A 54,833-nucleotide genomic window follows, 5' to 3' on the forward strand; every position below is an offset into this window, starting at 1 on the left:
TGCAATGCGGCTTCGCCTGACCGGGCTTGCAAGGCGATGTCGACCGCACGCTGAAACAGGGCTGGGTCGCGTGTTTTGCGCGCCGCGTCCAGCAAGATGGAAAAGCCCGCTCCTTGCGAGCCTTCGCGTACATTCAGCTCGCCCAACAGCACTTGGTAAAACAGCGACGCGTTGAGCGCTGAAGCAACTGGCTTGGACTTGGTTTCGGGCTTGGTCGCGTCAGGGGCTGTGGGTTGGGCCCAAGCACCAGCGATGCAAGTGGACAAGACGGCAAGTCGTAACCAGAATTTCATGAGGCCATCATAATCCAGCCACCTTGGTAAAACAGTGCACAAGTCGCATTTGGCCGTGGCCTGTGCAGGACAAATTCATGCCCGAACTCCCAGAAGTCGAAGTCACCCGCCGCAGCTTTGCAGACCGCATTCAGTCGGCCCGCATTCTGGACTTGCGCATGGGCAAACCCTTGCGCTGGCCCTTGGGTGTTGAGCCATCGGCTTTGCAGGGGCAGCGCATTTTGTCGGTGCGCAGGCGCGGCAAATACCTGTTGCTGGACCTCGATGAGGGCCTCTTGCTTTTGCATTTGGGCATGTCGGGCAGCTTGAACTTTGCAACCCAGCAAGCGCCAGCCGGACCGCACGACCACATGGACATGGTGACCGACCGCGGGGTTTTGCGCTTGCACGATCCCCGGCGCTTTGGGGCGGTGGTGTGGGCGCCCTCCGAAAACTCGGCCACTGCCCAAAAGCTTTTGGGGCACCTGGGCGTAGAGCCCTTGGAGGGCGGCTTCGATGTGGATGCCTTTGCATTGGCCCTCAAAAAACGCGCTTCGGCCATCAAACAGGTGCTGCTGGCGGGGGACATCGTGGTGGGGGTGGGCAACATTTACGCTTCCGAGGCTTTGTTCATGGCGGGCATCCGCCCGACCGTGAAAGCCTCACGCTTGTCCAAGCCGAGGGTGGCCCGGTTGCATGCGGCCATCGTGCAGGTGCTGGCCCGCGCGGTGCAGCAAGGGGGCAGCTCGCTCAAAGACTTTGTGAGCGCCGAAGGCAAAACGGGTTACTTTCAATTGGAAGCTGCGGTTTATGGTCGCACGGGCGCACCTTGCAGGGTCTGCAGCTCGCCCATCCGTTCAATGCTGCAAGGTCAGCGCACCACTTTTTATTGCCCCACATGCCAGAAACCATGACGACACTGCCCGCAGGATTTGCCCGCCACATGGTGGATTGGCAGAAGTTGCATGGCCGCCAGAGCCTGCCTTGGCAAAACACGCAAGACCCTTACCGCGTGTGGCTGTCCGAGATCATGCTGCAGCAAACGCAGGTCAGCACGGTGCTCGATTACTTCCCCCGATTTTTGAACCGTTTCCCGGATGTGGCGGCCTTGGCCGCGGCTGAGCAAGACGATGTGCTGGCGCTGTGGAGCGGTTTGGGTTATTACAGCCGCGCCCGCAACTTGCACCGCTGTGCGCAAGAGGTGGTGTCGCGGTTTGGCGGAGCGTTCCCCCCTCAAGCGCAAGATCTGCAAACCTTGCCGGGCATCGGGCGATCGACCGCAGCGGCCATTGCCGCGTTTTGCTTTCAAGAGCGGGCCGCCATTTTGGATGGCAACGTCAAGCGCGTGCTCACCCGTGTGCTGTGCTATGGCGAAGACTTGGCGGTGGCCAGAAATGAAAAGCGCTTGTGGGATTTGGCGCAAAACCTGTTGCCCGACCGTCCAGCCGATATGCCGCGCTACACGCAGGCGCTGATGGACCTGGGGGCCACAGTGTGTTTGCCGCGCAAAACGCAATGTGCATCGTGCCCAGTGGCGCAAATGTGTCAGGCCCAAGCGCAAGGCGAGCCCTTGGCCTACCCGGTCAAGACCCGCAAGCTCAAGCGCAGCAGCGCCACGCTCTGGCTCTTGTGGGCCGTCAATGCCAAGGGTCAAGTGTGGCTGCAAAAGCGCCCCCAAAAGGGCATCTGGGCCGGGTTGTTCAGCTTGCCCGTGTTCGATTCGGAAGACCAATTGCTGGCCGCTTGGCCGGAGGGGCGCGATGCGCAGTTCATCACCCCGTGGAAGCACGTGCTTACCCACCGCGATCTGCATTTGCACCCCGTGCGGCTGCAGGGCACAGCCCCCCCGGGATGTGATGGACAGTGGGTCGATGCCTCAGCCTGGCCCGAGTTGGGTCTGCCCGCGCCGATTCGGCAGTTGTTGCAGGCTTGACGGTCACTGGGTGAATAGCCCCATACGTCGGAGCTTGCCCGATGGGGGCTTGATTACTTGCCGTCTTGTTCGCGGTGGCGTTTGAGGGTGAGCCAGCGTGTGCCAAAGCTTTGGGCCAATTGCTCGACCATGAAGACCGAACGGTGCTGGCCGCCTGTGCAGCCAATGGCGACCGTCAGGTAGCTGCGGTGATCGCGCTCAATGGCAGGGATCCATTGCGACAGAAATCCTTCAATTTGCAGCTGCATCTGCACAAATTCTTCGGATTGGCGCAGGTACTCTTGCACGGGCGCGTCCATGCCCGTGAGTGGGCGCAAAGCGCTTTCGTAGTGCGGGTTGGGCAGCATGCGCACGTCGAACACATAGTCGGCATCGGTGGGGATGCCGCGCTTGAAGGCAAACGATTCGAACACCAAGGTCAATTGCGCAAACGGTGCGCTGACCATGGTTTTGACATAGGTTTGCAGCTGAGCCGAACGCAGCAAGCTGGTGTCGATCACGTGGGCGCGTTCGCGCAGATCGGACAGCAGCTCGCGTTCAAAAGCAATGGTTTCGGCCAGGTCCTTGTCGTTTTGTGGTTTGTTGCCACCAGAAAGCGGGTGTTTGCGTCGCGTCTCCGAATAGCGGCGCATCAGCGTATCGGATGACGAGTCCAGAAACAGCGACTTCACCGTCATGCCCATGTCGCGCAAGATGGCCATTTGCTCTGGCATCAGGTGCAGCGAGTTGGCGCTGCGCACATCGATGGCAATGGCCAGGCGAGGCTCTTGTTGCTGTTCTTCGAGTTTGACAAAGGGGATCAGCAACTCCGGTGGCAAGTTGTCCACGCAGTAATAACCGGCGTCTTCCAGGGCGTGCAGCGCCACCGATTTGCCGGAGCCGGACATGCCGGTGATCAGGATGATGTCCATGTTCAGCCTTGCGGGTCGCCCAGCATTTCGCGGGCATGGGCCAAGGTGGTGGCCGAGAGTTTTTCGCCGCCCAGCATTCGGGCGATTTCGCTGACACGTTCTTCTCCCCCGATGGCGCGCACCTTGCTGCTGACCTGACCTTGGGCTGCAGCTTTGCTCACCAACAAGTGGTGGTCGGCGCAGGCGGCCACCTGGGGCAGGTGCGTCACGGCCAGCACCTGACGGTGTTGGCCCAGTTGTTTCATCAGGCGACCCACGGTTTCGGCCACAGCGCCGCCCACACCGGAGTCAACCTCGTCAAAGATCAAGGTGCCGGCTTCGCCCAGCTCGCTGGTGGTGACCGCAATGGCCAAAGCGATGCGCGAGAGCTCGCCGCCCGAGGCGACTTTGCCCACGGGGCGCGGTGTACTGCCTTCGTGGCCTGCAACCAAAAAACTCACTTCTTCCAAGCCGTGTTGGGCAGGTGAAGCCAGGGTTTGCAGGCTCACTTCAAAGCGGCCACCTTGCATGCCCAGCTGCTGCATGGCGGCAGTGACCGACTTGGCCAATGGCTTGGCCGCCTTTTGGCGCTGTGCAGAGACTTGTTGAGCGGCTTGCAGGCATGCGTTGTACGCCGCTTGCTCGGCTTTTTGCAACGCGTCCAGATCGGCTGCGGCATCCAGTCGGGCCAGGTCTTCGCGCCATTGAACCAGCACTTGGGGCAACTCGTCGGGGGTCTTTTTGTAGCGGCGGGCCAGCGACAGCCACAGGCCCATGCGCTCGTCGAGCTCGGCCAGTGTCTGTGGGTCCAGATCGGTTTTGCGCAGGTAGCTGTGCAGACTGTGGGCCACGTCTTCGGCCTGGGCTTGGGCCGACAGCAGCACTTCGGCCAGGGCGTTGAATTCGGACTCCACATGGCCGAGCGCTTGCAGGCTCTGGATGGCGCGGGACAGCTGGCGCAGGGCGCCGCCTTCGTCGTCGCCCTCCAGCAGCACGGTCGCCTCGTTGGCCGCGTCCATCAAGGCTTGTGCGTTGGCCAAGCGGCTGTGTTGGTTGCTGATGTCTGCCCACTCGCCTGCGGCGGGCTTGAGCTTGTCGAGTTCGCCAATTTGCCAGGCCAGGCGTTCGCGTTCGTTGGCCAGTGTGCTTTGGGCTCGCTGTGCATCGGCCAGAGTTTGCTGGGCTTGGCGCCAAGCGTGCCAGGCGGCTTTGAGCGGCCGTGCATCGATGTTGGCATAAGCGTCGAGCAAGCCACGCACCGCGTCAGGGCGGGTCAGGCTTTGCCAGGCGTGTTGGCCGTGGATGTCCAGGAGCTGTTCGCCGAGTTCGCGCAGCTGGGCCGCAGTGGCCGGGCTGCCGTTGATCCAGGCGCGGCTTTTGCCGGTGGTGTCCACGGTGCGGCGCAAGAGCAGGGCGGCGTCGTTTTCAAAACCGGCTTCATGCAGCCAAGCTGTCACAGCGGGCGTGGATTCGAACTCGGCGCAGACCTCGCAGCGGCTGGCGCCTTCGCGCACCACGCTGGTTTCAGCCCGGGCACCCAGGGCCAGCTGCAGGGCGTCAATGAGGATGGATTTGCCGGCGCCGGTCTCGCCCGTCAGGACGCCAAAACCGGTGCTCAGGTCCAGTTCCAGTTCGCGCACGATCACAAAATCGCGCAGGGTGATGTGCGTCAGTGCCACGGCTCAGTCGCCTCCGTTCCAGTGCATTTTCTTGCGCAGGGTGTCAAAGTAATTCCAGCCCTCGGGGTGCAAAAAGCGCACGGTGTGCTCCGAGCGATTGACCACGATCCGGTCGCCCAAGGTCAGGTCGGCCAGCGATTGCATGTCGAAATTGGCGCTCACATAGCGCCCGGCCACGATCTCGATGCTGATCTCGGACGACTCGGGCAGCACGATGGGTCGGTTGGACAAGGTGTGCGGCGCAATCGGGGCCATGACCCAGCCGCCAATGGCCGGATGCATCAGGGGGCCACCCACCGACAGGGAGTAAGCGGTGGATCCTGTGGGCGTGGCAATGATCAAGCCATCGGCCCTCTGGTTGGACACAAAGCGGCCATCGACTTCAACCCGCAGCTCGACCATGCCCGAGGTGCCGCCGCGGTTGACCACCACATCGTTCATGGCCAAGGCGCTGAAGACACTGCGTTGATCGCGCAGCACATCGGCTTGCAGCAAGCTGCGGTCTTCGGTCTGGTAGTGGCCTTGCAGCATGGGCTGCAAAAAGTCTTGGTAACTTTGCAGGGGAATGTCGGTGATGAAACCCAGACGCCCCTGGTTGATGCCCATCAGCGGCAGGTTGTAGCAGGCCATCTGCCGCCCAATGCCCAGCATGGTGCCGTCGCCGCCGATCACCAAGCCCAAATCGCACTGCGTGCCAATGGCGTTCATGTCCAGCATGGGGTACTGGTTCAGTCCGGTGTGCAGGGCGGTTTCCCGGTCCAGCACCACGTCACAGCCTTGGCGGGTCAAGAACTGGGCAACGTCGTCCAAAGCCCGCCGTGAACTCTCCAGCGCACCGCCTTGGGTGGTCGTGTGGTACTTGCCAAACAGCGCAACGTGACGGAATTGGGATCTCATGGACAAATTACATCATTAAAATGGCCGCATGCTCGACGACCGTGCCAAGTTATTGCTCAAAGCCCTGGTGGAACGCTACATTGCGGACGGCCAACCGGTGGGCTCGCGCACGCTCTCCAAAGCCTCAGGGCTGGACCTCTCGCCGGCCACCATCCGCAACGTGATGGCCGACCTGGAAGAGTTGGGCCTGATTGCCAGCCCGCACACTTCGGCCGGGCGCATCCCGACCACGCGCGGCTACCGCTTGTTTGTGGACACCATGCTGACGGTGGACCGCACGGGCTTGCAAGCGCCGGCGCTCACACCCGATCAACCCCAAAAAGTCATCGCCAGCGCTGCCAATTTGCTGTCGAGCTTGTCCCAGTTTGTGGGCGTGGTCATGGCGCCCAAGCGGGCCTCGGTCTTCAGGCACATCGAATTTTTGCGCCTCTCCGAGCGTCGCTTGCTGGTGATCATCGTCTCGCCCGAAGGCGATGTACAAAACCGCATCCTGTTCACCGAAACCGATTACTCGCAAAGCCAGTTGATCGAGACCTCCAATTACTTGAACACGCATTACGCCGGCATGGCCATTGAGCAGGTGCGCAGCCGCGTGCAGCAAGAGCTGGTCAGCCTGCAAGGCGAGATCGCCACCTTGATGCAAGCGGCCGTGCAAGTTAGCTCCGAGGCCATGGCCAACGACCACAACGAGGTGGTCATCTCGGGTGAACGCAATTTGTTGTCGGTGAGCGATTTTTCGGGTGACATGGGCCATCTGCGCCGCGCCTTTGATTTGTTTGAGCAAAAGACACAGCTCATGCGCTTGCTCGATGTGTCGAGCCAAGCCGAAGGCGTACGCATCTACATTGGCGGCGAAAGCCAGATCGTGCCCATGCAGGAGCTGTCGGTCGTCAGCTCGCCCTACGAGGTCGACGGCCAAATCGTCGGCACCCTGGGCGTGATCGGCCCGACCCGCATGCCCTATGACCGCATGATCCAGATCGTCAACATCACCTCGCGCCTGGTCAGCAACGCACTGAGCCAGTCCAAATAAACGCTTTCAGGCCCACTACAATCATCGCTTCGGTTGGGGCGTTAGCTCAGTTGGTTAGAGCAGAGGACTCATAATCCTTTGGTCCACGGTTCAAGTCCGTGACGCCCTACCATTTATTACTCATGAACGGTTCTCTCAACCGTTCATGTATCCCGTTGCGGGCCTGTAATGGCGCCATTCCTGAAAAAGTCTCTTGGCCGTAGATGGCCGAGAAATCGGGAGTGGCCCATTTTTTGGCCCGAAATCTCTCTCTTTCTCTGTTTTCTCTTGGTCGTACCCAAGAGGAAAGCCTAGGATTTATGCGGGTTCGGGCAAGGAAGTTTGATGTGAATCTTGCCCCTCATGATTGACCAGACAACAAAAAATCATCGTTGACTTGAGGTTACGGCAGAGCCCAACCAGGCTGATTGCGGAATACAACATGGACCGCCTCTAATGGCGGCTTAATCAAACACCGGTCGTATAGAGCGCGCTCACCTTCCAAGCCTAATCCTCAGCCACCTCAGGTATTCATTTCTTTCGCCACCAGCTTGACGATCCGAGCGCGAGATACTGCCCTGCGGGCCACCAAGGCCCCCTCGCCGGTCTGTTGTAACCATTCAAAAAAACGTTGACTGGCGTGTCGCGTCTGCGAGTCGTCTCGACAGTTGGCCAAGAAGGCGAATTGCATCTTCTGCACGTCATCCGCTACGAACACCCCAAAGGGGCCGCTCACCACCGTAGCGTCTGGAAATCCCAGAAGCGACGTAGCCTGGGTTTCCGTAGCGCCCCGGTGACAGGCGATCAAATGCAATGGCCCATGCGCAGAAGCCAGCAACTCGATACGCTGATGATCCTCTAGGAAGGGCCTTCCCACTAACTCGCGCGCGGCGGCCACGCCGAACGCGGCCGGAATTGCGTGAACCACAACTGCAACGTCTTTGCCATCCAGCTTGACCACCACGCCTCCGTCCACGGCCTTGGCACCTTTGAGCCCACTCAAGGCCGTTTTGAGCGTCGACTCCATAGCCATTTTTCGTTGACGGAAGTCAAGTCGAGTCCAATCCAGGGCTGCGCCAACATCAAAGCGCGCCGATGCGCCAGCCAACACACCCCGTTGTGCCAGCGAGATCAGGGCATCCGAGAGCGCCTCGAATACACGCTTTTTCGCATCAGCCACGGTTTTAACCTCGCCGCCGCGAAAGGCCGTCTGCCGCGAAAGATAGTCCTGAAAGCGCCGGTTGCGTTTGCCTGCCGCTCCCTTGGCATCGGCCACGTTCGGCAGCGCTACTAGGCGCACCTTGGCCTGCGCCGAGCGAAGGCCCTCCATGTACTCCGCATGGCAAATGCCGATATCCTGCTTGCCTGCGGCCCAACCCGCATTGCCGTTTGACAGAACAATGAGTACATCGCAATCGCGAACAGCCTGTAGACAGGTATCCCAACTGTCTTGTGTGCCTCCGGCCGGCGGTGCGTCTTCGTTGATCCAGACCTCGAACAGCCTTCTCCCCAGCACGTGGGCGGATTCGATTTCGGCCTTCAGTTCCTTTCGTAGGTCAGTCAGTTTGGACTTTGTACCTGTGGGGAACGCGTCGAGACATCGGCTGGACAGCATTACTTTTATGAGTGATTTAGCCAAGAAGCACTCCTGATTGATTGTCTACTGATTGACAGTACGCAATTCGGGATGCCGACGTCAGCTAGCAAGCATTCCGTGCTCGTCACTACCAAACCTGCATGCGGAAGAGACGTCCCTTATCGCCCTCGTCGTGCAGGTTCAGCACAATCTCGTCGGGAGAAAATACGGGTACCTCTGCCTCTACGCGAGGCGGCATATCGGAGTCGATCAAAGTAATGACTGACTGCACGCCAAGCTCAGCATACTCACGGATGACCTTGAGAAGGTTAACCTTCTTGCGGTCGTCCAGCGACTCGAACACACCGTCGTGATAAACGAAGTGAGGAAACCTGTCCTTAATGTGAGCACGCAGCACAGCTAGATCAAAGGCTATGCACAGCAATTTCCGGTAGGTATGCCCCAGATCGGCGCTCGTGGCCTTGCCCTTTTCGTTGAGAATCTCGGCCCGAAACTCTAGGTGTCCGTTCGCGTTCGGAGAGACGCTTAGCAATGCCTTGTGAGCCAGGACTTCTTCGATGATCTCGCTGAAGTACACGCGGATCACTGAAAAAAGACTGGCTTTATCCGTATTCTGCGATTCAACGTCCGTCTCAATCTGCGACTGCAGATGCACACAGGCCTCCGTAAGTGCACGAATCTCCGTACGCAGCTCTTGCAGTCGGCGCAAGAAGCCCCGCTGCTTCTCAAGCGTTGCAATGTCAGCGCGCAGCGTCACGAGATCGTCAGTAACTTGCTTGTACTTGGCGAACACGTCAGTGCTGCTAAGAAAGTCTAGTACCCCCGACCGACGTTTGCCGAGGTCATCAAGTTCCTCTGCAACGGTCTTCAGCTCGGCCTCGATCTCAGTGCGCTCCTCTTGCAGATAACCGCGCCGCTCTTCCGTGATGGCGCGATTGAAGGCGATGAGCTGGCTGAAGTCCTTCTTGATCTGTCCAGAGAAAAGGATGCCTACTTCGTTGAACAGCTTCTCCGCTTGATCGGGCTTGAAAAGTATTTGGTCTTCCTCCAATGAGGTAACGATTTTGCGGCGGGCCTGGTGGAGCGAATAGCGGCGTGCGTTCAGCTCAGCGACGCGCGCGTTGATCCCCTCCACGAGCTTCTCAGTTTGATCTTTGTCCTGCTCACGGAAGTCGAAAGCGTCAAGAAGTTGCTGCTTTTTGTCAGCATCCTTCTGCTTCAATAAAAGGATGCCCTCGATCTTGCTCAGGTCATCGACTGATCCGCCCAGTTCCGCCTGTACTGTTTGCGCGATGGCCTTTTTATCTTCCAGCTCTTCTAGTTTCGAGTAGTACTCCTCGATCAGCTTGTGATCAAAGCCAAGGATGTGTGCAACGTACGGCTTCCAGTCCTTGTGCTTCCCAATGGCGAACCGCCGCAGTTGAAACACGTCCTGGTAGTCGTCCTGCCCACGCAGCTGGTAGCCAAGTCCCTTTCGGAAGTCCCATGGTGAGACGGCGCGCCAATCAAGGAGTCCGTCGAGCATCTCCCGAGCGCGGTCAAACGACAAATTGAAGTGATCCCAGTCGGCTTCGGTTAGGTCCGTGAAGTCCTGATGTGCGGCCTCGTGCTTCTTAAAGCTGATCTTTGTGTGCTCGCTCACCCCTCGCCGGACAGTAAGGTAGGTGGCGTCAGAGAGTCCAATCTCCAGGAAAAATATGAAATCTTTAAAGGCGTCTTCCTGCTTGAAAAGAAAGAAGTCCTTGTCGCGTCCGGCCAGGAAGCAGAAGTCGATCATGCGTCCCAGTGTGGTCTTTCCGAGGTTGTGCGTGTCCTTGTCCTTGTTCTTCGGCACCCTGATTTCTGCAAGGACCACGTTCAGGCCTGCACGGAACTCGATCGGCCCGAAAATATCGGGCTTGTTGCTGTATAGCCTAGAGAGCTTCATTGGGCCCCACGTATTCGATAGCATCGGTCTTGGGCTGGTACTCGACCAGTCCAAGCAGGAACAGAAAGTTGAGTGCTGGCAGGAAGAGAACATCGCCGCCTGTGACCGCCTTTTTGGCGAATGTGCGTAAGTCGCCGTAGCGATCAAAGCGGCGCTTGCGCAAATGCTTCAGCAGAAGAAGGGCTACGTTCACGACTGTGCGATCAGGATGGGAGTGCTTAGTAGGTCGTAGCATCTTCACCCTCCCCAATGTCACAATTCCAGTACATGTAGAAGAGCATAACGCGCGTCAAGGTTTTGTTAGCGCGCAGCAGAGGATCGCGCTCCAGGAGCAAGCGCACGAGATGATTCATTACCTCGTCAAATGTTTGATAGTCCTTCCGCTTTCCGATGATGCTGAGCTGAAACTCTTCAACTACGGATTCATATAGGCCTAAAAGATCTGCGTTTTCGGGTGCAGCAAGGAAGGCCTTCACCTGGGCCGTATCTTTTAGGTACCGCCGGCGAAGCTCCTTCGCGTACTCCGGAGTCATCTTGTTGAGGATGTTCTTCGTTTCGTATTTCGTCCGATCCGTCGGTGGTGTATCGACAACACTCGCCGTGCTTTTCAGATGGCGAGCAAGAGCCTGTACAACCTCGGAAAGCTGATCGGGGCTCACAATTAGAGGCGAATCAATCGGGTCGAGATTGACTTGCGAGGCAACTGCAGGGAAGTCCTTGAGCCAGCCCTCAAGCTGCTCAATCCCACACAGCATGATCGACGGCTCTGGTATGCCGCACTCTTTAGAGATGCGCGCGCGAATGCTGCTCTCTGCCCCGCCCGTCAGCTTGCGATTGGCGAACAACATGTAGTGATCCAGTTGCTTTGCCACCCTTAGCTTTTTGATGCGCTGGATTTCTTCGCCGATGATGTTATTTGCAGACTTCGGATTGAAAAAGTCGGTCTCGGAGAAGCTACGGTTGTAGCCGTAGGTGTGCTTGGCCTGAACGATTACGGTTCCGCTCCACGGAGCTTGGCTGCTTGGCAGCAGTTCTGCGGTACCTACGAATTTGGCATCACGTCCGCCGTCGGGGCCCTTCGCAAAGCCTTGAGTTGCCATACCTAGAAGGCGTCGGCACAGCGCTACGACAAGCTCTTCAAACCGTGTGTCTCCCAAGTCTTCGTAAGCGTACTTCATGCGATCGCGGCTTCTGCCGTCCTATTTCCCGGCATCAGGCAGACCTCTTCGTTGTTAGGGCAAGTGTCTCAATCTTTTGGGCCAGAACTTCGCCCGGATGGCAGGCTTTAGCAGTCATCGGGTACCTCTTTGGGGAACCGTCCAGTCGCTCTGGCTCCACCTTTAGTTTATGTTTTAGTTGAAAATACGCCGTCACGAAGCACGTCATTCGTGAATTATGCCTAAGTGCTTGAAGCGCGAGAAGTCGCCAAGCTTTGAATATCGCGGTGCCCATTGGGGCCGTTTCTATTGGTGCATTCGCTTGGCGCGTGAATTCGAAGGCGCAGGGCCTGGGTCCGATCGCTGGCCCCGCAGTTCACCGGCTCATTCAGTCGTCGGCGATGGCCTGAAACTTTGCATGCTGCTCACTCCATAGGGCCGGAATGGTGTGTTTGGTGAACCAATGTAAGTTCAGCCCCTTGGGCTGGGTGCCTTGAAGGATGCTGTCAATGATTTTGGGATCCAGCAGCGTCAAGCGCATGCATTCATTGACCGTGGCCTGATCCAGGCCTTCCTGTCTGGAAATTTCAACGCCACTGCGAACGATGCCCTCGTCGATGAGTCGCTGCCAGTAAAAGGCGCGTGTGAGCCCTTCAACCAGTTTGGTGTCCGGTAGCTGGGCTTGGTCTTTGATTACCTGGGCGAAGTTTTCCGGGGGCTCAACCACGCTGCGCCCACCGCGTTTGATGAACTTCAGTGGGATGAACGTGCTGAACTCCACGTGATTCGAGGTGGTGGCTACGCTGTTGCCCACGGACTGTGCGTTATTCATGCGATCTCCAATTCACGTAGGTCATATTCCAGTTGTTCATATCCCGCCAGGTTCTTTGGCGGAAGGCCGATCAGTGCGCCCCAGGCTTCAAATCGCCAGTCCACATGCAAGCCTTCCGGGGCAACGGTGATGCGCTTGATCAGCGTGCGCACGATGTCTTGTTTGGCCTGGATGGCCAATTGGTCCCATATGCCCGCCGTGTTTTTGAAGAACAGCACCATGGCTTCAGGTTCGGTCAGCTTGGGGTTGAGGCTGCACACCTGCTCCCAGCATTTGTGGACCATCTGACCGGATCGCAACACCTCGAGCACCTTCTCCATCACGGATTTCTCTATGCCCGCTGCAGGCAGATTGGCAAATTCCACGGTGCCAGCCCCCATTTTTTGGTTCTTGTTGACCACGTAGTAGCGGTAAAGCTTGCCGCTGGTCTTGCGTGTGGCCATCGGCAGGTAGAGGTCTCCATCGGCCGTGAACATCATCCCGCGCAGCAAGAAGCCGTGCCTGCATTTCTGACCGAAGGTGTCGCGAGCCCGGTCCCGGCTGTTCTGGGCCATGATCTTTTGCACACTGTCCCATTGCGACTGGTCAATCAGAGCCTCGTGTTGGCCTGGGTAAAAGTCGCCCTTGTGTCCAATATCGCCGATGTACAAGCGGTTGTGCAGGATGGTGTACAGAGCCTGCTTGGTCAGTGGCTTGCCGTTTTTGCTCGTGACGCCTTGCTCTACGAGCTGTTTGACCATGAGGGTGGTCGAACGTGTGGCGACAAACGAGTCAAAGATTTGCCGCACCACCTGGGCCTCCTCTGGCACCACCACCAACTTTCGGTTGTCCACGCAGTAGCCTATCGGTACTGGTCCGCCCATCCACATGCCTTTGCGTTTGGAGGCGGCGAATTTGTCGCGGATGCGCTCGCCGGTTACCTCGCGCTCGAATTGAGCGAAGGACAGCAGGACGTTGAGCATCAGGCGTCCCATGGACGTGGCCGAATTGATCTGCTGGGTGACCGAACTGAAGCTGGCCCTGTACCGGTCAAAGAGCTGAATCATCTTGGCAAAGTCAGCCAGTGACCGCGAAAGTCGGTCGATCTTGTAAACCACCACGATGTCGATCTTGCCGTCCTGGATATCTTGCAGCAGGCGCTTGAGGCCCGGGCGGTCCATATTGCCGCCGGTGAACCCTGGGTCTTCGTAGTTGTCCTCGACTTGCTCCCAGCCTTCGGCGCGCTGACTGGCGATGAATGCCGCGCCAGCTTCACGCTGCGCATCGATGGAATTGAAGGCCTGATCTAGCCGTTCGTCCGAAGAGACGCGGCAATACACCGCACAGCGCTTGGGAGTAACTTGTTGCGTCTCGCTCATGCCTTCTTGCCTTTCAAGCCAAAGAAGGCCGGTCCGGACCATTGTGTGCCGGTGATCAACTTGGCAATGGCCGACAAACTCTTGTACCGCTGACCGTCGAATTCATAGCCACCAGTGGGTAGCACCGTGACCTTGTATTTGTGGCCATCAAATTCACGCAAGAGTGTGGTGCCCGGAAGCAGTGTCCGGGTGGATGGGGCAGCGGTTTTGATCTTCGAGAACCGGGCGCCGTAGTCGGCCAGCATGTTGCGGGTGCCGCTGGGCAGTGCGCCATAGGCCTGCTCTTGCAGCTTGTAGATCAAGCGTGACTCGATGTGCGTGCGGTTGGGCCGGGCAGGCCGATGCACAAAAAATTGATCCCACAGGGCCCATAGCTCGGGCATTTTCATATTCGGGAGCGCGTGAAGTTGTTCAGATATTTGGCCGGTGCGCAGGATGTCGCGCATCGGCGGGGCGGTGTTTTTCAAGGCTGTGACTCCAGGTGTGTAGACTGGTTTGCATTGACGCTCTGGTAGGCATGGAAGTCGAGGAACTTGTCTCGATCAGTCGCATATACCCAACTGCTGTTTGCCTGCGTAAGAGCCTGGTGTTGATCGACGACCGCTTGTGCGATCAGGTGAGCGATTTGCGAGAGGGAGAGGTACCCACTTTTCTCGATCGGATTGCCTTGGACTGGGGTTTGGAAGTGGTTCATCGAGGTGCTTTGGTTTATCAAATCTGACCTCGGAAATCGTAGCCAAATCACCCAAATTCGAGTCGTTGTTTTAGAGGGCCATCAACGCGCTTGAGAGCACAACGCCGCGTGAATCCTGGCTTTTTCTGAAACCTCCCAGCAACCATGCGGCCTGGATCGACGGTTTTGACAGATTTTTGAAAAGCTGTATATTTATCCAGCAATCCGGCGAAAACCAACATAAGCCCCAGGACGAAGGACCAGGGGTTCGGACGCCTCATTGCCCAACGAAAAACAACTAGGAGACATTCGTGAGCCGAAACCAAACCTACGCCGACATCTTGCTGAGCCTGCCTGTCGACGACACCCTCAAAACCTTCATTGAGCGCCATGCTTTACCCATGCCCGAGGGCTGGGCATGGAGCGACACGGTGCAGACCTCAAGACGCCTGATCGGGCTGATTCAGGCCCACCCCGTGGTGGCCCTGCGTGACCGCATCGTGGCGGGGTTGCATGCCTGCACGCTGCTGGCCCACCCGCTGGGCAAACAGGCCATGTTTCAAGCCGCCCATGACCGCCCGGCCGAACTAGTGGGCCTCATTGCCTGCAAGAGTGATCTGCACCGGGCCTTCTGGCTGTACGTCCACCATCCGGCGCTGTTCGAGGCCGCAGCGGAAATCGAATACCTTGATCACCATGGGCAGCAAGCCCAACAGCATGACCTGGGCCTTAAACGGACCATCAAGCGTGACGATGCGTCGATCGCCGCATTCGGTGAAGCCATCAAAGGCTTCTACCAGCGGGAGCTGGGTTGTGGCGAGGTGTGCGTGGTCAATGTGCTGGACCGTGCGCGCGGCACGCAACTGATCTCCATCCATGCCAAGGACCTGGCTACGGCCAAGTTGGAGTTCGAGGGCAGCCAGTTGCAGCGGCGGGTGGGCAGTCCGAACATCCACATGGTGCTCGAGTACGCCCAGGCCACCGGCGTGGCTCGCACCATCATCCGTGGCGGAGCCAAATACCACGCCATGCTGTGTGAGGCGTTTGCCAGGCACTTGCTTGGTGTGGATGCCGATGCCCAGCGGATCCAGACGCCACGCCTGAACCTGTCCACGCTTCGCTTGGGGCTGAACATCCCGCAGGCCATCGATGACGGATTCGTTGGCCTGCAGGTCAAGAGCGTGACCGTGGTCAGCGGTTGCGGGCAACTCAAAATGGAATGCACGGCCAGTGCCGCCAGCGATCAGCGCTGCGTGACGGACCTGCTGCACGACTACTTCGGCGCAGAAAACCCCCTCGTACGCGGCTGGACCATCCAGGCTGCTGTGCTCAATTTTTATCTCGCGCCGATGCAGGGCAAGAGCCGCTGCCAGGTGGTCAGTGTGGAGATCACCAGCAAGGGGCGTTTGAACCTGCACAAATTCGATGAGAAGCTGCGTGCCCAACTCGAGGGCTATTTGGTTCAGCTGGGCATCCTGAAGGCGCAGCAGGTCCTCAAGACAGGACGGGAGCAGGAGGAGCCTGCGACCATGGATGGCAACTTGTTCGAGTGAGGTGTGAATGGAGTTGACCCTCAATCAGCAAGCCATCAGCTTGGCCGCTTTGATGTTCGTGCGAGGCAATGCATCCTTTGAGAGCAGCCTGCACGATGAAGAAATTTCGGCCCTAGAGGTTCTCAAACAGGCGAAGGCGGTTGTGCCTGGTGTAGTCAGCAGTCGTGATGCCGTCTGCGCTTTTTGCGGTCTGTACCGTGGTCCCATCTTCAGGAGCAATGAAGGGCTCATGGTGCAGTGTCCGGACTGCGGCCCGTTTGCGCTGGATCCGGCCAGTCAGCGCAGTTGGAGGCTGGACGACGAATGGTTGATCCGAAAGCTACGCGGTGCGCTGGACATTTCGCCGCACGCAACTGTGAATCAGATCATCGATGGGGTGTGGGACATTGGCCGGCACAAGAAGCGTCCGGTGGTGCTGGCTCGCCGTATCGACCTGGTGGAGCGCCATGGGTTGCGGATTTTTCATGGACCCGAGCCACGCAGTCAAAGCTGGGTGATCACGCCACGGCCATTGGTGCGGGCACCATTGGAGCCGCTGACAGGAACGGCCACGTGGTGGCAGCTGGAAGACCGGTTTGCCTTGCATGGCTTGGCATTGCGCCTGCTAGACCCGGACCAAGGTGAAAAATCCGACAACGTGCAGGACGGCTTACCGAGCGTGGCTGTTCATGGTCCGTTCAGTGAAGACTTCACCTGGGTGCATCTGGAAGGGTGGCCGCATGGCCCCATACGCTTGACTGAAGCACAGACTCGGGTGTTTGCTGCTCTGTGGGAGCACCGTGACCGCGCGCAATCATCGAAATTCATCATGCGCGCAGCAAGGCTGGACAGCGAAAAGCCCATGGATGTGTTCAAGGTGAAGGCTGCAAACCGGGATGACCCGACGTATGAGGGGCCGCGTTGGGCATATAACCAACTGGTCGTGCGGCAGCGCCGTTTGGGGCAATATCGACTTGCCTGGTCGAGTTAGTGGCCCATGATTGGAAGCATCAAGTAATTGAAAGCTCAAAACGATTGGCAACTCTGACGGCGCGCTTCACATTTACAGTGGGATCAACCGATTTAACGAGGTCATGAATTCGCTCGTGGTCCGACTGACATCCCGTGATGATCGAGGTCAGTGCGCCTTTCGGAAATTGAAGAAAATTTCCATCTGACAGCAGAGATTCAGTGCCTGGTAATGCTTTGGACTTTTCTTTCGTGATGACTCGATATTCTTTTTCGTATCGCCAAACGTCGCCTTTGAACAGCAAAGCGATCAGGGCGGCCTCATCCGAGTCGTCGTACAGCTTGATTGCTGGAAATGTCGAGGTGTATTCGCACTTCAATGCGGAGCAGAAGATGTCATTGCGAAGGCTAAATTCAAGGCAAATGCCGCGATGACTGTCTGCGTAATGAGACCACATGAGCAGATTTTTGGGGTCTGGTCCCAAGCAATAGACTCTGTATTGCTCGGCGATGTCTATCGCTAACTCTGCAGAGAGTTGGTTGATCAATACCGAAGTCGCCTCTGGATTATTCAAAAAAGTTTGCCGCATGCGTTCCTGTGCCTCTGGAGCCATGGGTGCTTTGCGCTGACATAAATCCAATACCCATTGAGCATGCTTTTGACGCTCAATGGGGTCTTTCAAGACGTCCGTGTTGAAGTGCAGCTTGCAATCCCAAGGGTCATTGAAGTCGGCTGGATTCGAGCAATAAATTCTTTTGTCTCGGACAAGAGCGCGCAAGCGGTCTTCGCAAAATTTATCCCAGTGATACAGGAGTCGATGCCCATCGGCCCATGCGGTTGTAGCCATGGTTGAGCCTATTTGCTTGCTGCTGCGAAAGCGGTGGCGGCAATCCTGACGATGCTCGGATGCAGTGTCCCTAGCTTTGGAAGCTGGCCATGCGGTGCATGGGGAGGAATCGAGAAATAGGCGTCGTTGAACGGAAGCTCAAGCACGTTTCTCAAGTCGAACTTGGTGTCGTAGCTCAGTCCGGCGCTGGTATACGCGGCCGGATGCTCATTTTTGGCGATGCGAAACTCTCCGCTGTACAGACGGTCCGTCTTTTGGCTGGTGCCGTATGCCACGCTCACGAAGATCATGCCTTCGTCGTCTTCCTTGGTCGAAACAATCAGGCCTGGACGTGGTTTGGGCTTAGGGTGAATATTGTCAGGAAAGTGGCACCAGACGATTTCGCCAGCTGTAGGTTCTGGCCACCACCGCATCAGGCGCTTTCCAGTTCAAAAAGACTGCTGCGAACAGTGCCGCCCTTGGCTTTGGGTGCTGATTTTTTGACCTGACTGAGCTGGGCCTTGGTCAGAGCGCCCTCATCAGCCTCGTATTGAGGCAGAAATTTTGTGGCCAGCTCATGCAGGGCCAAGTGAATGACCTGCGTTTCATCAACGCCCAGAACCTCAGCCAGGCGCTTCGCTGTTGTACGGGTCACGCCTGTTGCGCTGTCCTGCGGACGGTAGCGAAAGGCGATCTGAGCTGTTGCAGCTGTCATTGGTAGATCCTTTGTAAATAGATATCTTAAAGATATCAGATGCGGCCCGGGCTGTCAACCAGAGGGGGCAGAAACCGGGCCTCGGAAAGATTAAGGAACTTGAGATATCGCCAAAGTTCCTTAATCAGTTCCTTGTCAGTTCCCCATTGATTTCCTGAAATAGCAGCGTTGTCCCCCAACTCTTCGAAAGGAGTTACCAATGCTGCTAGCAACACCAGCACCCGAGGCGCCAGTCTTCCTGAGCGCCACTTCCCCTGAATCCACCATGCCCAAGCAGTTGGTGCTGACTGAGGCTGACCTGGCCTCCCGATGGGCCATGAGCCCCAAAACCCTGCAGCGCTGGCGTATGACTGGCACAGGGCCGACCTACCTCAAGCTGGGCAAACGGGTGAGCTACCCCCTCAACGCCGTGATTGCCTTCGAGAACTGCGTCCAACATGTCTCGACCTCCAAGCGCATCCCCGGAAAGGCAGGTGCGGCATGAACCACCTGCAATTGCAGCAAGCTGCGCTGCCGGACCTCTCCGTGAGCCAGATCAGCCGTCTTCCCAAAGACCAGCTGGCCCATTTCAGCAACGCGGTGCAGCAGCTTAATGACTGGACGGTGGAGATGCGTGGCCGGATCAACCGGGCCATGGAAATCCGCTACGCCGACCAGATCCGCCATGCCGAATGCCTTGACCAGGAGGAGACGGCCAGGTTCCGCATCGATGACGGTGACCTGCAGATCGATGTCTCTCAGCCCAAAGAAATCGTCTGGGACCAGCAGCACCTGTCCCAGATCGCTGAGCGGATGGTGGTGGCCGGTGACCGGGTGCAGGACTTCATGCAAGTCCAGTTCTCGGTGAGCGAGCAGGACTACGCCCGTTGGCACCCACTGCTGCGCGCGGCCTTTCAGCTAGCCCGCAAAGAACTGATCACCGAACCCTCCTTCCAAATTCGCTGGGTCGGCGAAGTTCAGCTTTGAGCGGACGGCCCTTCGGACAAACCAGAACACAACCCCCACACAACAGGAAAACCTTCAATGAACCACGACAGCTACAACCAGGCCACAACCTATGGCCAATCTTCGACCCACGGTGCCCCGGGTGCCTGGTGCGACTTCAATGACGCTGATGCCCAGCAAGGCGAGTTCAACCTGATCCCCAAAGGCACCCAGGCCCTGGTGCGCATGGCCATCAAACCCGGCGGCTATGACGACGCCAGCAGGGGTTGGACGGGCGGCTATGCCACGGCATCGGATGAAACCGGCGCAGTTTTCCTGTCCTGCGAGTTCGTGCTGCTCACAGGCCCGTTTGCCAAACGCAAGATCTGGAGCAATGTTGGTTTGCACTCCAACAAAGGGCCGACCTGGGCGCAGATGGGCCGCAGCTTCATCAAGGCCGTGCTCAACAGTTCGCGCAACATCCACCCTGATGACGGCTCTCCTGAGGCGCAGCGAGCCCGCCAGATCCGCAGTTTCGGTGACCTTGATGGTGCCGAATTCGCAGCCCGGATCGGCATTGAAAAAGATGGCCAGGGCGAGTACCGCAACATCATCCGATTGGTGATCGAGCCCGATCACAAAGAGTACGCAGAGCTGATGCAGGCCAAGTTGCAACGCGATGGTGGCATGGGCGGGGGCTCTGGTGGGGGCTCCGGTGGAGCTCCGGCAATGGCCTCTCCTGCATCGGCGGCACCAGCCCCCCAGCCGGGGACCAATTACACCCCCCGCCCTGGCAATACGCAGTCGCGGCCTGCATGGGCGCAGTGATGGCGGCTTTGCATGAAATGCTGGGTGTGTTCCCGTCAGGCCAAAGGCTTTGGTCATGTGGATCTGCGCTTCAAGGTGGGGCACCCCAAGCGGTACCCCATCGACTGGATCTTTTGCTCACTGCGCTGCCAGGCCTGTTTCCACCGGCTGTACGCGGCCGGTGTGCGGGCACTCGAGCGCGAGGGCACTTTGCCAACGGGATCTGGCGTGATTGATCCATCGGAAGCCGAACTGGCTGCCATGCAGCAATGCCTCAAGCCGCTGGGTGAGGCTGCCGGTGAAATCGGTATGGACCGACCACTGTCGAGCTACACACAGCAAGAGGCCCTGCGGCTGATCAATGCCGTGGTCACGACCTATGTCGAGGCCATGGTGCAGGAACACGAGCGCAGCAAGTACCCGCCTGTTCGCATGCAACTGGATCAATCGCCAGAGAGACGACTTTGAGTCGATTGCCCTGAATCCACCGCAGGACGCAGCGTCCTGCGGATTCCAACTTCTACCAACCGATGCGGGTGAACCAGATTACCTGCAGGGGAGACTATTTCATGAATGAACCTGAATCTTTGGCCTCGCCATTGAGCCTGCAAGCAGCAGGCGATAACGACTTCAGCGATGAGCCGCTGCTCACAGCCAAACGTGCATCCAAGGCACTGAACCTGCCGCTGTATTACTTCACCAAAACTGCAAAGCGCAAAGCCCTGGGGCTGCCGTTCTACTGCGTTAATCGCTTGGTCCGGTTCAGGCTGGGTGAGCTGCATCAGTGGCAGCTTGGCTATGCCCAAAAGTTGCATGAAGAAAAAAATGCAGCGTTCGACGTGGGAGGGACGGATGCTTGATTTCAACGATGCACCCACATCGAACACGCGCAAAGCAGCGGGAGATGGCACCGATGCCAATCGAGAGAAATCCGAAATCCGAACAGCCCTCAATGACCAGCTGGCCCTCCTGGTTGTGGATATCTGGCCCTCGGGCAAGCGCCGCCAGAACAAATACCTGGTGGGCGATGTGATGGGGGGGCCGGGCGACAGCCTGGAGTTGTTGCTCTCTGGCCCCAAGGCCGGGCTGTGGACTGACCGCGCCACGGGTGAAGGTGGCGACATCTTCGATCTGATCGCCCGCTACTACAGCCTCAATGTGCAGACCCAGTTTCCGCAGGTGCTGGAGAAAGCCCGGGAATGGCTCGGCCGTGTTTCGGCCATGCCGCCCAGCGCCGTGGCAGCAAGCAAGGCCAAGGCCCCAGTGGTCGATGAGCTGGGCCCGCCAACGGCCAAGTGGGATTACCAGGATGCCAGCGGCAAGCTCATCGCTGTGGTGTACCGGCACGACCCTGAGCCTGGACGCAAGGAGTTCAGGCCCTGGGATGTGCGCCGCCGCAAGATGACGCCGCCCGAGCCTCGTCCGCTGTACAACCAGCCTGGCATGCTCAAGGCCGATCGGGTGGTGCTGGTCGAAGGAGAAAAGTGCGCCCAGGCCCTGCTCGAGTTCGGCGTGTGTGCCACCACGGCCATGCACGGTGCCAATGCGCCAGTCGAGAAAACCGATTGGTCGCCGCTGTCTGGAAAGCATGTCCTCATCTGGCCCGATCGGGACAAGCCCGGTTGGCTGTACGCGGACCGTGCCTCGCAGGCCATCTTGCAGGCAGGGGCCAAATCGTGCGCCATCTTGCAGCCTCCCGCAGAAAAGCCCGAAGGCTGGGATGTGGCCGATGCGCTGACCGATGGCTTTGACATTGCCGGGTTTCTGGCCGTGGGCGAGCGTATGCCGATCACGCGTGAATTTGGCGCGAACGACATCGCCATGCCGATCGAGGGCATCGACTATTCCACCGAGGATGGGCTGGCTCTGGCGTTCTCGCACCAGTTTGCCGAGGACTGGCGTTACTGCGCCCCGTGGTCTAAATGGCTGGTCTGGAATGGCGTGCGCTGGAACGTGGACAAGCAGCTGTACATCATGCACCTGAGCCGCACGGTGTGCCGCAGCGCCGCCATGTTCGCCGAGACACCGCGCATGAAAGCCCGCATGGCCAGTGCAGCCACCATCTCGGCCGTTGAGCGTCTTGTGCGATCTGACCCCCGACAAAGCGCCACTGTTGACGAGTGGGATGCCAATGCCTGGCTGCTCAACACGCCCGGCGGCATCGTGGACCTGCGAACCGGCGCGCGTGGACCGCACGACCGCGATCGCCGCATGACCAAGGTGACCACGGCCACGCCGCAAGGAGAGTGCCCGGTCTGGCGAAATTTCCTGGTCAATGTCACTGGGAGCGATCAAGAACTGCAGGACTATCTGCAGCGCGTGGTGGGCTATTGCCTGACGGGCGACTTGAGCACCCACGCGCTTTTCTTCCTCTATGGCACGGGGGCGAATGGCAAGTCGGTGTTCGTGAATGTGATCTCCACGGTGCTGGGCGACTACGCGGCCAATGCGCCGATGGACACCTTCATGGAGTCGCGCACCGATCGTCACCCCACCGATCTGGCCGGTTTGCGTGGTGCCCGCTTTGTCTCGGCGACAGAAACCGAGCAGGGCAGGCGCTGGAACGAGTCCAAGATCAAGGCGATCACGGGTGGTGACGACATCACGGCCCGCTTGATGCACCAAGACTTTTTCACCTACAGGCCGCAGTTCAAGCTCCTGATTGCCGGTAACCACAAACCCGCGATCCGCAACATCGACGAGGCCATGCGCCGCCGCATGCACCTGATCCCTTTCACGATCACGGTCCCTCCAGAAAAGCGTGATCCGCTCCTGACCGAGAAGCTTTTGGCCGAGCGTGATGGGATTTTGGCTTGGGCGCTGGAGGGCTGCCTGCAGTGGAAGAAGCTGGGACTCAAGCAGCCCCAAAGCGTGGCCGAGGCGACCGAGGAGTACTTCGAGGCCGAGGACGCCATGGGCCGGTGGATCGCTGAGCGCTGCAACCAAGGGCCCAGCCACAAGGCTCTCACGGCCACGCTTTTCAACGACTGGAAGCAGTGGGCCGAGCTCAGTGGCGAATACGTGGGCACCCAGCGCAGGTTCTCTGATGCCTTGCTCACCAGGCGCCTTGAGAAGTGGCGCAACTCCATGGGCGTGCGTGGCTATGTGGGCCTTGACCTCAAACAGCCCACCTCGCTGCCTTCGCGCGCCTACCCCTACAACGACGATTGAGAGACAAACCCAATGAAAAAGATTTCAAAAATCAAGCTGATGGCCAGTTCTCTGACACAACTGACTCTATTGAACATTTGTTCTTTACGCGTATACGCGTATACAGATAAGAGTCATAGATGTTGGAGTACGGCAAAAGCGTCGGCCACATTGTCAAAACCGGCCGAAATGACGATGTGTTCCGGTTTTGACTGTTTCCCAGCGGCGCATCGGAATATTTCGTTTGGAGGGCAGGTATGAAGATCCCTCCAGCACGTTACCCATCGCCCCTTGGGCGCATGCAAGCCACGCCCATGGATGTCGAGGCAACGAAGCGCCAGGGATGGCGCGAGCAGCACATCCTGGTCATCTCGGATGAGGACGAGCGCCTGGACTTTCTGGAGCGCCAGCTCATTCGCAGCATTGGCGAGCGACTCTACGGCTCAGGCCATGGCCAGGGTCACCCCACGGGAGGTGGCCATGGTTGAAGTCTGGACAGTCGAGACGGTGGCAGACCGATTTGTCGATGCGGCCAGAACAGCCAGGCGATTGCCACGCGTGATGGTGCAGGGCTACGCCAGCACCTGGCCCATCATGATCTTGCCAAGTAACGCCTACCCGGATCCGCACAAGGTGTACCGATTGCCGCCCCCGTCCCCTCAGGACGTGGAACGCATGCTCGAAGTGATGCGCTGGGTGCAGTTGCTCGAGCTCGATGAGCGGCACCTCGTGTGGATGCGGGCCAAGCGCTTTGACTGGGTGGAGATCAGCAAGCGCTTTGCCTGTGACCGAACGACGGCGTGGAGACGCTGGAAGCGGGACATGCAGGTGGTGGCCGATCTGCTCAATCGGCAGGCGCAGCCACTCAAAAAGTGAGGCCTGTCATCTGGAGAGGAAATTAGCGTGTTTTGGCGGTCATGAGCGGCGCTATTGACGTTCAAACGTGAATGCGCGGTTTTTGGGGCCAAAACACGCTGCAACATTTCGGCGAATTGCAGCTATATTTTCATCTACGGTGGACAAACGAGTGCAAAGACAGTGATGACAGTCGCACACAGTCGATGACATCGACGTCTACTGACTGTTGTCCGACTCCTATCGATGAACTTCGATTTCTCCTGCTGCCTCGTACTCCGCCAGCTTCTCAAGCGGCAGGAACACAGTCGGTTTTCCCTCGCGGAAAACTTCCAGCCGCCCAATAACTTCTGATCCCACTTCGTAGGTCCCAGCAATCAGCGGCGTAAAGCCTGATCCGGATGCTGTGGCCTCAGTCGGGCTTTTGCGGGCCAGAACCCCGCGAACTACTTTGATTTGCACTGCAGAACATTCTCGTTTTGCGGTCGATTTTACCGGTCCCCCCCATGAATCATCCTGAGATCCGAATGGTCCCAGTGGACGCACTCGTCCCCTACGCGCGCAATGCTCGCACCCACAGCGATGCCCAGGTTGCCCAGATTGCAGCCTCAATCACCGAGTTCGGCTGGACCAACCCGATCCTCACAGACGGTGATAAGGGCGTGATCGCTGGTCACGGTCGCTTGATGGCAGCCAGAAAGCTGAGTCTCAAGGATGTGCCGGTCATCGAACTGGCTCACCTGACGCCCGAGCAGAAGAAGGCCTACATCCTGGCCGACAACCGGTTGGCCGAGAACGCTGGCTGGGATGATGAACTTTTGAAACTCGAGTTGGCCGAACTCAAGGCGGCCGACTTTGATCTGGACCTGGTGGGTTTTTCCGACAAGGAGCTCGAAGAGCTGCTCAACGGTGACGAATCAGGCGGTGGTTTGACTGAAGATGATGCAATCCCAGACGCACCAGTAGAGCCTGTTTCCAGACCTGGGGACTTGTGGATTCTCGGCAACCACCGCCTCCTTTGTGGTGACTCAACGGTCCTGTCGGATGTCGAGCGCCTCATGGGCGGTCAACTTGCAGACATGACCTTCACCGATCCACCCTACAACGTGGACTACGGCAACAGCGCCAAGGACAAGATGCGCGGCAAAGACCGGCGCATCATGAACGACGACTTGGGCGATGGCTTCTTCCAGTTCCTGTACGACGCTTGCCTGAACTTGCTCCTGGTCACCAAGGGCGCCTGCTACGTGTGCATGAGCTCGTCCGAGCTGCACACCTTGCAAAAGGCTTGGATCAAGGCAGGGGGTAAGTGGTCCACGTTCATCATCTGGTCCAAGAACACTTTCACGCTCGGACGCGCGGATTACCAGCGTCAGTACGAGCCCATCCTTTATGGGTGGAAGCAGGGTTCGGACCACTTTTGGTGTGGCGATCGGGACCAGTCGGACATCTGGAACTACAACAAGCCCCGGGTCAACGATCTGCACCCGACCATGAAACCGATCGAGCTGGTTGAGCGGGCCATCAAGAATTCATCCAAGAGCCGGGACATCGTGCTGGACCTGTTTGGCGGTTCGGGCACCACCCTGATCGCCAGCGAGAAGACCGGACGGCAGGCTCGCCTCATTGAGCTCGATCCCAAGTTCGTGGACGTGATCATCAAACGCTGGGAGGACTACACCGGCCAGCAGGCGGTGCGCGAAGATGACGGCGTCTTTTTTATCAACGCCGCCACTTCTAAAAATGCCGAGCCTGTGGCTCAGTAGCAGACCTCATCCAAGCCACAGTGGATCACAAAGCCGGTCAGGTAAGGCAGGCCTCGTGGGATGCCTGTTTCCCGCGCCGTGATGCGGCCAATCTTCCAGTCCATCCATTTGGTGATGGCTTGGGCGACAGCAGCGTTGATCGAAAGGCCACCGGCCAGTCCGTCTCGGACCGAATCGGCGAAGTGCCTGCCTTGTTTGCTGTCCAGGAATGCCCGGACCGATTCAAGAGGTTCGCCTGTGACCTCGGCGATTTGTTGCATGGCGACGGGCCAGGCCACGCAGGCATGACCGCCCATCGTTCCCCAAAAGCCCCAGGCTTCGTTTTGCGTTGTTGGTGTGGCGTTGATGTGCATGGGTTTTCCTTGTTGCGATGCCTCTATGAACGCTTCACTTGCGGACGAAGTAAAGCGATTCATCCAATCTTTCTGATCAGTTGCTTATTTGTGACTGATCAGCCCAGACGCGCGAGGTAGCGAACGCTGTCTCCTCCGGATGGATCGATGAACAAGTAGGGGCGACCAGGTGCGCGAACCATCACGCACAACCGGCCATCCCAGTAATCGCCTCCTTTGCCTTTGAGCCAGTCGCGAGACTTGCCCAGGTTCAATTTGAAGCCATCAAATTCTTCAGGGTCCATCTCCCGGATTTCGGTCACGTAGACCGCCTCGACGCCGCAAGCGGCAATGTCGGAGATGTCTGTAGGCTTGCGGCCAAAAGGCAGCGGGATGCTGAGCTTTTGAACCTGAAATTCGCGGCCATCGAAGTTGATGGTCGTGGGCTTGGATTCGATGGTGATAGTGATGGAGTTCATGAGGCCCTCAAACGGTTGTGGTGGTGATGCGGTAGACGCGGTCTGTGCCGGTCTGCTTCTCTGATGTGATCTCCAGCCCCAGTTTCTTTTTAAGCGCGCCAGCCATTGCCCCGCGTACGGTGTGAACTTGCCATTTGGTTGCTTCGGTCATTTGCGACAACGTGGCCCCCTCGGGACGCTTGAGCAGGTCAATCAATACCGCCTGTTTGGTGCCCTCACGTGTTGTACGTGTGGCCTGGGTCGTGATCGGTGTTGCCGGTTGTGTTGCGATGCCGATTGCTTGCATGCCCGTTTGCGTGGCCATGTAAACGTTGGGCTCATCGGCGCAGGGCTCAATCAACTGCGTGTTGATCATGGCGGTGATCACTTTCATGCGAGCACCGCCTTTGAGGTTCTCCGGAAAGTCCACCAGTTTCTTTTGTGGATGCTTTGCAGCTGCTTCGAGCAACGCGCGCTGGGTGTCAGTCAGTTGCATTGTTTGCTCCTTGGTGCTTTTACTTTTTTTCCTGCTGCGATCCCTTCTGCGTAGGCTGCGGCCAGCGCGCACTTGATGCCCCATACCGCCACCTCGTGAAAGTCCAGCCGGTCTCTGTGCTGGGTCTCCAGGGTTTCGATGTAGAGGTGTTCGTTCGCGATGCGGTTGAACAGCTGGTCGATTTCTTGGCTTGATTTCATGCGCTTTCTCCTTGTGTTGATTGGATGTGGAGCATTGACGCTCTGAATCAAGATGAAGCCAAGTCAATTTTTCAAGCTGTCGCTTATTCCTTGAAAGCCGATTGAGATGCCGCGAAGTGCGCCCACTCCATGCAGATATCCGGGTTGCGCGCAGGTGCTGAACGTGCCCGGTTACTGCACCAATCACCAGCCCCAAGTGCACCGTGAATACGGTCGTGCGCGGCGTGGGTTCGACACCGAGCTGGGCTTCTATCAATCGGCCAGGTGGCGCAACACGCGTGCAGCGGTGTTACGGGATAACCCGCTTTGCTGCAGGTGTCAGGCCAAGGGCGTGCTCCAGCCAGCCAAGGTAGTTGATCACATCGTTCCAGTGAAGCAAGGTGGTGAGCGCTTTGAGCGAGCGAACCTGCAGAGCCTGTGCGTGCCCTGTCACAACGCCAAGACCGCCTCAGAGACTGCATCCCTGCGCAACCAGGCCCCGTCCTGAGGGGGTAGGGGGTCTGAATCTCTACAGACTGGCGCCCAAGATGCGTGGGCTTGCGCAAATTTTTGTGCGTGCAAATTGAACAAGGGGGGGTATCCCCTTTTCCAAAGACTCTGCGCAGCAAAGGCCGTGCATCAGATGAACATCAAACCAAGCGGGTGATTTATGGGCGGACGCAAGCCACTGCCGACTCAAGTCAAGCAGATCAAGGGGACCTTGCAGCCATGCCGGACCAACTACCACGAGCCCGTCCCAGAGGGCTTGCTGGTCGAGCCTCCGGACTACATGCCTGAGGGTGCCAAGGCTGCCTGGCGCTACGCGCTTGAATGTGCGCCGCCCACACTGATTCGCAAGCTGGACATGTCCGTGCTGGAAATCTGGGCCTGCGCGGCAGACCTGTACCGACAGGCCCAGGCAGGCATCGGCAAAACGGGACTCTTGGTGAAGGCCCCCCACAGCGGTGTGCCCATGCAGTCGCCGTACCTGGCCATTGCCAACAAGCAGGCACAGATCATGACCAAGGCTGCGATCGAGATGGGGTTCACGCCTGCATCGCGTTCGCGCATCTCCATTCCAAACGAGCGACCGGGCGAAGAGCTCGATCTTTGGGAGGACATTGTTGGGTAAGACCGAGAGCAAACGATGAGTGGATATGCCGCGAGCGCAAAACAATATGCACAGCGCGTCGTATCGGGAGAGATCCTGACCTGCGAGTGGGTTCAAAAGGCCTGCAAGCGCCAACTCGATGACCTGATCCGTTTCAAACGCAAGAGCAGCATCTACCAGTTCAACCCGGAGCTGCTTGACCGGTACGGCAGGCCTTACAGACCAGCCGACAACTTGTGCGCTTTCATTGAGCGTCTGCCTCACGTCAAAGGCCCACTGGCCAGCCGGATGATTGTTCTGGAGCCATGGCAGGTGTTCATCCTGTCCACGGTATTCGGGTGGGTCAAATCGGACGGTAAGCGCCGTTTCAGGCGGTCGTACATCGAGGTGCCAAGGGGCAATGCCAAGTCCACGCTGTCATCGGCGGTGGGACTGTACATGCTGGCGGCCGACCGCGAGGGCGGCGCTGAGGTGTACTCGCTCGCCACCACCCGCGATCAGGCTCGCATCGTCTTTGGCGATGCCCAGACCATGGCGCGCCTGAGCCCGGGATTTCGGAACCGGTTTGCGGTGAACGTCGGGGCGCACAACATGCATGTCTTGCAAACCGGCTCCAAGTTTGAGGCACTCTCGGCTGAGGGCTCCACGCTGGACGGACTGAACATCCACTTTGGCTGCATTGACGAGCTGCACGCCCACAAGACCCGAACGGTCTATGACGTGGTGGAAACCGGCACCGGCAAGCGGGACAACTCGCTGCTGTGGGTGATCACCACGGCGGGCAGCAACCGCTCGGGGATTTGTTACGAGGTCAGGAGCTTTGTCACCAAGCTGCTCAACCGAGTGTTCGAAGACGACTCTCAGTTCGGGATCATTTACGGCCTCGATGAAGGGGACGACTGGACGATCAAGGACTCCCTCATTAAGGCCAACCCCAACTGGGGCATCTCGGTGCGCGAAGAGATCCTGGTGCCCCTGCAGGCCAAGGCCATGCAGTTGCCCAGCGCGGTCAACAACTTCAAGACCAAGCACCTCAATGAATGGGTGAGCGCGGACAAGGCCTGGATGGACATGCGGGCATGGGACGCGGGCACCAACCCCGATCTGGAGCTGGACCAGTTCCTGGGCCAGCCCTGCTGGGTGGGCCTGGACCTGGCTAGCAAGACGGACATTGCAGCACTGGTCATGGTGTTTCAGCACCCTGACCCCAACGACAACATGCGCGACGCATATGCCGTGTTTGGCAAGTACTACCTGCCCGAGGACACGGTCCAGGCTGCTGGCAACAGTCAGTACGAGGGCTGGGCCCATACCGGACGCCTGTCAGTGACACCGGGCAACGTGATCGACTTCAGCTGGATCGAGGCCGATCTGCTGGACATCGCGTCCCGGTTTTCGGTGGAAGCCGTGGCCTTCGATCCGTTTCAGGCCACACAGCTGTCCACACGGATGCTCTCCGAGGGCCTGCCCATGATCGAGGTGCGTCCCACGGTGCTGAATTTCAGCGAACCGATGAAGACGCTTGAAGCCTTGGTCCTGCAAAAGAAGCTCGCCCATGACGGCGACCCGGTATTGGCCTGGATGGCCAGCAACGTGGTGGCCCACACGGACGTCAAAGACAACATTTACCCGCGCAAGGAGCGAGCAGAAAACAAGATCGACGGCATCGTGGCACTGATCATGGCCCTTTCACGGGCGATCAAACCGGGGGACTCGGTGGTGCTGGGATCCGACTACGAGCTGATGCTGCTCTAACGAGACGGCAAGCGCGTTTTCTGACACTACCGATGGGAATCTTCAACCTCTTTGACCGATTCAAAGCTTCCGCAAGTGATCGCTCCCCATGGGGTGATTTCTTTTTTGAGCCTGTGTCGGTGCGCAGCGTCTCGGGCATGCGCGTCTCGGCCGATTCGGCCATGCGCCTGGCAGCCGTCTATGCCTGCGTGCGCATCCTGTCTGAAACCATGGCCTCGCTGCCACTGGTGGTCTACCGTGCTCGAGCAGATGGCGGCAAGGACAAGGTGACGGACCACTGGCTCTACCGGTTGCTGGGCAAGAGGCCGAACCGGTACCAGAACCCGTTCGAGTGGCGCGAGATGCTGCAAGGGCACCTGGCCCTGCGTGGCAACGCCTTCTGCCAGATCCTGGCCAACGGCCGAGGCGAGATCACCGAGCTGATCCCAGTTCATCCGGACCGGGTGCGAATGGAACTGCTCACTGAAGGTGACTATCGATATCGGATTCAGAACCAGGCAGGCCACGAAATGATCCTGCCTCGCGGCGAGGTCTGGCACCTGCGGGGTTTGTCCTCGGACGGTCTGCTGGGCTTGAGTCCCATCGAGCTTTCCCGTGAGAGCCTAGGCATGGCATTGGCCGCGCAGGACTATGGCGCCCGGTTTTTCAACAACGATGCCAAACCCACGGGCGGCTGGATCGAGTTCCCGGGCAACTTCAAGGACGCCGAAGCCAAGAAGGTATTTCGTGAGTCCTACCAGCAGGCGCAGTCCGGAGCGAACCGGGGCAAGGTGCTGGTGCTGGAGAACGGCATGAAGTTCCACGAGGTGGGCGTGACCAACAAGGACGCCCAGTTCCTGGAGCTGCGCAAGTTTCAGATCACGGACATCGCTCGCCTGTTTCGGGTGCCGCCGCACATGATCGCGGACCTGGACCGGGCGACGTTCTCCAATATAGAGCAGCAGAGCCTGGAATTCGTCATGCACACCATGACGCCCTGGGCTGAGCGTTGGGAGGCTTCGATCGAAGCGGACCTGATGCTTGATGGCGATCAGCTCGAAATCGAATTCGACTTCGCCAACCTGATGCGCGGTGACGCGGCCAGCCGTTCTGCTTACTACCAAAGCGGCATCCAAAACGGCTGGCTCACCCGCAATGAGGCCCGTATCGCCGAGAACCTCAACCCGATTTCTGGACTGGATCAGCCTCTTCGCCCGCTCAACATGGTCGAAGAAGACGCGGCCGAGGCATTGGAGTCACAGACTGCAGCGGCAGACGGAACGCCCTCACCTGACGCAGCCCCCGGGTCTGATCAAGCCATTCGCCAGAGGCTGCGGGGTTTGGTTCATGTCAATGCACAGCGTCTGGCACGCCGCATCAGCAGGACCGGTGTGATCGGATCCAAAGAAGTGAATTTGATCTCTGAGACCTTTGGGTTGACTCCTTCACGGGTTGAGCAGTGGGCCGCCCATATTGAAACACCTACCGATGAGCATGCACTGGCGCAAGCGCTCATCGAACTTGGAATGCATGAATGAACAAGCAACTTCTGATCTCTGAATTTCTGACCACGCCCTGGGCATTGATGCCCGAGCGTCTGCAGGCCATGACTGCCGTCCTCACCCGTTGGTCTTCTGACGTGCCCCCCAGCGACGAGACGCTGTTTCAGATCAATACGGACCGGGTGCTGCGGGATACGCGCAAACAGTTCGCAACAGACCGTGCCTCTTCCCATTCCGGAGCTGGCATCGCTGTCTTGCCTCTGTATGGCGTGGTCACGCAGCGCGGCAACATGATCGATGACATCTCGGGGCCGGGCAGCACCAGTACCCAGAAATTCACAAGCGCATTGCGCCAGGTCCTGGCGGATGACACGGTGGGCCAAATCCTGATCGACATCGATAGCCCCGGTGGCAGCGTCTACGGCGTGGCCGAGTTGGCCGCCGAGATCGTCATAGCCCGGGCCCAAAAGCCCGTGGTGGCCGTGGCCAACAGCCTGGCCGCCTCGGCCGCCTATTGGATCGGTTGCTCGGCCGGTGAGTTCTATGTCACCCCGGGTGGCGAGGTGGGCTCCATTGGTGTCTGGCAGGCCCACTTTGATTACTCAAAGGCGCTGGAAGAGGAGGGGGTCAAACCCACCCTGATTTCGGCAGGCAAGTTCAAGGTCGAGGGCAACCCGTATGTGCCGCTGGATCCTGAGGCCCAGGCCTTTATGCAGTCCCGTGTGGACGACTATTACAACGCCTTCATCAAAGCCGTGGCCAAGGGCCGAGGCGTCTCGGTTGCCGATGTGCGTGACGGCATGGGCGAGGGGCGGGTGCTGGGTGCAGATGCGGCGCTTGCCGCCAAGATGGTGGACGGCATTGCCACCTTTGACGATGTGCTGGCCAAGATGCAAAAGTCGGCCGTCCCTCAAAAGCCACCGGGTGCTTCCCGGCTTGGCCGGGCACGAGCAGCCCTCGCGCTGATCTGACTTCGAACAGATTCCGTTTCCCCAATTCAGCAGTCCTCCGTTGAGGGCTGCCGACCACCTGCGACCCGTTGGTCGCGCCTCAAACCGCCGCCCCGTGCTTGCTGCCTGGGCGGCTTTTTCATTTCTGGAGCAACCCCAATGAGTAAGCAATTGCGCGAGCTTCAAGCTCGCAAAGCCACCCTGGTCAAGGACGCCCGCGCCCTGACCGACATCGCCGCATCTGAAGAACGCGATATGACCGATGAGGAGTTGAATGCCTTCAACGCCCTTAAGGCCAAGATCGAGGTGGCGTCAGCAGCCATCGACCGCGAGGCTGCCCTGATCGCCGAAGAGGCGCATATGGCCAATGTGGCCCATTCAGCAGTCTCCCATGGTCACACATCCACGGTAATTTCTGTCACCGACAACCTCGAAGTCGATCCCAAGCACGGCTTCAAAACCGTGGGCGACTTCCTCAAAACCGTGCGTCAGGCGCAAAACCCCGGTAGCGCCATCGACGAGCGTCTCCTGATTGGCTCCGGTCGCGGTGCCGTCGCCCCTGCCTCTTTTGGCAGCGAAGGCTCGGCGCAAGACGGTGGCTTTTTGGTGCCGCCCCAATTCGCTCAAGAAATTTTCCAGCTCTCCTTGGGTGAAGACTCCTTGCTGCCGCTGACCGACAACGTCGAGATCACGGGCAACACCATGGCCTTCCCCAAGGACGAGACCACGCCCTGGGGCACCAACGGCATCCGAGCCTACTGGCAAGGCGAAGCCAATCCGGCCGGTGCCACCAAACCCGTGCTGGGCCTGTCCACCTTGCGCCTCAAAAAGCTCATGGCCCTGGTGCCGGTGACGGATGAGTTGCTGGACGACACCAATGCGCTGTCGACCTATCTGCCCGACAAGATCGCCACCTCCATTCGCTGGAAGACCAACGAGTCGATCTTGTTTGGCGCGGGCACCGGCCTGCCGGTGGGCTGCATGACCAACGCGACCACGGTGACGGTGGCCAAGGAGTCGGGCCAGGCCGCTCAGACCCTTCTGGCCCAGAACCTGGCCAAGATGATCTCGCGCCTGCCGCCAGGCTCATTTGGCAAGGCAGTGTGGATCGTCAACAACGACGTGTTGCCAGCTCTTTTTACGCTCATGCTGGGCAACTACCCGATTTACCTGCCCACGGGATTGCCCGTCGGGGGCATCCAGGTCTCGCCCTACGGCACTTTGCTGGGTCGCCCGGTGTTCGTCTCCCAGCACGCCAACAGCTTTTCTGCAGCGGGCGATGTGCTACTGGCCGATCTGTCGTACTACCAGACCATCACCAAGGCCGGTGGCATGCAAACGGCCACCTCCATGCACCTGTACTTCGACTCGGACCTCACCGCCTTTCGGACCACCTTCCGCATGGACGGCCAGTCCAAGATCGCTGCGCCCATTGCACCGGCCAAGGGCAACGCCACCTTGTCGCCCTTTGTCCAACTGGGCGCACGCTGATCGTCGCCTGACCCCTTTAGGAGAACCCTCATGTTTCCAAATGCAAAAGGCAGCGAACTGCTGTCCATCCTGGTCACGCTCGATCCGGGCAACCAGGCACCAGGTGTCGCCAACACTGGCTGGGTGCCGCTCAGCACCCACCATGGCCTGCTGGCGCTGGTTCAAACCGGCGCTTTGGCCACAGGTGCCACGGTTGACGCCAAGCTGCAACAGGCCCAGGACGCCAATGGCACGGGTGCCAAGGACGTGGCGGGCAAAGCCATCGCGCAGCTCAGCCAGGCGAGCAACGGTGCCAACCGTCAGGCGCTCATCAACTTGCGTCCTGAAGAGCTCGATGTGAACAATGGCTTTGCCTTCGTCCGCCTCGTGGTCACGGTGGCTGCCGCTGCAGCCAACACTTCGGCGCAGCTGCTGGGCGTCAACCCGCGACTGGCCTCAGCCGAAACAGCTAACCAAGCTGCTGTGGCTCAGATCGTTTGATCTAAAGGGGAGAGCGGTGCATGCCCATGCAGTTGATCACCCCGCCAGCGGCCGAGCCGGTCTCGCTGGCCGAGGCCAAGCTCCACCTGCGTGTGGACTTTGACGAGGACGATGCCCTGATTCAGGCCCTGATCTCTGCAGCCCGCCAGGCCGCCGAGATGCTGACCCAGAGACAGCTGGTCACGGCCCGCTGGCGCATGGTGCTCGACAGCTTTCCGGGCTGCGGTCTCATGGGTGTGCCTGCAGGGCAAACCTTCACGCTGCCCGGGCATGCCATCCTGATTCCTAAGTCACCCCTGCAATCGGTGGTGGAAATTCGTTATCTAGACATGGCAGGTGTTTCGCAAGTCATGCCCTCCGCCCATTACACGGTGGACAAGGCCTGTGAGCCTGCCCGCATCACCCCAGTGTTTGGTCAGATCTGGCCTGTGGCCTTGCCGCAAATCGGTGCCGTCTCGGTGACCTTCGATGCCGGGTATGGCAGCGCAGCGGATGTGCCCGAAGGCCTCAAAAGCTGGATCAAGCTGCGTCTAGGCAGTCTTTACGCCCACCGCGAAGAAGTCGCGTCGATGGCCCGAGGTCGGATTGACCCCTTGCCCTTTGTCGATGGCCTGCTCGATCCCTACAAAGTACCCCTGATATGAGGCCTTTATGAACCCGATCGGAGCAGGCGCATTGACGCGCCGCATCAGGATTCAGCGACCCAGCACGACCAAAGACCGCCTGGGTAGCCCATGTCGCACCTGGCTTGATGTGGCGACCGTCTGGGCTGATATCCAGCCGCTGTCCGGGCGTGAAGCGGTGATCGCTGGGCGCATCTCGGCAGAACTCACCCACCAGATCACGGTGCGCCACCAAAGCCTTTTTGACAACCCCCACCAAGTGGCCCAGATGCGCGTGCTCTACAAAGCCCGGGTGTTCAACATTCACTCGGCTCTTGATGAGGACGAGCGCCGGGTCAAACTCATCTTGTTGGCTTGCGAAGGGCTTGACGATGGCTAGACGCGAAATCGTCAAGATTGAGGGCCTGGCAGAACTGGGCAAAGCCCTGCGCGAATTGTCAGATCGTGTCGCCAGAAACGGCCTGCGTGTGTCGGTCTACGCCGGGGCCAAGGTCGTGCGGGACGAAGCCCGCGCCCGGGCACCCAAGGCACAGCAGTCTCTGGGGCCGAACCAGCCCCCACCGGGCACCCTCAAGCGCTCGGTGATCATGAAGCACATCCCAGAGCTCTCCAGCCTCACGCGCCAGACCTTCTTTGTGACGGTGCGCCACGGCAAGAAGTACCGCAAGCAGGGCAAAAAAGGCAACCTGTCCCAGGATGCCTGGTATTGGCGGTTTGTGGAGTTTGGCACCCGAAAGATGGCGGCACGCCCATTTCTGCGTCCGGCGCTCGAGGTCAAACGGCGCGAAGCCGCTCAGGCCATGAAAGAGCGCTTGCAGCAGCGCGTGGCGCTAGAAGCCAAAAAATGCAGCACAAGACCTTAGGACACAGCGGTGCAGGACTTCTTTGACGCTATCCAGAACTTGGCTGGTGGTGAGGTGTACGCCCTGGTTGCTCCAGAAAGCACACAGTACCCGGCCATCGTTTACACGCCCATCGCGCAAGAGCACATCTTCGGCATCGATGGACCCAATTTGCCACGTGGCTTGCAGCGCGTGCGCGTTCAGGTCGATACCTACGCCAGAACCTACCAGGAGGCCTTGCACCTCCAAGACCAGGTCCTGGCGGCGCTTTTGGCCGACATTAGCACCATCGCCGATGTGCGCATGGGGCTCAGTGAATTTGAAGCGCAAGCCCGGCTGTACCGGGTGAGCGTGGACTACACCTACCACCGCTGAACACGTTTCAGGCCACAACAGTTTCACCGCACAACAGGAGCACGTGCATGAGCAGCACCGCCATCACCGCACAGGGCATTGCCATTGCCCGCTTTGGCACCACCACCTTTGAAACCATTCCAAACGTGGTCTCGTTTCAGGGGCCCGGAGGCCAGGCCTCGGTCATCGATGTGACCAATCTGGCCTCAACTTCCAAAGAAAAACGCGTGGGTTTGCGCGACGAAGGTCAGCTTTCGCTGAGCCTTCACTACAACCCCGAAGACGCAGTGCACCAGGGCTTGCGCACCGACCGCGCCAACCGCACCCGTCGTCAGTTCCGCATCACCTTCACCGATGTGGCTGCAGCCACTTGGACGTTTTACGGTTATGTCACGCAGTTCAGCGTGCAAGGCGGGGTGGACGCGGTGGTTGAAGCCAGCGTGACCATTGAAATCGACGGCGACATCACAGAAAGCTAAACCCATGAACATCCTGTCCAAAGAAGCTATCCTATCTGCCGACGACCTGCCGCGCGAAATCGTGAGCGTTCCCGAATGGGGCGGTCAGGTGTACGTGCGCACCATGACCGGCACCGACCGCGACGCCTTTGAAGCCAGCCTGATCACGAGGGATTCAAACACCTCGTCTAACGATCAACGCATGCACAACGTGCGCGCGCGCCTGGTCTCGCTCACCTTGTGTAGCGAGTCGGGCGAGCGCATGTTCCAAGATGGTGACATCGACGCCTTAGGCCGCAAAAGCGCCCGGGCGCTCGACCGGGTCTTTGCTGTGGCCCAGCGCCTGAACGGCATCGGCGCCGATGAGGCGCAAGCCGCAAAAAACGCCTGATCGCCAGCCCGGCCCGGCGCTTTGTGTTTCGGCTGGCGCTGGCTTTGGGTCTGCCAGTGCGCGAGTTGCTGGCGCGCATGGGCTCTGACGAGCTCACCGAGTGGATGGCGTTTTATCAGTTGGAGCCCTTTGGGGATTTCCGGGCGGACTTGCGCTCGGCCATCGTCGCGTCCACCTTGGCCAACGCCCACCGCAGCAAAGAGGGCAAGCCCTTCACGCCGGAGGACTTCATGCCCTTTGTGGATAAGAAAAACCGTTCAGATCAACCCAAGGCATCTGAAGCAGATGCATCACGCCTGAACATCGCCCGCTTCAAGGCCATGTTCGCGCACCGCATCAAGAGATAAGGCAACCCCCATGGCTGATATCGGCTCCTTGGTCATCAAACTTGCAGCCGATACCGCCGAGTTTCAGGCCGATCTCGGGCGCAGTGCGCGTTTGCTGGACAAGCACGCCTCGGACATGAAAGCCTCGCTGCAGCAGGTCGCTGGCGTTGCCCGGACCGCTTTTGCGGTCGTCATCGGCACCACTTCGGTGGCAGCACTGCGTGACTTTGTGACCCAGACCTTGGAGACTTCGGCAGCGCTGCAAGGCCTGGCCGAGCAAACTGGGGCGAGCGCCACGGCGCTGTCAGGCTTTGCGCCCGTGGCTACCATCTCGGGCACCGCGATGGACGCCATTGGCGGGAGTCTGGCCAAACTCTCTAAAGGTCTGGCGGGTGTGAACGATGAAACGGCCGGTGCCACAAAGGCGCTGCAGTTTTTGGGGGTGAGGGCCAAGGATGCCAGCGGCAATCTGCGTGATCCTGCCGAGGTCATGAACGATGTGGCCTTAAAGCTCTCCGAATTTGAAGACGGCGCGGGCAAGACAGCCCTGGCCATAGAGCTCTTTGGCAAGTCGGGCGCGTCCATGCTGCCCTTCCTCAAAGACCTTGCAGAAAACCAGGACCTCAATATTCGGCTCACGGCCCAGCAGATCGAGGAAGCGGACAACGCTTCCAAGGCGCTGGCGCGTATGAAAGCCGAGACGGGCTTTGTCGCACAGACCCTGGTCACGGCCGCCATCCCGTCCATGACAGTGCTCGCGCAGGAACTCAAGCAAGTGCTCTTTGGCACGGACGACGCGGTGGGCGGAATCCAGCGCCTGCGCACCGATGGTTCGCTCACCACCTGGGCGCAGAACACGGCGTACGCCATCGCTGTGGTCATCGACGCCCTGCGCGGCATTGGCCAGACCATCAAGTCGGTGATTGGCAGTTTCCAGGCGGTGTGGGCAGACATTGAGCTGGCGGGGACATTTCTTGCAGGGGGCGAGGGACTTAATCCATTTTCTGAAGAGAACCGCGCACGCCTCAAAGCGGCGCTGGACAAACGCAACGCGATCGTCGAGCAGGCCAACCAAAATTATGTCGAGCTGTGGGACATGCCACTTTTGACCGACGCGGTCACCAAACGCTTTGATGACATCCGCAAAGGCAGCGATGCGAGCAACTCTGAAACAACTGCACCCACGCCCCGCAAGCGCCTGAATTACAGCATCGCCACCACGGCCGTCACAGCCACGGCCATGGCGGGCATCGACAGTGAACTCAAGCGACTGCAAGGCCTGGTTGATGCAGAGTCGGGCATCCTCAAGGACCGCCAACGCATCATCGACCTTTATGAAAACCAGGGCTACCTGAGTTTCAAGGAGGCCAGTGACGCTCGCTTGGCTGCGCAGCAAGATTTCACGCAAAAGCTCTCTGCCTTGTCCTCGGATGAGGAAGCTGTTTTGCGTAAAGGTCTCGACACGGTCGCTAAAACCAGCCAGGACAAACTCAAGCTCCAGGACAAGCTCCTGGAGATTGCCCTCAAACGCCAAAAGCTCGAGCGCGATGCCCAGCAGTCCGACCTGGAGCGCCAGATCCGGCTGCCGGGCGAATCGCTCAAAGACCTGCAAGAGCAGGCCTCGCGCGGTCAGGCGCAGTTGCGTGCCAGCGAAGAGCAGATCAAAACCCTGCGTGAAACCGGCGCCATCAGCGAGCTCGACTCGCTGCACCGCTTGGGCGAAGCCCGTCAGGAAAGTGCGAACCAGCTGGCCACATTGGCCGAGCAAGCGCGTGGCTTGGCAGATGCCGCCCCCGGTAATGAAAAACTCGCCGAAGCCCTTCGAAAAATCGAGGAAGCCGCCCGCCAAGCGGCAGATGGCGCTCAGCTGTTGACGCAGCGTGCCAAGGAACTCTCTGACCCCGAAGCCGGATTTGCCAAAGGCATGCGTGCAGTGGCCGAAGAGGCTGAGCAGATTGGCAAGCAGATGGAAGCGGCAACAATCCGCGCATTCAACGGCATGACCGATGCGCTGGTGGGCTTTGTGATGACGGGCAAGCTCGACTTCAGGTCGCTGGCCAACTCCATCATCTCGGACCTGATCCGCATCCAAATCCAGCGCGCCATCACGCTGCCCCTGGCCAAAGCCATGAGCAGTTTCTTTGGTTTTGCCGATGGCGGGGTCATGACGGCAGAGGGGCCATTACCGCTGCGGGGTTACGCCAGTGGCGGGATCGCCAATTCGCCGCAACTGGCGGTGTTTGGCGAAGGCTCGCGGCCAGAGGCCTATGTGCCATTACCCGATGGGCGGACCATTCCCGTGACCATGAGCGGTGGCACTGCTGGGGCCATGGGCGCAGGCCATGTGTTCAATATTTCTGTGAGTGTCAGTGATGCTGGCGCAGCAGCGCGAGGCGACAACGCAGGCGGTCGTGACCTGGGCCAGGCGGTGGCCAACGCGGTGCGCCAGGAGCTGCTGGCGCAAAAGCGGGCCGGTGGCTTGCTCGACAGCAGGAGGGCTTTGTAAATGGCGGTGTTTACATGGATTCCTTCGCTGGGTGCCAGTCTGGCCATGCGTCCCAATGTACGGCGGGTGGCATTTGGCGATGGGTATGAGCAGCGCCTGGCCTTTGGCATCCACACCCAAGCCGAGGTCTGGACGCTGGAGTTTCGTGGGCGGACCAGACAGGATGCCGGAGCGATCGACGATTTCTTGCGCGCTCGCGGGGGTGTGCAGGCTTTTGACTGGACCACCCCGGCAGGCACCGCTGCCAAGTTCACCTGCGAAGAGTGGAGCCGCTCGGTGGATGAGCCCAACGTCGAGACGGTGCGGGCGACTTTTAAACAGGTGTTCGATCTGTCATGACGGATCTGCAGATGAAAGTTTTGCCAATGACCTCATCAGCGATCACCTCAGAAATCCAGAAACTCGCCCCCAGCGCCGTGATCGAGCTCTTTGTGCTGGACCTGTCGCTCTTTGGCCAAGGGCCAGTGAGGTTTCACGCGGGCACCAATGCCCTCATGCAGCGTGTGGTTTGGCAAGGCCACGCCTATGAAGCGTTCCCGATCCAGGTTGAGGGCTTTGAGTTCAACGGCGGCGGGCAAGTGCCTCGTCCCCGGCTGCGGGTGGCCAATGTCACGGGCTCGATCACGGCGCTCGTGCTGAGCTACCAGGATCTGGTGGGGGCCAGGATCACCCGAAAACGGACCCTGGCCAAGTACCTCGATGCGGTCAATTTTGCGGACGGCGTGAACCCCACAGCAGACCCTTTGGCCGAGTTCGCCGACGACGTTTACTGCGTTGACCGCAAGTCGCGTGAAACGCGCGAGGTGGTCGAGTTCGAGTTGGCCGCCTCGTTTGACCTGGAAGGCGTCAGCTTGCCACGCCGTCAAATCGTGCAAAACGTCTGCCCTTGGTCCTACCGGGGTGCCGAGTGCGGCTACACGGGCAGTGCGTATTTCAATGCGAATGACGAGGTGGTGAGCAGCAAGGCGCAAGACGCCTGTGGCAAACGCCTGGCCTCTTGCCAGCGGCGCTTTGGTGCCCATGCCGAGTTGCCATTCGGGGGCTTTCCGGCGGCGGGCTTGTTCCGGTGATGAATGAAATCAAGACATGAATGAAATCACTGCATGAATGAAATCAATCAATCCCTGGCCTTGGCCCACGCCGCCAAAGAGTTTCCCCGTGAAGCCTGTGGGCTGCTGGTCATTCAAAAGGGCCGCGAAGTCTATTGCCCTTGCCGCAACATCGGTGTGGGCACTGACCAGTTCGTGATCCACCCCGAAGACTATGTGGCAGCTGACCGTCAGGGCGAAATCGTTGAGGTGTTCCATTCCCACCCGAACATGCCCCCTGAGCCCAGCCAGGCCGACCGTGTGGCTTGCGAAGCCACAGGGCTGCCCTGGTCCATCGTGTCGTTTCCCGCCGGTCAGTGGGCGCAGATCAAGCCCGTGGGCTATGTCGCGCCCCTGGTGGGCCGTCAATGGGCGCATGGTGTGCTCGACTGCTACGCCCTGGTGCGCGACTGGTACGCGCAGGAGCGCGGCGTTGATCTGCCTAATTTTGAGCGCTTTGACGAGTGGTGGAAGCGCGGTTTGAACCTGTACCTGGATAACTTTGGATCTGCCGGGTTTGAGGATACGGATCTGACGGATCGGACAGATCTGAAGGTGGGGGATGTGCTCTTGATGCAGGTTGCCTCCCCTGTGCCCAACCATGCGGCGGTGTATCTGGGCGATGGGCTGATCCTGCACCACTTGCAAGGCAGGCTATCGAGTCGCGACGTGTACGGCGGCTACTGGCAAAAGGTCACCACCCAGGCGCTGCGGCATCCAGACCTTCACCGACATCTTTAGCCGTTTTCTTTACCGATCCTAAAACTTGCAGCACGAGTATTGCCATGGCCACAATCCTTCTTCTCGGTGAACTGGGCAAGCGCTTTGGGCGTCGCCATCAGATGGCGGTGGCCTCAGCCGCCGAGGCGGTGCGCGCTCTGTGCGCCAACTTCCCGCAGTTTGAGCGGGAACTGGTGTCCTCTGGCGAGCGGGGCGTGGGCTACCGGGTGCTGGCCGGGCGGGACCAACTTGCGCTCGACCGATTGCATGAACCCACCGGCCAGCAGCGCATCACCATCGCGCCTGTGGTCTCGGGCGCGGGTGGCAACGGTCTAGGCCAGATCCTGCTCGGCGCAGCTTTGATTGCTGTGTCGTGGTGGAACCCGATGGGCTGGGCAGCCGCTGGCTCATTCTTGTCTCAAGCCACCCTGTATTCGGTGGGCACTTCCATGATTCTGGGCGGTGTGGCCCAGATGATTGTGCCCACCGCCAAAGCATCAGATCCGTCCGCGCGCCCAGAAAACCGCCCCAGTTATGTGTTCAACGGGGCCGTGAACACCACCGCCCAAGGCCATCCCGTGCCCGTGGGCTACGGCCGGATGATTGTGGGTTCGGCTGTGATCAGTGCGGGCATCGATGTCGATGAAATACCTGTTCTTTAAATACCTGTCGATGAGATCACTGCATGAATCTGATGCCAGCTTCAAATCCTTTGATCATCGGCGCAGGTGGCGGTGGCAAGTCAGGCGGCGGTAGCGCCCGTGTGGCCCAAGAAGCTGCCGACAGCCTGCGCTCCAAAGCCTACGCCCGTGTGGTCGATTTGGTGTGCGAGGGAGAAATCGAGGGCTTGGTCGATGGTCTCAAATCTGTCTATCTGGACGACACGCCGATTCAGAATGCCGATGGCAGCTACAACTTTTCTGGGGTGACGCTTGAAAGTCGCCCCGGAACCCAGCAGCAGGACTACATCCCCGGCTTTGCTTCAGTAGAGAACGAAGTCTCGGTCGGCGTGGAATGTAAGTTTGCCCAGCCGGTGGTGCGCGCCATCAACGACCCCGACGTGGACGCTGTGCGCCTCAAAGTGAGCATGCCCGCGCTCACCTTGCAGGACATGACCAACGGCGATTTGAACGGCACATCCGTCAGCTATGCGATCGACTTGCAGTCGGCAGGCGCTGGTTTTGTTCAGGTGCTCACCGACACGGTTTCTGGCAAGACTACCTCGCGCTACCAGCGCAGCTACTACGTGCCACTGTCCGGCGCAGGCCCTTGGGATGTCCGCCTTCGCAGGCTGACCGAGGACGCGACCCAAAGCAGCCTGCAAAACAAGACCTTTCTGGACTCGTACACCGAGGTCATCGAAAGCAAGCTGCGCTACCCCAACAGCGCCCTGATGGCCTTGCGGGTGGACGCCTCGCAGTTCAACGCCATCCCCCGGCGCAGCTATGAGCTCAAACTCCTGCGCGTGCGGTTGCCGTCCAACTACGACACCGAGTCCCGTTCATACGCAGGTGTCTGGGACGGCACCTTCAAGGTGGCCTGGACCGACAACCCGGCCTGGTGCTTTTACGACCTGGTCACCAACACCCGCTATGGCTTGGGGCATTTCATCCCTGAGTCTCAGGTTGACAAGTGGGCGCTGTACCGGGTGGCCCGTTACTGTGATGAACTGGTGCCTGATGGCCTGGGTGGGCACGAGCCTCGCTTCACCTGCAACCTGTACCTGCAAACCCGCGAGCAGGCCTACAAGGTTGTACAAGACATGGCTTCGGTCTTCCGGGGCATGGCCTATTGGTCGGGTGGGGCCATCACCGTCACGCAGGACGCACCCCAAGACCCTGTCTATCAGTTCACTGCTGCCAATGTCATCGATGGCGAGTTCGCCTACCAGGGCTCGTCCGCCAAGGCTCGGCACACCGTGGCCCTGGTCAGCTGGGTCGATCCGGAGGATTTTTACAGGCAGAAGGTGGAATACGTTGAGGACGTTGTAGGCATCGCTCGTTACGGCGTGGTGCAAGCCGATGTGGTGGCCATGGGCTGCACTTCGCGCGGGCAGGCCAACCGGGTGGGCAAGTGGCTGCTGTATTCCGAGCAGTCTGAATCGGAAATCATCACTTTCCGCACAGGCTTGGAAGGTGCGGTGGTGCGCCCGGGCGATGTCATCCAGGTAGCTGACCCAAGTCGGGGCGGCATGCGCCTCGGGGGGCGCGTCGCAGCAGCTACCACCACCGCCGTCACCCTGGACCAGGATTTGCCAGCCGACTTGCCTTGGCGGCTTTCGGTGATCTTGCCCAATGGCAGTGTAGAAGAACGCCTGGTCGGAGCGACATTCGCTGCGTCCAGCGGTGATGCACACGCTCGGCGAACGCTTATGTTGACCATTCCCTTCAGCATGGCCCCGCAAACCGATGCCATCTGGGTGTTGGCTTCCTCCATTATCGAGCCACAACTGTTTCGGGTGGTGTCAGTGGCCGAGCGCGAGCCCGGCGTGCATGAAGTCACGGCCCTGGCCCACAACCCGGGCAAGTACGCGGCCATCGAAGAGGGCCTGGCGCTGCAGCCGCGCGCCATCACGGTGCTGTCAGACATGCCTGCGGCCCCCACAGCCCTCAGCATGCAAGAGAGCCTGTACCGGGTCAAAGACCGGGCGCAGGTGCTGGTGCAACTGTCATGGGCTGAGGTGCCAGCGGCCATTGCTTACCGGCTTTCCTACAGGGTGGGCGGTGGCAACTTCGTGAGCCTGCCGCTGGTGAGCGCCAATTACGCAGAAATTCGGGATGCACAAGAGGGGGAGTACGAGTTCAGCTTAAGGGCCATCGGCATCACCCGAAAAGAAAGTGTGCCCGCCACACTCAGCGCCACGGTGCTGGGCAAGACACTGCCCCCGTCGGATGTGACCGGCTTTACCGTGCAGCGGCGCATGTCCGATCTGCTTCTGAGCTGGGACGAACTGCCTGATGCCGACCTGGCGGGCTATGAGGTGCGGGTCGGGCCCGGCTGGGACGGCGCCCTACTGGTCGCCAAAACCTCCGGCACCCAGATGGTCCACGACCAGGATGCGGCAGGGCAGTACCCGTACCACATCCGCGCTTACGACACCTCGGGCCAATACAGCGCGCATGTCACAACCTTTGTGTTGACCTTGCTGGCCCCGGCCACGGTGCGCCAGTTCGATGTCGTGCAGTCGGCCAACCGGCTGGAGTTTCGCTGGCAACCCAACCCAGAGCCCGAGGTGGTGGGCTACGAGCTGCGAGAAGGGGCGGCATGGGATGCATCGCTGTTTGTGGCCGAGGTCAAGTCCACCAGCTACACGCTGCCCTCAGGCTTCGATGGCGAGCGCAAGTTCTGGATCAAGGCGATCGCCTCGCCCGGCATCTACAGCGACACGCCCACCTTCGTCTCGACCGTGGTGGCCCAGCCGCAGAACGCCAACCTGATCCTCGAGCGCGACGAGCAAGCAGGGGGCTTTGCTGGCACCAAGCACTTCGCCTCGGTGGTCACGGTCAATGGCAAAAACGCGCTGCGCATGAACACCGACGCGCAAGTGGCCGAATACCTGTTCGAGTTGGATCTGGTCTCGCCCATCCGGGCACAGAACACCTTGCTCAGCAGCCTGGGCGCTTCGGTCGATGACCGCACCACCTGGCAGGAAGCCAACTTTGTCTGGAGCGGTGACGCCGCCCGGCGGCAGTGGACCTACGACGGCGCCATCGCCAACGTGGATGCGCGGTTTCAGATGGCGCGAGAGGATGTGCTGCACCCGGGTGAGCTCTACGGCTGGCGGCTCAGCGGATCTGTGATGGGCATTGGCAATGCAGTAACGAGCCAGTCGGCGGGCGTGAGTTACGGCGATGGCCGCTATGGCATGGGGCTCATGGTCAAAGACACCACTCAGGTGGCCTGGACTGTGAACATGCCGCAGGTGTTCCACACCTCGTTCTGGTTCCTCCCCCAAGAGGTCACGACTTGCGTGATCTGGAAAGCAACAGGGCCAGTCGGCGCTTTGCTGCTGGGCTATGACGCCCAAACGCAAGACTTCTTCCTGGAAGACCATTTGTTCAGGCGCGTCACGCTCGCATTTGGACTGGAAGCATCCGATCGGATCTGCCTGGGGGTGTGCCAGACCAGCACAGAACGCCGCCTCTTTGCCGCCGGGATGGGCGGCGGTGTCCAGTCGGTCAGCGCACGGCTTGAGCCCGTGGGTGCGTTCAGCAGTTTGCGGCTGTATTGAGCAGGCGCTGATTTTTTAGCAATTCAGTTTTAAGGCATCACATGATTGACGAAACCATGCAACTTCAGGGGGCGATGACCCTCATTGTTCGCCGCGCCAGTGGCGACATCGAAACCGTTCACAAAGACAACATCATCGTCAACGTTGGCTTTGATTTCATCGCCGACGCCATCGGCAAATCCGCCAGTCGTCCCTCGGTCATGGGTTTCATCGCTCTGGGCACGGGCACCACGGCGGCTGCGGCCAGCCAGTCGGCCCTGGTCTCCGAGCTCGACCGAAACGCCGCCACCTATGCCCACACTACTGGCACCAAAGCCTTCAGCTTCACGGCCGACTTTCCAGCAGGCGACGGCACGGGAGCGATCACGGAAGCTGGAGTGTTCAATGCAGCATCGGGCGGCATCATGCTCGACAGGGTGGTGTTCCCGGTGGTGAACAAGGGGGCGGACGACAGCCTGACGGCAGTGTTCACCTTCACCATGAGCTGATTGCCATGGCCGAGACAGTCACTGTAGGCGAGTCCCAAGGCCCGCGCTACACCTGGGCCAATGCCAGTTTCACTTGGGCCAGTGCCAGTGCGGGCAAATCGTGGCTCACGGCTTACCCCGCTGTCTATGTGGTCGCAGTGGCAGCCACGCTGGCTTGGACGCACACGTCAGGTCGTCAGCATGGCAAGCGCCTGACTGAAGCCCTGTCCCTTGCGGAAACCCGGCGTCATCAAGTCGCGCTGCAAAAGACGGAGTCAATCGGGTTTGCCGACACTTACTACGACCTGATCGCCTATGTCCTGCGCTGGGTCGAGTCGCTTGGGGTGGCTGAAGGCTTTTCCAAGTCGAGCCGCAAGTCTGTGAATGAAAACCTCCAAACGCTGGACGGCTTGGCCCGCTCGGTTGCCAAAGCCCTGCACGAGAGCTTGCCTGTGAGCGAAGGCTTGTTGTGGCAGATGCGCCAAAAGCATGCTGAGAGCCTGCCAGTGGCATCGGTATCCGCTCGGATGGCCACCAAAGCAGTCGCTGAAAGGGCGGATTTGACCGATGGCCTGGATCAAGGTTTCAGAAAACAGGTCTCCGAAGCGCTGAACTTTGCCGAAACTTATTACGACCTGATCGCCTTCATCCTGCGCATCAGCGAGGGTTTGGCTGTGAGCGATCAGACCGCCAGGCGGCTTCAAAAGCCAGTCGCTGAGGCTCTCAGCACAAACGATCAGCTTACCCGCAGATCCGTCAAGCAGGTGGCCGAGGCACTGGCGTTTGCCGAAACCTTGGGCCGCACAGTGGCGTACCGGCGGCACTTGCAAGAAGGTCTTGGTGTCTCGGACGCCTTGCGCTGGGCGATGTGCCTCAAGGCCCATGAAGCCCTGGCGCTCGCTGAGCAGTACCGTCGCCATGCCAACGGCGTGATCAGCGACATGATCGTGGCCAGCACCGAGATCACCGAGGCCGACTTTGCAAGCATCGTCGAAGCGGGCCATCCTCCGGGCTACACGGATTTCCGGGACTTTATTCAGGGTGACTACACCTACCAGCGCGCCTTGTTCCGCGCCATCTTGAAGTCCAGAAATTCCGACCGGGGCTTCATTGACGCGCTGCGCGTGACGGTGGATGTGCCCGATGTCTTTGACCGGGGCACTGTGCAGATCACCGATGCGCAGGCAGGTGCCGTCATCGGCTTTGCCCGAATTTTTAGGGTGCCGCCCGAGGTGACCATGACCCACAAGGGCGGCACGGTGGTCGCCATCCCGCGCCTATCCAGTGCAGTCACACGAACAGGCTTCACGGCAGTTTTAGAAAACACCTCTGGCACTCGCGTGACCGGCACCTTCACCTGGATCGCTCAGGGGTACTGACAGCTCCCATGTACCTCAGTCATTTGCCTACCCATTCACCATGCAAAACTTCACCGACATACCGTCGTCGCGCACGCTGTCTGACTCGCTCATCGAGATCCTGAACAACGACAAGACGGCGATCTCCTGCAACAGCGGCACCACATTCCCCACCACCAATCAGCAAGTGGGCATGCTGTGCTACCGCACGGACCAGCTCAAGCTTTACCAGCTGATCGGCACCAACCCGGACAACTGGCGCTTCATCATGGACCTGGCCAGTGGGATCGATGCCCAGTTTGCGGCCAAGCTCAATGCCGCCGCCTACACCGCTGCCGATGTGCTGGTCAAGCTGCTCACGGTGGATGGCGCGGGCTCCGGGCTGGATGCCGACTTGCTGGACGGCCAACACGCCAGCGCTTTTGCATCGGCTTTACACAACCACAACGCGGCCTATCTGGGCATCAGCGCCAAGGCGACGGACGCGGACCGCCTGGACGGCTACGACGCCTCGGCCTTTGTCCGCTCGGTCAACGGTGGTGGTCCGGACGCGAACGGCAACGCCACGGTCAACATCGATTTGTCGGGGCGGGTAGCACGCACGGGCGACAGCATGAGTGGGCGCCTGACCCTGCCCAGCCAGACCTTACAGAGCACTTCGCCCACGATTGATTTCTACGACACAGATCAGGGAAGTACCCGTTATCTGCACGTCAACAGCAACCTGATGGGGTTTTTGAAGACCGACGGCAACTGGGACATGTACATGAACAACGGCGGCTCCATGTGGACCGCCAACTATGGCTGGCTGCACGACTACTTCTTTAAGCAAGTGGCCAATTGCGCAGGCACTGGTTATGCCATCAATTGCTATGGCAGCGGCAACATCACAACCCGGCATGACTACGAACTGGTTGATGAAGGTGGACAGGTGCGGTTGCGCACGGTGAATGTGCTGACCAATTGCAACTGCAATTGCAACTGCTGTGGCTGCTGAAAGGGGATTTGCTCATGAAAACCATACGCATGTCTTATCCGCTGCAAAGCCCTGCGAGCACAACAAACGCGCACCGAAACAACCTCATTCGCATTCAGAGGGTGGAGGGCGATTTCTTGATCGAACACCTTACGCCTGCTTTTGAGCAAGCCTTGGATGAAAGTGGCCGGGTCATTGATGAGTCGTCTGCGCCCATGTTGGTCGGCCATCAAAGCGCATTTGTCTACGCTGTCACGGTAAATGACCTGCAATACCTCGCGCAAGATCCCGGCAATGCCCACACCGTTTGGCTCTTTGCACTGCGTCAAGGCGAGAGCGAGCCGGTGTGGATCAACAAGTTCGCGCAAACTGCCTTGTCTAAAGAAGGGTTTCGGCAGTACTGGAACCAGCAGCCCATGCTGGTCTTGGCCCAGCTTTGGATTCCACCGTTGGCCTTGGAGCCTTCGCTGGTGCTCATGTGCTCGCCACAGGCGGGTCAAACCGAGGTGATGGGTTTTGAGTTTGACCAAGAGTGGGAAAGCAATTCGGTTGCCATGGCTCTGGCGTTTCCCTCGTTTCGCTTGGTCGATGAAGGTGGTGATCCCCGGCGCATCCGCATCACGGCGGTCAATCACCAGGGGATGGTGCTCCCGGCGTCAGGGCAGGTGCTTCTGAGCACCACAGCTGGAGCCCTGAGCAACAGCCGCCCAAACCTGGAGCAAGGGCAAGCCCTTGTCACGCTCTTTGGCGCAGACCCTAGTGCCCTGGCCAAGATCAAGCTGGGGTTCAAGTGGTTCAGTGGTGTCGAAGAGCTGGAGGTGCGGGTGTGACCGGGGGAGAACCTATTCGTGCGCGCTTCGTGCAGCGGGTCGATGAATTCACGCAACGGCTGGCCGTGGAGGTTCTGGCTGAAGCGGATCGACTCACTTGGCGGCTGTGGGAGCCATTGGAGACGCTCAGGCCAAACCGTCCGGTCGGCCAGGTGACCCAAAAACAGTATCGGGTCCATCCTTCGGGCGTCTCAATTCCCAAAGCGCATTCATTGCCCAGACGCGGCCAGCCCAGTCCCTATATCGTGCCAGTCAGACTGGACATGCCATCCGGCCACACCGAGACCATTGATGGTGTTCCGTGGGGCCTGGTCGATGAAATCTCCCTGGACCCACAGGCCATGCGTGCCAAGCCCCGCATGTATGGCGAGCACCTGGGTGATTGGGCCGCTTGGATGTTTGTGTTGTGTACAGATACTTGGCGCTTCATGGCACCCTTCAACCGCCATGTGCTCACCCGCAGCAGCCGGGTAGACAGCGAGGGCTTTACAGCCTTGTCCTTGCCGCTCACCAAGGCGCGTCAGACGCATTTGGTTGCCGGGTCATGCCTGGTGCCATGGCATGAATCGCCGCTCAGCGCTCAGATGGTGCTGCGCATCAACGCTCACCCCGGCGGACCACTTTGGACCAACCTTCAAGTGGATGAGCAGGTGACTTATGCCAAGCCAAGCGAGGCTCTGGCCGGGCATGCCCACACCATCACCCGGCTGCATGAACACATGCCCAAGCTCACCGTGCAAGCTCCGGCAGTGGTGTCTCCTGAACAGTGGGTGGAGTTGGAAATACGGGCTTCAGAGCCTGCCGATGCCTGGCTGCATGTGCACGCCGTCTCGAGTTATGTCCCACACCAGCGCGTTCGCATGCGAGCAGGTTTCGCCCAAGTGCGGGCACTGGCCCTGGGCCTGCGTGCCGGAGAAAACCTGCACCTTCAATTTGGATTAGGGGCCGTCACCGCACTGGCCCAAGGAGTGATTCATGTCATTTGACGCATCAGCGCACGCCCCGCCACCCATCATGGCGGTGGCCACACAAGCCAACCCGTATCCGTTCGCGTCAGCCGATGCATCAGAAAACCACCCAACGTCACTCCAACGTTGGGTTTTTTCTTTGTGGCCTAGCACCGTGTACGTCCAGCCGTCGGGCTTGCCGCCGGAACGGCTTGAGCAACTGGCGGAGGCTGTCTTGCGGGAAGACGCCGAGCATCGCTGGGGTCCCGAGGCCTGGCAGTGCCGCAGCCACGACTTGCTGCAGGGGGGCGTATCCCCAGCGGATGGTCTGCATGACATGTTGGCGGTGGTCCGTGAGCACCTGCAAACCATCTGGGGCACATACCGCTACCGGCTGAGCGCACACATCATGCGCTGTCAGCCGGGATTTCATGTGGCTGAGCACATCGCCAGTTCGCGTGCTGGGCTCAACACGGTGCTGTTTTTGCAAGCGGACTACCCAACGACCGATAGCCCCAATGTACGGACGCCGGGTTGTATGGTCATTGGCAATCCGGCCAAACGCGTCAATGAAAACCTGCTGCCCTGGGAAACACCGGTGCATTTCCCGATCACGCCCCAGCCGGGGCTGATTGTGACCATGCCCCTGTGCACGCCGCATGGCTACTTTCCTCTGCGCACGCAGACGCGCGACACCCTGGCCATCGAGTTTCATTCGGTGGCAGAACCGGAGGCTGCTCATGCTTGACGCCCGAAGTCCCGTTTCATTTGCCGATGGCGTTCTGGATCCGGGCGTAACGCAGGAGCTCGTCGATTGGCTGCAGCACCTTCAGTACCGTTACTACCGCATCACCAACAAAAACGAGCCAGAGCCATTTCCGATCTGGCACTGTGAATTATTGGGCCGGGACTGGCCCATCAACCAAGCTTCAGACTACAGCTGCACGCCGCAATTCCTGCAGGATCAAACCAGCGTGCTCTCTGAAGTTTGGCGGCCATGCATGCGGGCGCTGCAACTGCCTGTCATGACCCAGTGCCATGGCCTCTACGCCAATGCCAACACCCATGGCAACGAAGGCAATGTCCACATCGACAGCCAGCACCCGCTGGACAGAACCCTGTTGATCTACGGTGTGCGGCAGTGGCAAGCGGGGTGGGGTGGGGAAACAGTGTTCTACGACCAGGAGGATCGCCTGCTGGGCTCGGTCATGCCCGCGCCCGCTCGGGTGGTGTTCTTTGCTGGGCACATCCGCCATGGCGTCAATCCCATTTCCCGTGCCTGCCGTGATCTGCGGCCGGTCCTGGTATTCAAAACGCGGCTGCAGGAGCCGCAAAAGGCACTTTCATGAAATTCCAGATTCACGCCTTGCGCCAAGACGGCCAGAAAGTCTTGCTGCACTACGACAACCAGTTGTCAACGCTGACCTGGCAGGACGGCACACCCGTGGTGCCTGTTCAGCCCGGCAGTTTCCGAGATGCCACGGTGGTCTCGGTCAACCAACCCGGCCGCAAAGGCCAGGTACGCGTCCTCAAGATCAGCCTGGGGCTGTCCTGCAACTACGAATGCAGTTACTGCAACCAGCGCTTTGTGCCGGATTCGGATGCGAGCAACCCGGATGACATCGAGCCGTTCATCAGTCAACTGACCGATGCGCTTCTTGAACCACCCGAGCGCATCGAGTTCTGGGGCGGGGAGCCCCTGGTGTACTGGAAGACCCTCCAGCCGCTGGCTGAACGTTTGCGTGGTTTGTATCCGGATACTCAGTTCAGCGTCATCACCAATGGCAGCTTGCTCGACGCGGATAAGAACGAGTGGTTCGACCGCATGGGGTTTTCTGTGGGCTTGTCGCACGACGGTCCAGGCCAGTCGACCCGTGGCCCCGATCCATTGAGCGACCCTGAGAAATTCGCCGACATCATGGACCTGTATGCCCGCTTGCATTCTCAGGGCCGTATCAGCATCAACGCCATGGTCCATGCTGGCAACCAAAGTCGGGCGCAGATTCAGGCCTGGTTGCAGCAGCGGTTTGGCCAGGACGTGAACATCGGGGAGGGTGCTTTCATTGATCCCTACGACGAAGGCGGATTGGCGGCAACCTTGCAAACCCAGCAGGACCATGTGCGGTTCAGGGCCTTGGCCTACAAAGAACTGCGCCAGGGCCTGGCTTCGCGCATGTCGGTGGCGCAGCAGCGCATCATGGACTTTGTGCAGTCCATCCGCACGGCACGCCCAGCATCCTCGCTGGGTCAAAAGTGCGGCATGGACAAGCCGAACAATCTGGCGGTGGACCTGCACGGCAATGTGCTCACCTGTCAGAACGTCAGCGCAGCAGCCACTGCGCCCAATGGGCAGCCCCACCACATTGGCCATTTGTCGAATCTGCAGGCGGTCAAGATGCGCAGCGCTACGCACTGGAGCCACAGGCCCGATTGCCCCAGTTGCCCGGTGCTGCAACTGTGTAAGGGCTCATGCATGTTTTTGCAAGGGCACCTCTGGGATGCGGGTTGTGACGCAGCCTACTCGGACAACGTGCCGTTTTTGGCTGCGGCCATCGAGTATCTGACGGGTTGCATTCCGTATTACATCGGCGGTGACTTCCGTGACGATCGCAAAGACATCTTTGGGCAGGTCCATGGTGTCCCCGAACAAAGTGCCAGACGTGTGATTCCGATTCTGGCCTACGACCGAACTGTCGCAGCCTGAGTCAAAGCACCATTCGTTCGACAGCCAATTCAACATTCAACCCAACACACACCCGCCTGGCTTCGGTAAGCGCGGGTTTTTTACTTTGGAGAAACGTATGCCCGAACCGACAAGCTCAGGCGTGGCAGGGGCGGCCGTCGCCTACAAGGCCTTTGGGGGCACCGCTGCGGCGGTGGCCAGTGGGGCCACTTTGGCCGCTGTGGTGGTCATGCTCATGACGCCGCCGCGCGACAAACGCGAATGGGCCGTGGGGCTCATCAGCACTGTGGTCTCCAGCATTGGGGGCGGTGCCATCACGGTGGAGCATTTCCATTTGCACCACTGGGCGTTTTCTACGGTAGGCCTGTGCGCCCTGGGCGGGCTCATGTTCGCCTGCGGTTTGCCCGGCTGGGCCATGGTGCGCTGGGTGTTTAACTTCATCGGCCAGCGCCGCGATGCCTCCATCGACCAGGTGGCCAAGGACGTGAAGGAGATGCTGTGAAACCGCAAGACTTCATCGCGCTCATTGGTCCTGCCGCACAAGCCAGCCGCTTGCAGACTGGCATCCCCGCCAGCTTCGTGGTGGCTCAAGCCGCTCTGGAGTCCGGCTGGGGCGAGTCGGGCCTGGCCAAGCGGGCCAAGAACCTCTTTGGCATCAAGGCCGATCGCAGCTGGACGGGCCAGCGCATCACGCTCAACACCCGAGAGTTTCTGAACCAGAAGTGGGTGGTGATACCGGCAGATTGGCGCGCTTACCCCGATTGGCCGGCCTGTTTGGTGGACCATGGGCAGTTTCTGCGCCGTAACAAACGCTACGCCGCTTGTTTCGCTTGCACCACAGGCAAAACCTTCGCCCAAGCCGTGGCCAAGGCGGGCTATGCCACCGATCCGCGCTATGCGGACAAGTTGATCGCCATGATCGACAAATACCAGCTTGAAGCGCTGGACCCACCGCTGAACCTATCACCGGAGGCCACATGAGTGCGTGGCTATTACCTTGGCTTGGCGCCTTGCCCCTGCGATGGATCGTCTCAAGCCTGCTGGCTGCGGGCCTGTTTGGGGCTGGCTATCAGCTAGGGCGGCAGGGTGTGCAGCAGGCCTGGGATGCAGAGCGATTGCAGCAAAGAACCGCCGCCTTGCAGCAATCCCTGCAGGTGGCCCAGGTCCAAACCCAGCAAGAACAGATCAACCAACGCATATCCACAGACCATGACACCCACAAAACCCAACTTCAGCGCCTGTGGCAACCTCCAAAGGCTTCTGCCGTTCCAGTGGTTGTTACGCCTGATTCGCCCAATTCGCAGTCTGTGCCTGTTGACCTGCGCACTGACGCTGACCGCCTGCGCGACTCAACCAGCCCCAGCAATCTCGGCACCGTGCCCGCCCATGTCCAGCCTGCCACCGGTGTTGATGCAGCCGCCGCCCACGCTGTATCTGATCCCGCCAGCGCTCAGATCCCCGTGAGCTGCGAACAATTGGCAAGTGATGCGGCGCAGGCCACGCTCATGGTCTTGTCATTCCAGCGCTG

65 protein-coding genes and 1 tRNA gene (2 of these 66 cut by a window edge) are annotated in these 54,833 nt (G+C 59.5%); 47 read left to right on the top strand and 19 right to left on the bottom strand.

What is annotated here, in order from left to right:
- Nucleotides 1-293: the 5' end (the start) of a tetratricopeptide repeat protein gene (locus tag QLQ16_RS12665; RefSeq protein ID WP_283225020.1), read on the bottom strand. Its footprint begins 1,444 nt before the window's first position; the window shows 293 of its 1,737 coding nt (coding positions 1-293); it begins with the start codon at nt 291-293; the stop codon falls past the left edge of the window.
- A 77-nt stretch (nt 294-370) separates the two neighbouring features.
- Between QLQ16_RS12665 and mutM the strand changes: the two genes are divergently transcribed.
- Nucleotides 371-1,186: a bifunctional DNA-formamidopyrimidine glycosylase/DNA-(apurinic or apyrimidinic site) lyase gene (gene mutM / locus QLQ16_RS12670; RefSeq protein ID WP_283225021.1), complete on the top strand. Its 816-nt coding sequence runs from the start codon at nt 371-373 to the stop codon at nt 1,184-1,186.
- Nucleotides 1,171-2,205 carry an A/G-specific adenine glycosylase gene (gene mutY, locus QLQ16_RS12675; RefSeq protein WP_283225022.1) on the top strand — a complete coding sequence of 345 codons (1,035 nt, stop codon included), beginning with the start codon at nt 1,171-1,173 and terminating at the stop codon, nt 2,203-2,205. The genes mutM and mutY overlap by 16 nt, the downstream gene beginning before the upstream one ends.
- A 53-nt stretch (nt 2,206-2,258) precedes the next feature.
- Here mutY and rapZ read toward each other — a convergent pair whose 3' ends face one another.
- The 3 genes from rapZ to QLQ16_RS12690 are packed head-to-tail and all read right to left on the bottom strand — an operon-like array spanning nt 2,259 to nt 5,671.
- Nucleotides 2,259-3,122: an RNase adapter RapZ gene (rapZ, locus tag QLQ16_RS12680; protein ID WP_283225090.1), complete on the bottom strand. Its 864-nt coding sequence runs from the start codon at nt 3,120-3,122 to the stop codon at nt 2,259-2,261.
- A complete protein-coding gene (gene recN / locus QLQ16_RS12685) occupies nt 3,119-4,774 on the bottom strand; it encodes a DNA repair protein RecN (RefSeq protein ID WP_283225023.1) in 1,656 nt (551 codons plus the stop codon). Before recN ends, rapZ begins: the two co-directional genes overlap by 4 nt.
- Before the next feature lie 3 nt (nt 4,775-4,777).
- A complete protein-coding gene (locus tag QLQ16_RS12690; protein ID WP_283225024.1) occupies nt 4,778-5,671 on the bottom strand; it encodes an NAD kinase in 894 nt (297 codons plus the stop codon).
- Between the two features lie 28 nt (nt 5,672-5,699).
- Here QLQ16_RS12690 and hrcA point away from each other — a divergent pair, with 28 nt between their 5' ends.
- Together hrcA and QLQ16_RS12700 are read left to right on the top strand one after the other, a co-directional pair.
- Nucleotides 5,700-6,704: a heat-inducible transcriptional repressor HrcA gene (hrcA, locus tag QLQ16_RS12695; RefSeq protein ID WP_283225025.1), complete on the top strand. Its 1,005-nt coding sequence runs from the start codon at nt 5,700-5,702 to the stop codon at nt 6,702-6,704.
- A gap of 35 nt (nt 6,705-6,739) precedes the next feature.
- Nucleotides 6,740-6,816: transfer RNA gene (locus QLQ16_RS12700), tRNA-Ile, on the top strand.
- 390 nt (nt 6,817-7,206) lie between these two features.
- On the opposite strand, the gene QLQ16_RS12705 is transcribed toward QLQ16_RS12700, so the two are convergent.
- From QLQ16_RS12705 to QLQ16_RS12735, 7 genes are all read right to left on the bottom strand, one after another.
- Nucleotides 7,207-8,322 (bottom strand): DUF4062 domain-containing protein, encoded by a 1,116-nt coding sequence (locus tag QLQ16_RS12705; RefSeq protein WP_283225026.1) that lies wholly within the window; start codon nt 8,320-8,322, stop codon nt 7,207-7,209.
- An 85-nt stretch (nt 8,323-8,407) separates the two neighbouring features.
- A complete protein-coding gene (locus tag QLQ16_RS12710; RefSeq protein WP_283225027.1) occupies nt 8,408-10,207 on the bottom strand; it encodes a DUF2326 domain-containing protein in 1,800 nt (599 codons plus the stop codon).
- Nucleotides 10,194-10,400, bottom strand: a complete 207-nt coding sequence (locus QLQ16_RS12715) for an ABC-three component system middle component 8 (protein ID WP_283225028.1) — start codon at nt 10,398-10,400, stop codon at nt 10,194-10,196. The genes QLQ16_RS12710 and QLQ16_RS12715 overlap by 14 nt, the downstream gene beginning before the upstream one ends.
- A gap of 25 nt (nt 10,401-10,425) precedes the next feature.
- Complete coding sequence (locus tag QLQ16_RS12720; protein WP_283225029.1) at nt 10,426-11,385, bottom strand: ABC-three component system protein; 960 nt, start codon at nt 11,383-11,385, stop codon at nt 10,426-10,428.
- A gap of 367 nt (nt 11,386-11,752) precedes the next feature.
- Nucleotides 11,753-12,196: a hypothetical protein gene (locus QLQ16_RS12725; RefSeq protein ID WP_283225030.1), complete on the bottom strand. Its 444-nt coding sequence runs from the start codon at nt 12,194-12,196 to the stop codon at nt 11,753-11,755.
- Entirely contained in the window at nt 12,193-13,554 is a 1,362-nt protein-coding gene (locus QLQ16_RS12730) for a recombinase family protein (protein ID WP_283225031.1), read from the bottom strand. The genes QLQ16_RS12725 and QLQ16_RS12730 overlap by 4 nt, the downstream gene beginning before the upstream one ends.
- Entirely contained in the window at nt 13,551-14,021 is a 471-nt protein-coding gene (locus tag QLQ16_RS12735) for a DUF2924 domain-containing protein (RefSeq protein WP_276308849.1), read from the bottom strand. Before QLQ16_RS12735 ends, QLQ16_RS12730 begins: the two co-directional genes overlap by 4 nt.
- 50 nt (nt 14,022-14,071) lie before the next feature.
- On the opposite strand from QLQ16_RS12735, the gene QLQ16_RS12740 reads away from it, so the two are divergent.
- The 3 genes from QLQ16_RS12740 to QLQ16_RS12750 all read left to right on the top strand — a co-directional run bounded on the left by QLQ16_RS12740 (nt 14,072) and on the right by QLQ16_RS12750 (nt 16,750).
- Nucleotides 14,072-14,275 (top strand): hypothetical protein, encoded by a 204-nt coding sequence (locus tag QLQ16_RS12740; RefSeq protein WP_283225032.1) that lies wholly within the window; start codon nt 14,072-14,074, stop codon nt 14,273-14,275.
- A 263-nt stretch (nt 14,276-14,538) separates the two neighbouring features.
- Nucleotides 14,539-15,780, top strand: a complete 1,242-nt coding sequence (locus QLQ16_RS12745; protein WP_283225033.1) for a hypothetical protein — start codon at nt 14,539-14,541, stop codon at nt 15,778-15,780.
- Between the two features lie 7 nt (nt 15,781-15,787).
- Nucleotides 15,788-16,750 carry a hypothetical protein gene (locus tag QLQ16_RS12750; RefSeq protein ID WP_283225034.1) on the top strand — a complete coding sequence of 321 codons (963 nt, stop codon included), beginning with the start codon at nt 15,788-15,790 and terminating at the stop codon, nt 16,748-16,750.
- A gap of 19 nt (nt 16,751-16,769) precedes the next feature.
- Here the strand turns inward: QLQ16_RS12750 and QLQ16_RS12755 are convergent, their stop codons facing one another.
- The 3 genes from QLQ16_RS12755 to QLQ16_RS12765 are packed head-to-tail and all read right to left on the bottom strand — an operon-like array spanning nt 16,770 to nt 18,270.
- Nucleotides 16,770-17,576 (bottom strand): DUF2971 domain-containing protein, encoded by an 807-nt coding sequence (locus QLQ16_RS12755; RefSeq protein WP_283225035.1) that lies wholly within the window; start codon nt 17,574-17,576, stop codon nt 16,770-16,772.
- 8 nt (nt 17,577-17,584) lie between these two features.
- The gene (locus QLQ16_RS12760) at nt 17,585-17,989 is read right to left on the bottom strand and encodes a type II toxin-antitoxin system PemK/MazF family toxin (RefSeq protein WP_283225036.1); all 405 of its coding nucleotides are present in this window, start codon (nt 17,987-17,989) and stop codon (nt 17,585-17,587) included.
- Nucleotides 17,989-18,270 (bottom strand): hypothetical protein, encoded by a 282-nt coding sequence (locus tag QLQ16_RS12765; protein WP_283225037.1) that lies wholly within the window; start codon nt 18,268-18,270, stop codon nt 17,989-17,991. The genes QLQ16_RS12760 and QLQ16_RS12765 overlap by 1 nt, the downstream gene beginning before the upstream one ends.
- 199 nt (nt 18,271-18,469) lie before the next feature.
- On the opposite strand from QLQ16_RS12765, the gene QLQ16_RS12770 reads away from it, so the two are divergent.
- The 8 genes from QLQ16_RS12770 to QLQ16_RS12805 all read left to right on the top strand — a co-directional run bounded on the left by QLQ16_RS12770 (nt 18,470) and on the right by QLQ16_RS12805 (nt 24,027).
- Nucleotides 18,470-18,754 (top strand): helix-turn-helix transcriptional regulator, encoded by a 285-nt coding sequence (locus QLQ16_RS12770; protein ID WP_283225038.1) that lies wholly within the window; start codon nt 18,470-18,472, stop codon nt 18,752-18,754.
- Complete coding sequence (locus tag QLQ16_RS12775; protein ID WP_283225039.1) at nt 18,751-19,236, top strand: hypothetical protein; 486 nt, start codon at nt 18,751-18,753, stop codon at nt 19,234-19,236. The genes QLQ16_RS12770 and QLQ16_RS12775 overlap by 4 nt, the downstream gene beginning before the upstream one ends.
- A gap of 57 nt (nt 19,237-19,293) precedes the next feature.
- On the top strand, nt 19,294-20,022 hold the full coding sequence (locus QLQ16_RS12780; RefSeq protein WP_283225040.1) for a hypothetical protein: 729 nt from the start codon (nt 19,294-19,296) through the stop codon (nt 20,020-20,022).
- 12 nt (nt 20,023-20,034) lie between these two features.
- Nucleotides 20,035-20,469 carry a DUF6511 domain-containing protein gene (locus QLQ16_RS12785; protein ID WP_283225041.1) on the top strand — a complete coding sequence of 145 codons (435 nt, stop codon included), beginning with the start codon at nt 20,035-20,037 and terminating at the stop codon, nt 20,467-20,469.
- Nucleotides 20,470-20,570: 101 nt separating this feature from the next.
- Nucleotides 20,571-20,861: a DNA-binding protein gene (locus QLQ16_RS12790; RefSeq protein ID WP_283225042.1), complete on the top strand. Its 291-nt coding sequence runs from the start codon at nt 20,571-20,573 to the stop codon at nt 20,859-20,861.
- Nucleotides 20,854-23,172, top strand: a complete 2,319-nt coding sequence (locus QLQ16_RS12795; protein WP_283225043.1) for a phage/plasmid primase, P4 family — start codon at nt 20,854-20,856, stop codon at nt 23,170-23,172. The genes QLQ16_RS12790 and QLQ16_RS12795 overlap by 8 nt, the downstream gene beginning before the upstream one ends.
- A gap of 236 nt (nt 23,173-23,408) precedes the next feature.
- Nucleotides 23,409-23,639: a hypothetical protein gene (locus QLQ16_RS12800; RefSeq protein WP_283225044.1), complete on the top strand. Its 231-nt coding sequence runs from the start codon at nt 23,409-23,411 to the stop codon at nt 23,637-23,639.
- Nucleotides 23,632-24,027 carry a DUF6362 family protein gene (locus QLQ16_RS12805; protein ID WP_283225045.1) on the top strand — a complete coding sequence of 132 codons (396 nt, stop codon included), beginning with the start codon at nt 23,632-23,634 and terminating at the stop codon, nt 24,025-24,027. The genes QLQ16_RS12800 and QLQ16_RS12805 overlap by 8 nt, the downstream gene beginning before the upstream one ends.
- Nucleotides 24,028-24,246: 219 nt before the next feature.
- Here the strand turns inward: QLQ16_RS12805 and QLQ16_RS12810 are convergent, their stop codons facing one another.
- Nucleotides 24,247-24,468 (bottom strand): hypothetical protein, encoded by a 222-nt coding sequence (locus tag QLQ16_RS12810; RefSeq protein WP_283225046.1) that lies wholly within the window; start codon nt 24,466-24,468, stop codon nt 24,247-24,249.
- 44 nt (nt 24,469-24,512) lie between these two features.
- Here QLQ16_RS12810 and QLQ16_RS12815 point away from each other — a divergent pair, with 44 nt between their 5' ends.
- On the top strand, nt 24,513-25,772 hold the full coding sequence (locus QLQ16_RS12815; protein WP_488801405.1) for a site-specific DNA-methyltransferase: 1,260 nt from the start codon (nt 24,513-24,515) through the stop codon (nt 25,770-25,772).
- Here QLQ16_RS12815 and QLQ16_RS12820 read toward each other — a convergent pair.
- The 4 genes from QLQ16_RS12820 to QLQ16_RS12835 form a co-directional block, all read right to left on the bottom strand.
- Nucleotides 25,766-26,125: a hypothetical protein gene (locus tag QLQ16_RS12820; protein ID WP_283225047.1), complete on the bottom strand. Its 360-nt coding sequence runs from the start codon at nt 26,123-26,125 to the stop codon at nt 25,766-25,768. The two genes, QLQ16_RS12815 and QLQ16_RS12820, sit on opposite strands and share 7 nt — an antisense overlap.
- Before the next feature lie 98 nt (nt 26,126-26,223).
- Nucleotides 26,224-26,583: a hypothetical protein gene (locus QLQ16_RS12825; RefSeq protein ID WP_283225048.1), complete on the bottom strand. Its 360-nt coding sequence runs from the start codon at nt 26,581-26,583 to the stop codon at nt 26,224-26,226.
- Nucleotides 26,584-26,590: 7 nt separating this feature from the next.
- Nucleotides 26,591-27,058: a DUF3489 domain-containing protein gene (locus QLQ16_RS12830; RefSeq protein ID WP_283225049.1), complete on the bottom strand. Its 468-nt coding sequence runs from the start codon at nt 27,056-27,058 to the stop codon at nt 26,591-26,593.
- On the bottom strand, nt 27,049-27,258 hold the full coding sequence (locus QLQ16_RS12835) for a DUF6900 domain-containing protein (RefSeq protein ID WP_283225050.1): 210 nt from the start codon (nt 27,256-27,258) through the stop codon (nt 27,049-27,051). The genes QLQ16_RS12830 and QLQ16_RS12835 overlap by 10 nt, the downstream gene beginning before the upstream one ends.
- A 106-nt stretch (nt 27,259-27,364) precedes the next feature.
- On the opposite strand from QLQ16_RS12835, the gene QLQ16_RS15830 reads away from it, so the two are divergent.
- The 31 genes from QLQ16_RS15830 to QLQ16_RS12990 all read left to right on the top strand — a co-directional run.
- Complete coding sequence (locus QLQ16_RS15830; RefSeq protein WP_283225051.1) at nt 27,365-27,745, top strand: HNH endonuclease; 381 nt, start codon at nt 27,365-27,367, stop codon at nt 27,743-27,745.
- A 213-nt stretch (nt 27,746-27,958) separates the two neighbouring features.
- On the top strand, nt 27,959-28,369 hold the full coding sequence (locus QLQ16_RS12845; protein ID WP_283225052.1) for a phage terminase small subunit P27 family: 411 nt from the start codon (nt 27,959-27,961) through the stop codon (nt 28,367-28,369).
- Nucleotides 28,370-28,384: 15 nt separating this feature from the next.
- The gene (locus QLQ16_RS12850) at nt 28,385-30,103 is read left to right on the top strand and encodes a terminase large subunit (RefSeq protein WP_283225053.1); all 1,719 of its coding nucleotides are present in this window, start codon (nt 28,385-28,387) and stop codon (nt 30,101-30,103) included.
- Nucleotides 30,104-30,222: 119 nt separating this feature from the next.
- On the top strand, nt 30,223-31,620 hold the full coding sequence (locus tag QLQ16_RS12855; RefSeq protein WP_283225054.1) for a phage portal protein: 1,398 nt from the start codon (nt 30,223-30,225) through the stop codon (nt 31,618-31,620).
- Nucleotides 31,617-32,555, top strand: a complete 939-nt coding sequence (sppA, locus tag QLQ16_RS12860; RefSeq protein WP_283225055.1) for a signal peptide peptidase SppA — start codon at nt 31,617-31,619, stop codon at nt 32,553-32,555. The genes QLQ16_RS12855 and sppA overlap by 4 nt, the downstream gene beginning before the upstream one ends.
- Nucleotides 32,556-32,693: 138 nt before the next feature.
- Nucleotides 32,694-34,025, top strand: a complete 1,332-nt coding sequence (locus QLQ16_RS12865) for a phage major capsid protein (protein WP_283225056.1) — start codon at nt 32,694-32,696, stop codon at nt 34,023-34,025.
- 30 nt (nt 34,026-34,055) lie between these two features.
- Nucleotides 34,056-34,505 (top strand): hypothetical protein, encoded by a 450-nt coding sequence (locus QLQ16_RS12870; protein ID WP_283225057.1) that lies wholly within the window; start codon nt 34,056-34,058, stop codon nt 34,503-34,505.
- A 20-nt stretch (nt 34,506-34,525) separates the two neighbouring features.
- Nucleotides 34,526-35,149, top strand: coding sequence for a head-tail connector protein (locus QLQ16_RS12875; protein ID WP_283225058.1), 624 nt, complete (start codon nt 34,526-34,528; stop codon nt 35,147-35,149).
- A 7-nt stretch (nt 35,150-35,156) separates the two neighbouring features.
- Nucleotides 35,157-35,507: a phage head closure protein gene (locus tag QLQ16_RS12880; RefSeq protein WP_283225059.1), complete on the top strand. Its 351-nt coding sequence runs from the start codon at nt 35,157-35,159 to the stop codon at nt 35,505-35,507.
- A complete protein-coding gene (locus tag QLQ16_RS12885) occupies nt 35,500-35,991 on the top strand; it encodes an HK97-gp10 family putative phage morphogenesis protein (protein WP_283225060.1) in 492 nt (163 codons plus the stop codon). Before QLQ16_RS12880 ends, QLQ16_RS12885 begins: the two co-directional genes overlap by 8 nt.
- A gap of 9 nt (nt 35,992-36,000) precedes the next feature.
- Nucleotides 36,001-36,345 carry a tail completion protein gp17 gene (gene gp17 / locus QLQ16_RS12890; protein ID WP_283225061.1) on the top strand — a complete coding sequence of 115 codons (345 nt, stop codon included), beginning with the start codon at nt 36,001-36,003 and terminating at the stop codon, nt 36,343-36,345.
- A gap of 47 nt (nt 36,346-36,392) precedes the next feature.
- Nucleotides 36,393-36,803 carry a phage tail tube protein gene (locus tag QLQ16_RS12895; RefSeq protein ID WP_108311741.1) on the top strand — a complete coding sequence of 137 codons (411 nt, stop codon included), beginning with the start codon at nt 36,393-36,395 and terminating at the stop codon, nt 36,801-36,803.
- Nucleotides 36,804-36,807: 4 nt separating this feature from the next.
- Nucleotides 36,808-37,173, top strand: a complete 366-nt coding sequence (locus tag QLQ16_RS12900) for a phage tail assembly chaperone (protein ID WP_283225062.1) — start codon at nt 36,808-36,810, stop codon at nt 37,171-37,173.
- Between the two features lie 23 nt (nt 37,174-37,196).
- Entirely contained in the window at nt 37,197-37,520 is a 324-nt protein-coding gene (locus tag QLQ16_RS12905) for a phage tail assembly protein T (RefSeq protein ID WP_283225063.1), read from the top strand.
- Nucleotides 37,521-37,530: 10 nt separating this feature from the next.
- Nucleotides 37,531-40,005 carry a phage tail tape measure C-terminal domain-containing protein gene (locus QLQ16_RS12910; protein WP_283225064.1) on the top strand — a complete coding sequence of 825 codons (2,475 nt, stop codon included), beginning with the start codon at nt 37,531-37,533 and terminating at the stop codon, nt 40,003-40,005.
- Complete coding sequence (locus QLQ16_RS12915) at nt 40,006-40,344, top strand: phage tail protein (protein WP_283225065.1); 339 nt, start codon at nt 40,006-40,008, stop codon at nt 40,342-40,344. It begins immediately after the preceding gene.
- Between the two features lie 11 nt (nt 40,345-40,355).
- The gene (locus QLQ16_RS12920; protein ID WP_283225066.1) at nt 40,356-41,075 is read left to right on the top strand and encodes a phage minor tail protein L; all 720 of its coding nucleotides are present in this window, start codon (nt 40,356-40,358) and stop codon (nt 41,073-41,075) included.
- Between the two features lie 33 nt (nt 41,076-41,108).
- Nucleotides 41,109-41,834, top strand: coding sequence for a C40 family peptidase (locus QLQ16_RS12925; protein WP_283225067.1), 726 nt, complete (start codon nt 41,109-41,111; stop codon nt 41,832-41,834).
- A 44-nt stretch (nt 41,835-41,878) separates the two neighbouring features.
- On the top strand, nt 41,879-42,475 hold the full coding sequence (locus QLQ16_RS12930; protein WP_283225068.1) for a tail assembly protein: 597 nt from the start codon (nt 41,879-41,881) through the stop codon (nt 42,473-42,475).
- Nucleotides 42,476-42,498: 23 nt separating this feature from the next.
- Nucleotides 42,499-46,044 carry a TipJ family phage tail tip protein gene (locus QLQ16_RS12935; protein WP_283225069.1) on the top strand — a complete coding sequence of 1,182 codons (3,546 nt, stop codon included), beginning with the start codon at nt 42,499-42,501 and terminating at the stop codon, nt 46,042-46,044.
- A 41-nt stretch (nt 46,045-46,085) separates the two neighbouring features.
- A complete protein-coding gene (locus QLQ16_RS12940) occupies nt 46,086-46,532 on the top strand; it encodes a hypothetical protein (RefSeq protein WP_283225070.1) in 447 nt (148 codons plus the stop codon).
- A 5-nt stretch (nt 46,533-46,537) separates the two neighbouring features.
- Entirely contained in the window at nt 46,538-47,890 is a 1,353-nt protein-coding gene (locus tag QLQ16_RS12945) for a hypothetical protein (RefSeq protein WP_283225071.1), read from the top strand.
- Between the two features lie 40 nt (nt 47,891-47,930).
- Nucleotides 47,931-48,866: a Maf family protein gene (locus QLQ16_RS12950; protein WP_283225072.1), complete on the top strand. Its 936-nt coding sequence runs from the start codon at nt 47,931-47,933 to the stop codon at nt 48,864-48,866.
- 14 nt (nt 48,867-48,880) lie between these two features.
- A complete protein-coding gene (locus tag QLQ16_RS12955) occupies nt 48,881-49,675 on the top strand; it encodes a hypothetical protein (protein ID WP_283225073.1) in 795 nt (264 codons plus the stop codon).
- 263 nt (nt 49,676-49,938) lie between these two features.
- Nucleotides 49,939-50,661 (top strand): hypothetical protein, encoded by a 723-nt coding sequence (locus QLQ16_RS12960; protein ID WP_283225074.1) that lies wholly within the window; start codon nt 49,939-49,941, stop codon nt 50,659-50,661.
- Entirely contained in the window at nt 50,651-51,370 is a 720-nt protein-coding gene (locus tag QLQ16_RS12965) for a hypothetical protein (RefSeq protein WP_283225075.1), read from the top strand. The genes QLQ16_RS12960 and QLQ16_RS12965 overlap by 11 nt, the downstream gene beginning before the upstream one ends.
- On the top strand, nt 51,363-51,971 hold the full coding sequence (locus QLQ16_RS12970) for a 2OG-Fe(II) oxygenase (protein WP_283225076.1): 609 nt from the start codon (nt 51,363-51,365) through the stop codon (nt 51,969-51,971). The genes QLQ16_RS12965 and QLQ16_RS12970 overlap by 8 nt, the downstream gene beginning before the upstream one ends.
- A complete protein-coding gene (locus QLQ16_RS12975) occupies nt 51,968-53,326 on the top strand; it encodes a radical SAM/SPASM domain-containing protein (protein WP_283225077.1) in 1,359 nt (452 codons plus the stop codon). The genes QLQ16_RS12970 and QLQ16_RS12975 overlap by 4 nt, the downstream gene beginning before the upstream one ends.
- 97 nt (nt 53,327-53,423) lie before the next feature.
- Nucleotides 53,424-53,807, top strand: coding sequence for a hypothetical protein (locus QLQ16_RS12980; protein ID WP_283225078.1), 384 nt, complete (start codon nt 53,424-53,426; stop codon nt 53,805-53,807).
- Entirely contained in the window at nt 53,804-54,286 is a 483-nt protein-coding gene (locus QLQ16_RS12985; RefSeq protein ID WP_283225079.1) for a glycoside hydrolase family 73 protein, read from the top strand. Before QLQ16_RS12980 ends, QLQ16_RS12985 begins: the two co-directional genes overlap by 4 nt.
- Nucleotides 54,283-54,833: the 5' portion of a hypothetical protein gene (locus QLQ16_RS12990; RefSeq protein ID WP_283225080.1), read on the top strand. The gene runs 37 nt beyond the window's last position; the window shows 551 of its 588 coding nt (coding positions 1-551); it begins with the start codon at nt 54,283-54,285; the stop codon falls past the right edge of the window. Before QLQ16_RS12985 ends, QLQ16_RS12990 begins: the two co-directional genes overlap by 4 nt.

This window comes from Limnohabitans lacus (genome assembly GCF_030053395.1).
In the GTDB taxonomy this organism is placed as follows: domain Bacteria; phylum Pseudomonadota; class Gammaproteobacteria; order Burkholderiales; family Burkholderiaceae_C; genus Limnohabitans_A; species Limnohabitans_A lacus.

Coding starts and splice junctions, on each gene's coding strand:
- mutM (WP_283225021.1), top strand. CDS start 371: ATGCCCGAACTCCCAGAAGTCGAAGTCACCCGCCGCAGCTTTGCAGAC.
- mutY (WP_283225022.1), top strand. CDS start 1,171: ATGCCAGAAACCATGACGACACTGCCCGCAGGATTTGCCCGCCACATG.
- QLQ16_RS12690 (WP_283225024.1), bottom strand. CDS start 5,671: ATGAGATCCCAATTCCGTCACGTTGCGCTGTTTGGCAAGTACCACACG.
- hrcA (WP_283225025.1), top strand. CDS start 5,700: ATGCTCGACGACCGTGCCAAGTTATTGCTCAAAGCCCTGGTGGAACGC.
- QLQ16_RS12710 (WP_283225027.1), bottom strand. CDS start 10,207: ATGAAGCTCTCTAGGCTATACAGCAACAAGCCCGATATTTTCGGGCCG.
- QLQ16_RS12720 (WP_283225029.1), bottom strand. CDS start 11,385: ATGAAGTACGCTTACGAAGACTTGGGAGACACACGGTTTGAAGAGCTT.
- QLQ16_RS12725 (WP_283225030.1), bottom strand. CDS start 12,196: ATGAATAACGCACAGTCCGTGGGCAACAGCGTAGCCACCACCTCGAAT.
- QLQ16_RS12730 (WP_283225031.1), bottom strand. CDS start 13,554: ATGAGCGAGACGCAACAAGTTACTCCCAAGCGCTGTGCGGTGTATTGC.
- QLQ16_RS12740 (WP_283225032.1), top strand. CDS start 14,072: ATGGAAGTCGAGGAACTTGTCTCGATCAGTCGCATATACCCAACTGCT.
- QLQ16_RS12750 (WP_283225034.1), top strand. CDS start 15,788: ATGGAGTTGACCCTCAATCAGCAAGCCATCAGCTTGGCCGCTTTGATG.
- QLQ16_RS12755 (WP_283225035.1), bottom strand. CDS start 17,576: ATGGCTACAACCGCATGGGCCGATGGGCATCGACTCCTGTATCACTGG.
- QLQ16_RS12760 (WP_283225036.1), bottom strand. CDS start 17,989: ATGCGGTGGTGGCCAGAACCTACAGCTGGCGAAATCGTCTGGTGCCAC.
- QLQ16_RS12765 (WP_283225037.1), bottom strand. CDS start 18,270: ATGACAGCTGCAACAGCTCAGATCGCCTTTCGCTACCGTCCGCAGGAC.
- QLQ16_RS12770 (WP_283225038.1), top strand. CDS start 18,470: ATGCTGCTAGCAACACCAGCACCCGAGGCGCCAGTCTTCCTGAGCGCC.
- QLQ16_RS12775 (WP_283225039.1), top strand. CDS start 18,751: ATGAACCACCTGCAATTGCAGCAAGCTGCGCTGCCGGACCTCTCCGTG.
- QLQ16_RS12780 (WP_283225040.1), top strand. CDS start 19,294: ATGAACCACGACAGCTACAACCAGGCCACAACCTATGGCCAATCTTCG.
- QLQ16_RS12785 (WP_283225041.1), top strand. CDS start 20,035: ATGAAATGCTGGGTGTGTTCCCGTCAGGCCAAAGGCTTTGGTCATGTG.
- QLQ16_RS12790 (WP_283225042.1), top strand. CDS start 20,571: ATGAATGAACCTGAATCTTTGGCCTCGCCATTGAGCCTGCAAGCAGCA.
- QLQ16_RS12795 (WP_283225043.1), top strand. CDS start 20,854: ATGCTTGATTTCAACGATGCACCCACATCGAACACGCGCAAAGCAGCG.
- QLQ16_RS12800 (WP_283225044.1), top strand. CDS start 23,409: ATGAAGATCCCTCCAGCACGTTACCCATCGCCCCTTGGGCGCATGCAA.
- QLQ16_RS12805 (WP_283225045.1), top strand. CDS start 23,632: ATGGTTGAAGTCTGGACAGTCGAGACGGTGGCAGACCGATTTGTCGAT.
- QLQ16_RS12815 (WP_488801405.1), top strand. CDS start 24,513: ATGAATCATCCTGAGATCCGAATGGTCCCAGTGGACGCACTCGTCCCC.
- QLQ16_RS12820 (WP_283225047.1), bottom strand. CDS start 26,125: ATGCACATCAACGCCACACCAACAACGCAAAACGAAGCCTGGGGCTTT.
- QLQ16_RS12825 (WP_283225048.1), bottom strand. CDS start 26,583: ATGAACTCCATCACTATCACCATCGAATCCAAGCCCACGACCATCAAC.
- QLQ16_RS12830 (WP_283225049.1), bottom strand. CDS start 27,058: ATGCAACTGACTGACACCCAGCGCGCGTTGCTCGAAGCAGCTGCAAAG.
- QLQ16_RS12835 (WP_283225050.1), bottom strand. CDS start 27,258: ATGAAATCAAGCCAAGAAATCGACCAGCTGTTCAACCGCATCGCGAAC.
- QLQ16_RS15830 (WP_283225051.1), top strand. CDS start 27,365: ATGCCGCGAAGTGCGCCCACTCCATGCAGATATCCGGGTTGCGCGCAG.
- QLQ16_RS12850 (WP_283225053.1), top strand. CDS start 28,385: ATGAGTGGATATGCCGCGAGCGCAAAACAATATGCACAGCGCGTCGTA.
- sppA (WP_283225055.1), top strand. CDS start 31,617: ATGAACAAGCAACTTCTGATCTCTGAATTTCTGACCACGCCCTGGGCA.
- QLQ16_RS12865 (WP_283225056.1), top strand. CDS start 32,694: ATGAGTAAGCAATTGCGCGAGCTTCAAGCTCGCAAAGCCACCCTGGTC.
- QLQ16_RS12870 (WP_283225057.1), top strand. CDS start 34,056: ATGTTTCCAAATGCAAAAGGCAGCGAACTGCTGTCCATCCTGGTCACG.
- QLQ16_RS12875 (WP_283225058.1), top strand. CDS start 34,526: ATGCCCATGCAGTTGATCACCCCGCCAGCGGCCGAGCCGGTCTCGCTG.
- QLQ16_RS12880 (WP_283225059.1), top strand. CDS start 35,157: ATGAACCCGATCGGAGCAGGCGCATTGACGCGCCGCATCAGGATTCAG.
- QLQ16_RS12885 (WP_283225060.1), top strand. CDS start 35,500: ATGGCTAGACGCGAAATCGTCAAGATTGAGGGCCTGGCAGAACTGGGC.
- QLQ16_RS12895 (WP_108311741.1), top strand. CDS start 36,393: ATGAGCAGCACCGCCATCACCGCACAGGGCATTGCCATTGCCCGCTTT.
- QLQ16_RS12900 (WP_283225062.1), top strand. CDS start 36,808: ATGAACATCCTGTCCAAAGAAGCTATCCTATCTGCCGACGACCTGCCG.
- QLQ16_RS12910 (WP_283225064.1), top strand. CDS start 37,531: ATGGCTGATATCGGCTCCTTGGTCATCAAACTTGCAGCCGATACCGCC.
- QLQ16_RS12915 (WP_283225065.1), top strand. CDS start 40,006: ATGGCGGTGTTTACATGGATTCCTTCGCTGGGTGCCAGTCTGGCCATG.
- QLQ16_RS12920 (WP_283225066.1), top strand. CDS start 40,356: ATGAAAGTTTTGCCAATGACCTCATCAGCGATCACCTCAGAAATCCAG.
- QLQ16_RS12925 (WP_283225067.1), top strand. CDS start 41,109: ATGAATGAAATCAATCAATCCCTGGCCTTGGCCCACGCCGCCAAAGAG.
- QLQ16_RS12930 (WP_283225068.1), top strand. CDS start 41,879: ATGGCCACAATCCTTCTTCTCGGTGAACTGGGCAAGCGCTTTGGGCGT.
- QLQ16_RS12935 (WP_283225069.1), top strand. CDS start 42,499: ATGAATCTGATGCCAGCTTCAAATCCTTTGATCATCGGCGCAGGTGGC.
- QLQ16_RS12940 (WP_283225070.1), top strand. CDS start 46,086: ATGATTGACGAAACCATGCAACTTCAGGGGGCGATGACCCTCATTGTT.
- QLQ16_RS12945 (WP_283225071.1), top strand. CDS start 46,538: ATGGCCGAGACAGTCACTGTAGGCGAGTCCCAAGGCCCGCGCTACACC.
- QLQ16_RS12950 (WP_283225072.1), top strand. CDS start 47,931: ATGCAAAACTTCACCGACATACCGTCGTCGCGCACGCTGTCTGACTCG.
- QLQ16_RS12955 (WP_283225073.1), top strand. CDS start 48,881: ATGAAAACCATACGCATGTCTTATCCGCTGCAAAGCCCTGCGAGCACA.
- QLQ16_RS12960 (WP_283225074.1), top strand. CDS start 49,939: ATGCCATCCGGCCACACCGAGACCATTGATGGTGTTCCGTGGGGCCTG.
- QLQ16_RS12965 (WP_283225075.1), top strand. CDS start 50,651: ATGTCATTTGACGCATCAGCGCACGCCCCGCCACCCATCATGGCGGTG.
- QLQ16_RS12970 (WP_283225076.1), top strand. CDS start 51,363: ATGCTTGACGCCCGAAGTCCCGTTTCATTTGCCGATGGCGTTCTGGAT.
- QLQ16_RS12975 (WP_283225077.1), top strand. CDS start 51,968: ATGAAATTCCAGATTCACGCCTTGCGCCAAGACGGCCAGAAAGTCTTG.
- QLQ16_RS12980 (WP_283225078.1), top strand. CDS start 53,424: ATGCCCGAACCGACAAGCTCAGGCGTGGCAGGGGCGGCCGTCGCCTAC.